Below are 57,671 nucleotides of genomic sequence, written 5' to 3'. Positions count from 1 at the left end.
GGCGGGCAGAAGCAGCGGGTGGCGCTGGCCCGGGGGCTGGCAAGCAAGCCGCGTCTGCTGCTGCTGGATGAGCCGCTTGGCGCGCTCGATGCGCTGACGCGCATCGAAATGCAGCAGCTGATTGAGCGGCTATGGCTGGAGCAGGGCTTCACGGTCGTTCTCGTTACGCATGATGTGAGCGAAGCCGTTGCGCTGGCAGACCGGGTTATTTTGATTGAGGAGGGCGTTATCTCGCTCGATAAGCGGATTACGCTTGACCGGCCGCGCAACCGGGACAGCGGATTTATATATTTTGAAAACCTTATTCTAAACATGGTGCTTGGCAAAGAGGAAATACCGCTGCAAAAGAAGGTCAGCTATACGATATAAACAGCGGTAAACAGACTGTTGCATCAGAGGACAAAGGCGTAGTTTATGCAAACTAAGCCTTTGTTTTTGCCGCTCGGCGTCATTGTGCCCGCTTTTTTAGCATCAGGTACTAAGAGAAGATGGTACTATTTTTTCCAGAGAAAACAGGTAAGATAAGGCTATCAAACAAATAACCGCACGGTTATACGGGAGGACGCCTATTATGGAAAATCAGATGCCTGTTCGCAAATCAATGAACTTTTACCGCCGCCGGAATACACCGACTTATACGTTCATGGCTTGGGGAGCTTTTGTGCTCGCATTCGCCTTTGAATTTATCGGCATTTATACGCTGAATCAGCCGCTTTCGGTTCAAGGCTACTACGCCGTAACGGGAATACTGCTTATTATTACCTCGTTTACGCTCCAGAAGCTGGCCCGCGACAATGATGAGGATAAATTTCTGAAGGAGCAAAATCCTTCCTATCGCAACCGCAACACGCCAGCCTTCACATTCATGGCCTGGATCGGTTTTATCATTGCTGTGCTGTCGCAATATATCGGCTTGTACACTTTAGAGGAACCGTTCTATGTTAAAGGCTATTACGCTATCGCCGGAGCCTTCCTGATTGTAGCCTGCCTCGTGCTTCAGAAAACCGTTCGTGATAATGAAGAGGATAAAGTGCATTTGAGCCCGGAAGAGGAGTAAGCAAGGGCGGAGTAGGCGGAGGCGGGGAACAGTTGCATTTCACCTAGCCCATAGTTTAGCGGCTCTCAAAGCGTCTCTCGCTAGGAGAGCCGCTTTTTTTTCGCGCGCGCAGCCAGAGAGAGAATGATTATCCTTTATGTTATCCATAAAATGTCCATTTGTATGTATTCGTAAATGGACATATAATTATATTGATTATAAAAAGATAATAATTATAATTAAATTGAAGGAGATGGCTAATATGAAAATAGGCGAGTTTCATCATCTTGAGCATGTGAAGGAGCAATCAGCTTCCAAGAAGACGCTGTGGATTACGCTGATGCTCACATTGTTTTTCACAATTGTTGAAGTTATTGGCGGGCTCATATCCGGCTCTCTTGCCTTGTTGTCGGACTCGGCTCATATGGTTTCTGACGTACTTGCATTAGGGCTAAGCATGCTTGCCATCTATATGGCGACTAGACGCCCGACGAAGCAGTATACGTACGGCTTTCTGCGTTTCGAGATCATTGCTTCTTTTTTGAATGGATTGGCGCTCATTGTCATCGCTCTCTTCATTCTGGTAGAAGGGATAAAGCGGATCATTCATCCTGAGCCGGTTGATCTTGGCCTCATGCTCGGCATCGCCATCATCGGATTAATCGTAAACATCGTGCTGACGCTCGTGCTGAGCCGAAGTATGAAGGCAGAGAACAATCTGAATGTGAAAAGCGCGCTGTGGCATTTCATTGGCGATTTGCTTAGCTCGGTTGGCATTATTGTGTCAGCGATACTCATTCGATTGACGGGTTTTTCGATTTTAGATCCGATTATCAGTATCGTCATTGGCGGCATTATTGCATTTGGCGGATACAAGATTATAAGGGAAGCGTATTTCATTCTGATGGAAGCTGTGCCGGAGCAATTTAATCTGGAGGATATTCGCCGTGATCTTAGAGGGGTGGAAGGTGTTGAGGATGTGCACGAGATGCATCTTTGGGCGGTGTCGACGGACCATTATTCCCTTACAGCGCATGTATTGGCGCGAAGCAACATTCAGCCGTATTGTATAACGCTCGCAATGAATGAGCTGTTAAAAAAACGCTATGGCATCGTTCATTCCACGATTCAGGTTGAGCATGCCGCTATTCATGATCATGGGGAGTACGGCAAATTATTTAGTGGCGGTGCATTCTAGGTTGAGTATGCAAACATAAGCAAGCCAGATCGTGATCAAATTTCGGTTCTCAAGTCTAAGTCTCGAGTCGTCAGTTGAGATTGGCAGCAGTGCTCCAGCACCGCTTCATAAGCACATGAAAAATGCACTTCCCAGAATAGATATTGGAAAAGTCCGTATAAGCGGGAGCTGATCCAATACAAGGCTGGGAGGTGCACTTTTGTTCTTAACCGTTAATGATTTCGCCGCCGTTGACGTGCATCACTTGACCGGTGACGTAGCTGGAATCATCCGATGCAAGATAGACGTAGGCTGCGGCGAGCTCGGCAGGCTGGCCGGGGCGTTTCATCGGCGTATCGCCGCCGAATGTAGCCACCTTCTGAGCGTCGAAGGTGGAGGGAATAAGCGGCGTCCAGATAGGACCCGGCGCGACGCCATTGACCCGAATGCCTTGACCCGCCAAATTGGCGGATAGGGCGCGGGTGAAGGATACGATCGCGCCTTTGGTGGCTGAGTAATCGATCAGCGTCTCATTGCCGCGATAGGCAGTAACCGATGTCGTATTAATGATGGATGCGCCTTGCTTCAAATGGGCGAGCGCCGCTTTCGTCAAATAAAACATGGCGAAAACGTTAGTGCGGAACGTCGCGGTAAGCTGCTCCGCCGTAATATCCTCAAGTCGCTGCTGAACATGCTGCTCAGCGGCATTATTGACGATAATATCAAGCTTGCCCAATTCCTTGACCGTTTGCTCTACCGCTTGCTTGCAGAAGGCTTCATCGCCAATATCGCCGGGAATCATCAGGCAGCGTCTGCCGAGCTGTTCGACCTCCTGCTTCACAACGTTTGCGTCCTTGTCCTCTTCCAAATAGACGATGCTGACATCGCAGCCCTCCATTGCAAAGGCAATCGCTGCGGCGCGGCCGATGCCGCTGTCGCCGCCAGTAATAATGGCCGATTTGCCAAGCAGCTTGCCTGCAGCTTTATAAGTCTCGGATTTATAGACAGGCTGCGGATGCATAACGGATTCCAATCCAGGCTGCTGATTCTGATGTTGGGGCGGCAGCGTCTGCGCTGGCGTTTGTGTTGTAGATGCACTCATCCTAAAACCTCCTTGTAGTGGCGCGGCATACGCCTGTAACAAAACGTTCTTATTATGGAATAAATGGGCAGAGGTTATACATGATTCCTTCCTTTCACAGCATGCTGGCTATACCAGTCATTTGCTTCCCGAAGCACCTCTTTTCCACCCGCCCTCATAAACTCCTGAACGAAACGGTCAAAGTCCTCCAAGGGCTTCTCGCCAGTAATAAAGGCGACATAGGCTTTGTTTTTCAGCTTGATTAATTCAGCTCCGTTGTCGATTAAAGAGGGGGTTGCAACTTCCAATGCATTGTAGATGCCATCCTGATCGAGTCCTAAGGTGGAGGCCCATTGCTCTCTTCGTTCTTTAGGGATCAAGGGTACCGTCATACCCAAATTGGCGCCGATTGTATTTTGATAGTTGAACATGGTGTCATAGGGAGGCAGCACAATAACATCCTCTTTCGAGTCTCCAGCCCATGTCCAGTGCGTGCCTTTGATCCCGTATTTCATGGAGGTATATTCATCGAGATCGGGATTGGCGCTCACATCGTCCAGAATTTGCAGGATCGTCTCCATCTTCCCCGGCTCTTTGGCTGCGTCAGCTCCGATAGCGGTAAAGCTCATCAGCATATCATAGGCTTTGGAGCCTCGTTTTCCTTCCGGCCCACGAAAGGGTTGTCCGAACACAATTCGGGCCTGCGGATTGCCCGCTGTTAATTCCTTCACGTTAAATGTAGCTTCTACTGGGATCTCTTCGCCATTCGCGCTACCCTGATCCTTCATTACCCAATAATCTCCATTTTGAATCCAATGATAGTAATTCCCCATGGAGGTCATGCCGATTTTTCCATTGATAAAGGCATGGGACAGATGCTTGTAGCCGCCTTTATTTTCCCCGGTAACAAACTCCGGGTCGATTACGCCATCCGCGTACCATTTGCGAAGATAATGGAGAGCTTGCTTCATTTCCGGCTCCAATGCGCCGATAACGAGCTTTTCATTTTTCACCCCGAAGTAGAGCTGGTCTGCGAAAACGATTTGCCCGAATGCGCCGAAAACAACATTCATTCCTTCCCTGGACAAGCCGTACGTATCTTTCATGCCGTTGCCATCGGGATCTTCATTTGCGAATGCATAGATGACCTTCTCAAAATCGGATAGCGTCTCAGGCACAGGCAGGCCCAGCTTATCCAGCCAATCCTTTCGATATACAACTGGTATGCGGTAGATGTTTGTGGGATTGATGACAGGAATACCGTAATATTTTCCGTCGATTTTTCCAGCATTTTGATAAGCGGGCGCATTCTCTTTAATAGCTTTCATAATGCTCGGGGCGTATTGCTTAAGCATCTCCTCCGGAATTTCGGCAAGCAAGCCTTGCTGTTGATATTTCAGGAGATCCTGCGGCTGTCTGATCCGGAACAAATCGGGAATTTCCCCCTGTGCCAGCTTCATATCTAGCAGCGCTTCGTATTTATTGTTTTCTAAATCCCAAATATCCAGATTAACGTTGAACTTATTTTCTACGAGGCGAACCATCTCGGCATCGTCCGGAACAGGCAAATTCAGGTGCATCGTCCAGGAAATATTATGCAGCGGGGCGTCAGAAGAAGCCGGGGACTGCAATTGCTGTGCGGCAGACAGCTGCGAAGAGCTCGTTTCGCATCCGCTAACGATGCTTAGACAGACGACTGCGGTAAGGGCGGTGATATGCCGTAATTGCTTCATGTTCATGATGAACCCTTTCTTGAATCGTAGTCCTGCGTGCAGTGCCAGGCAGTTCCATGCAGTTCCATGCAGTGCCTGGCTAAAGCGGCTACGCTTGTTTAACGGTTTGGCGCAAATAATTGCCCGGTGTACACCCGTACTTTTCCTTGAATTTCTTAATAAAATAAGCTGCGGTTCCGTAGCCGACCGTACTCGCGATTTGCTCGACTGACATATTATTGTTCTCGATCAATGCCCGGGCGTTTTCCATTCGCAGGCTGGTTACGTAGTCGGTATAGGTGATGCCGTTCTCATCCTTAAAGAGCTTGCTCAAATATTTGGGGCTAATAAATACCTGAGCAGCCACCTTCTCAAGAGACAAATCATCCGACAGATGGCTGCGCACGTATTGCTTGGCTGCCTCGACGCTAGTGATGGCTCTGTCGTTATTCCGTTTCTCTATCTGCACTAGGAATGCGGTTATTGATTCAACGAGCCAATTCCGAAAATAATAAATATTGTGAAGCTCTTGATACTGATGATATAAATCCATATTGCCTTGATCAGGGTATTTGTAACGGACACTCTTCAAATAATCGGAGTAGACGAATACGGTATTTGTCAAAATAAAGCGGCAGTAATCGGCAGCGTATATGCCTTCCTGCATGATTTTGACCAGCTGATCGATCGCCGTTACGATTTCATCGAATTGCCTGGCGTGTAATTTTTCTTTGAACCTCACAAGCATAGCTTGCGGAATTTCTTCAACACGGTTCTCCCGATCCAGAAGAGCGCGATCCTTCAGAATCGACAGGTCCGGCAGAAAATAGCCATATTTCCTTAGGGCCTGAGCTTCGCTGTAGCTCTTGTGGACATTAATAATGTCCTGTACCCAGCATCCCTGCGATATTTGAGATTCCAGCTGGAACTGCTGCTTGTTTTCCGCTATTAGAAGCTGGCAGAGCTGCTCCAAAAGCGCGTCACATTGTTTTTTAGCGAAAACAACGACTACAATCGTCTTGTCCGGCAGCTCCTCGGCAATGATGTGCCCTTCTGGCAGGGAAGCGCCCTGCAGCTGGTTAATCATCCGGTACGTCGCATATTGTTGATCTCGGGAGCTTAACCCGGCAAAAGCTTGATCTGAATTTACAATCATGCAGCAGTAATGGCTGTATGGCTGATTGATGCCTAAAAAGGGGAGCTCCTCGGCCAATTTCTCTGGGGTATAGCGGTTATGGAGCAGGTTCAGCAAAACATTGTGCCTAATAACCGAGCTATTGGCCTCCAGGGTATCTTCCAGACTGCTGACCTTGTCGTTCAGCCTGATGAAGGCCTTGTCAATGAGCTTGAATGCATTGGCTGCATGGTCAGGCGTATGCCCGGACAAATCCTTTATTTTTCCTACCAATCGCTTGATTGGGCTGTAATTCGCTCTGGCAAAAATCCCGGATAATACGATTCCTAGCAAAAGGGCCATGACACAGATGCCAAGCACCAGCTTTTGTACAAAAATCAACTTTTGATAGAAGAAGCTGGCAGGCAGGGCGCTATATATTTTCCAACCGGTTGATGGCAGCGCTTGGTAGGAAACGGCATAGGCTTCATCCAGAATTGTATCATTAAAGCTCCCAGCCTCCGCTTTGGACAGCAAGGTCTCGATAAAGCTGGAGCTGTGAGCGCTGTGAAAATCGGGGCTTCTGCTGGCTGAGCCCGTTATCATGCTTCCGGAAGGCTCCAAAATAAACGTGCTTTCATATTGTGTGGGCATCATATTCCGAATAACCTTGCTAATCGCGCTTTCCTTCACGTCAACCGCAATCATAAGATCGTTATTTTCGCCGGAGGCTTGGAAGGGATAGCTGTGTGCATAAGTAATTAATGTCTCACCTTTGCTATCGGGCAGACTGGCGTAAATATCCTGCGGAATCAACCGGGCAGGTGTCCAAAGATGGCTCTGCTTAGTGCCGCGCATCCCGTTCATCCAGTCGGCAAAAAACACGGCGCTGCTGCCTTGATCGGCATTAAACTGAAGCCCATAGTTCGAAGAAAGCATTATATTTTGTTTAGGATAATACAGATGAACGGCGTACACGATGTCCGAGCTGCCGGCGACTTCTGTCTGGAGCAGCTCCTGCAGGTCTATCGCCTTGCTAAGATTGCTTTTATAGGAAGAATCAGCAAATAAACGGATATCTACGGTTTTGTCGAGAGATAAATTCAGATAAATTTGTTGAACTCGCTGGAGTACCGTGGCTTCAATCGTTTGGGCTGTATTTTCTAAAATCAGCTGGTTTTTGGTGCGCAGCTCTGCTTCGTAGCTTTTTGAGAAGTAGATATAGAAGACGGAGCAAAGCAGCAAAACGATGACAAGTACAAGGGCTATATATGAAATGGCCAGATTTGCAAATACGGAGTTCCATTTTTTCACCGCTTACTCCCCCTCACCGCCTCGATTATACACCACAGGGTGGACGGACTTATACCCATTAATCAAATCTTAACATTAGGGGCAAAGGCGGTTGAAAATGGAAAAGCATTAACAGAAAGGAGGAAGGAAAGTGGAAGGAAATGAGGAAGGAAAGAGCGGATGGCGAGGATAGAATACGATTTTTATATATTTCAGAAATTGTTATATTGAGCAGCGGCAGGGTCCAATGTTACGCTCGAAATCGGTTCGGAAAACAAAAAAACGAAACGATAGGAGTAGACTCGACTTGAAAATGAAATCTACAAGAAAGTATCTATCTGCTGCTTTGGGCCTGTTACTGCTTTCCAATTCCGTAGTGGGGAATGCTGCAACCGCAGCATCAAATGGAGCTTCCATTGAACTGCCGCCAGCTCCGGCATGGGGACATTTTGTAGACAACTACAAAAACAGCATTTCTGCTAACCAATCGGTATATTCCAATCCAGTCATCGGCGTGCTGTCCGGGTTTCAGGATCTCTGGGAGCCAGGGACATCGTGGGACAATGGCACGAAGCTGAACAGCAGCGTGTTGGACTACAACATTCAATATGTAGCAAACATAGCTGCCACACGTACGGCGGAAGATGAAAAATTGGCTTATCTCGTTGACCGGAGAAATCAATCGTATGGAGCGACTGAAGGTCTTGGCGCTCTGGCTGATGTGTATCGCGACAAAACGGGAACCTATACAACCATTACGAGCATCCCGGATGATGCCACATCAGTTAAATACAACGACGGCAATGGCTCCAATAAAGCGGGTGATTCGGATTCCGAGCTTGGCAAAATGGTAGACTTGATCGGAACGCTGCGCGGCAATTACGCCTCCAGCAACCCGGCTAAAAACTTCTACAGCTATATGCGTCCCTATCGCTGGGCTAATGATACTTCTATGATAGTGACTACGCTGGTTCCTGCCATCAGCACAACGCCGGCTACCGATGGCGGTTTCCCAAGCGGTCACACGAATGCTTCGTATCTCGCATCTTATGCACTTGCCTATGCTGTGCCTGAGCGGTTCCAAGAGCTGCTGACCCGTGCTTCGGAAATGGGGAACAGCCGGATTATAGCGGGCATGCATTCTCCGCTTGATGTCATAGGCGGACGCGTGATGGCAACAGCGCTGGCAGCAGCTACCTTGTCTGACCCGGACAATGCGGCACTTAAGCAGGGGGCTTATGATCAGGCGCATGCCCTACTGTTGACTGAAACAGGTACAGCGGAAGATCGTTTCACTGACTATGAGAAAAATAAAGCGCAATTCACCCAGCGTTTGACCTATGGGTTCGATCAAATCCAATCCACAACTGAACCAATGGTTGTGCCTAAAGGCGCTGAAGTGCTGCTGGAAACACGCCAGCCTTATTTGACGGGCGAGCAGCGCCGTGCTGTTTTGGCGACGACTGGCCTTGCTTCCGGCTATCCGGTACTGGATGATCCAGAGGGCTGGGGACGTCTGAATCTCTTCGCCGCCGCAGACGGCTATGGTGCTTTTGACAGCGATGTAACCGTGACGATGGATGCCAGCAAAGGCGGCTTCCATGCAGCGGACAGCTGGAAGAACAACATTGCTGGAACAGGCAAGCTGACGAAGGAAGGTACTGGCGACTTGAAGCTGCTCGGTGCAAATACGTATTCCGGGGGTACCCAGATTAACGCGGGTACGCTGGAAAGCGGCTCGGCAACAGCTCTCGGCAGCGGCGATGTCGTGAATAACAGCGGTACGCTAGTAGAGAAGACAGCCGGAAAAATGACGATTGGCGGCAGCTTCATGCAAGCTGCGAATGGTACGCTTGAGCTCAACGTCGACAGCGCAAGCGATGTGCTGGAAATCAAGGGTGCGGTAAATGCGAACGGAAAATTGCAGGTGAATTTTCCAAGCAGCTATGTGCCGTCCGTTGGTTCTGTGACTCTTATGAGCTATGGCGCTAATCAACAAAACGGTCAATTTAACGCCGTTGAGATTAGCGGGGTACCGAGCCAGTACAATACTCAGGTTGTTTATCAGGCCAATCAAGTGGTGCTGGAAATTACGAATAAGTCCAATTCGGGAGGTTCATCAGGATCGGGTAATTCGAATCCGTCGACTCCTTCGCCGACACCTGCTCCAGCGCCTACTCCATCCGGCCCTGTAGATCCGAACTCAATTGGTGTAACGGTGGCAGCAAAGGCTGACGCTAATGGAAATGCAGAGGCTGTCATTGACGATGCACAAATTAAAACCGTAACGGAGCAGGCTCAGGCAAAGGAAGCGGGCTCAAGAATTGTGACGCTTACCGTTGAAGCGGCAGACAACACTAAAGCAGTTGGCATCACTCTATCTAAAGCGGCAGTTACTAATCTGTCTAACGGCAAAGTAGATCAAGTTGTCGTAGTGACGCCATTCGGTACTCTTACCATCCCGTCGACTGCGCTGAATGCGATAGAGAAGGCAGCAGGCAGCAATATTCGGTTCGAGGTAGCGAAAAGCGGTGCAGATACGCTTGCACCGGAAGCTAAACGGTTAGTTGGAACAAGACCTGTATTGGATATTTCGATTGAATCCGGCGCTGCCAGCCTGTCTACCTTTGGCGGCGGCAGCATTCAGATCGATATTCCGTATACTCCTGCACAGGGCGAGGATACAAGCGCTATTGTTGCTTATTTTATCGACAATAATGGGAAGCCGAATGTCATAAACCATTCAAGCTACAGCAATGGCAAGGTTACTTTCGTAACGAACCATCTGAGCCATTATGCTGTAGGCTACAATAAGATCAGCTTTAGCGACAGCAGCAGTCATTGGGGAGCTTCCTTTATTTCTTACCTGGCTGCGCGGGATATGATTTCCGGCAGTGGCAGCAACCATTTCGCGCCGAACAAGAACATCACGAGAGCGGAATTTACTAAAATACTGGCTGGTATTGCAGGCGCAGACGTGTCTGGATTTACGTCTTCTACATTTGAGGATATCAAAGCCGGAGACTGGTACTTGCCTTATGTATCTTGGGCAGCAGAGCATAAAATGGTTGAAGGCTCAAGCAGCAATACATTCAAACCAAATGTATCGATCAGCCGCGAGGAAATGGCGGTCATGTTGAAGCGATTTACCGATCAGGCTGGCTTCACGCTGCCTAAGACGGCCAGCGCAATCACCTTCGCGGATCAAAGCAGCATTAGCTCTTGGGCGGCGGATGCCATCGCTGCCTTGCAGCAAGCACAAATCATCTCTGGCAAGGGCGCCAATGCTTTTGATCCGAAAGGCGGGGCAACAAGAGCCGAAGCGGCGAAGATGCTAGCTGTGCTTCATCAAAATATGATTAAACAATAATATAGCGGCAAAATGATAGTCAGAGTGCGCAGAGAACCCGGAAATAGGGTTCTCTGTTTTTTTATATGACGCCCGGATAGACGAAATAATTTGCACCTAAGATAGCGAAGGCACAAGGGAATGTCTGCTAACGATGGGGAAAGACGGTTATTTAATGGAAAAACTCTGTTTTTTGCCTAGTGCCGGAAAATAGGAATCTATATACTAAAAAGGGATTTACTGCGCTAAGCAGGTGTTGAGCAAAGGAGGCTGGCTGGTTTAACCTGTGTTTTGTAAGCGTAACCAATTGATCTTCAAATCGAAAGGATGCGATTGATTTATGTTCAGCAACCACTCCAACTGGCTTAAAAAGACGGCCGCCACGTTAACGGGGCTTACGCTGCTTTGCGGCAGCGCCGCAGGCGCAACTGCTGCGGGAACGACGGCTTCGGGACAAGCAGGGGCAGCCTTAGGCAAAGTACAGCTGGAATATTTGGATAGAGGACTTGTAGCTGTCGCTTCTTCAGGAAGCGTATTTCTCAGCTGGCGGCTGCTAGGCAATGAAGTGACGGGCTATTCTGCGGGCGGGATGACCGGCGCGAATTTCAACGTCTACCGGGATGGCGCGCTTATTGCGACGGTGACGGACAGCACGAACTATTCGGACCCGCAGGGCAGCGCATCATCGCGCTATCAGGTGGCGGCTGTAGTAGATGGGGAAGAGCTGGCACGAAGCAGTGAAGCTAAGCCGTGGGGCGATGGCTATTACGATTTGCCGCTAAATAAACCGGCAGACGGGGTTACGCCTGTGGGCGAAGCTTTCACCTATTCGGCTGGCGATATGAGTGTCGGTGATGTGGATGGAGACGGGCAATACGAATATATCGTGAAATGGGACCCTTCCAACTCCAAGGATGTATCGCAGAAAGGCTACACGGGTGAGGTCATTATTGATGCTTATGAGCTGGATGGAACGCAGCTTTACCGCATTGAGCTGGGGCCGAACATCCGCGCCGGTGCGCATTATACCGAATTTATGGTGTATGATTTTGACGGCGACGGCAAGGCGGAAATGATGTTCAAAACGGCGCCGGGCACCAAAATAACGAAATACGACGGCAGCGGCGGCATCGCTTCCGAAAAATATATTACGATGCCTCAGGAGGATATTGCAGCAGGGTACAGCCATGATGATGATTACCGCGTGAGCAAGCAGGGCTATTATGAGCATGTCGTAAATATGTTCATGGACTGGGACAAGCATGAGGAAGTCGTAAACGGCAACTGGCCGGCAACGCTGGAAGAAAGCTTCGGTATTGCGCCTAAGTATGCGTATCCCCTGTCCCGCGAGGATGCGGAAGAGCTGACGGATTATTTTATGGACGTGTATGCGCCGGCGCGCAGCGGCAACAACAAGCTGCGTGATTTCGAAGGCTTTATTTTGAGCGGGCCGGAATATTTGACCGTGTTTGAGGGGGCGACAGGCAAGGAGCTGGAGACGATTCCCTACAAGCCGGGCCGCCATGACGATGGCCTCATGTGGGGCGACTATGCGATGGGCCGGATTGAGCCGGGCAACCGTGTAGACCGTTTCCTTGCAGGCGTCGCTTATTTGGATGGCACGAAGCCTTATGCGGTGTTTGCCCGCGGTTATTATACGCGCTCGACGCTCGTTTCCTATGAATGGGATGGCAAGCATTTGCGCGAGCACTGGTTTGTCGACAGCGGCTGGGTGCCGATGACGAATCCGTTTAACGATGGGCCGCATGGCAGACCGGGACTGAATCCGGCGTTTGCAACGCTTACGACGCAGGGCGCGCATTCGCTGAGCACGGCGGATGTGGATGGCGACGGCAAGCAGGAAATTATTTATGGCTCCTCGACGATTGACCATGATGGAACGCTGCTCTACAGCTCGGGCGATATTTTGCCGCCGGGCAGCGCAAATCCGGGGACGTATGCAGGTCTTGGCCATGGCGACGCGCTGCATGTCGCAGATATTGACCCTGACCGTCCGGGCTTGGAGATTTTTATGGTGCATGAAGGCGGACCGTATGCCCCTTATGGCTACTCGCTGCGCGATGCTGCGACAGGCGAAGTGATTTATGGCGGCTACACCGGCAAGGATACCGGTCGCGGCATGGTTGGCGATATTGATCCGGATCACAGAGGGCTGGAGACATGGGCAGTTGGCACATGGACAGCAAGCGGAACGCAGATCAGCACCACCTCGCCGGGAACGAACATGAACATCAAATGGGCGGGCAATATGTCGACGCAAATTGTGAATGGCTCCTTGGAAAACACGCCGACGATTGATGATTGGAAACGCGGTAGATTGCTAACGGCAGATGGAACCCGCACGAATAACCATACGAAGGGAACGCCTTCGCTCGTTGCGGATATTTTCGGAGACTGGCGGGAAGAAATGCTTGTGCGCACCGTGGACAGCTCAGCCATCCGCATCTATACGAGCACGGAGCTGACAGACCGCAAGCTGTATACGCTGATGCATGACCCGCAATACCGTACAGGAGTAGCTTGGCAAAATACGACGTATAACCAGCCGACATACACGAGCTTCTATTTTGCATCGGACACGAATTTTGCGAATGTGCCGATTCCAAATTATTGGACGCCCGTTGTGGATGACCGCAGCTCGGTGGGTGCAGCGCTCATTGGACCGAATGCAATGGCGAAGGGACAAAGCTTCGATGTGGTTTATGCACTGCAAAATGTGTCAAGAGGCATTGCGAAGCAAAACATCCGAATCGAATACGATCCGACTGTATTGGAGCTTGTAAGAACGCCAGAATCGCTGGATACGGGCAGATTCGTCATTAACGAGCATGTAGAGGGTGCTGGCATTATCAGCTTGAAGGGCAGTCATGTCGGCGACGGTCTTAATAATCCGCTGGGCAATCTGTTCAAGCTGACCTTCCGCATTAAAGCGGACGCGCCAGCTGATGTGACCGCGCTTGCAGTGACCAAGCTGATTGGCACGGACGGGGCAGGCGTGAATACGCAGCTTGCTGGCGATGTGCTGAATATTAAAGTTCACTGATAGAGTAAATAATAGAGCAGGGCTAGCTTTATGGCTTGCGGCGGGCTGAGCAAATGCGGTACACATGCCCGCCTGCATACCACTGCACGGCAACAGTAAACCTTCAAGGCTGCGTTTTAGGGCGGTCTTGAAGGTTTTTTTTGCGATGAGTCTGAACAGGTGCTGCTAAATCGTTTATAGTAGAGAAGAACTAGTGGGAGTTACAGGAAATAGACGCTTGAGGCCAGTCTCAACCAACTGTGGACATAAGAGGGGAAGAAAGATGCGAAAAAAAGTGGCGATTGCCATCATGATTTTTTGTGGGATATGGATAGTCATTATGGCGTTCCCCTTTGCGGCTATTGCCAGCGACGTTCCAGAAGCTGTAAACGGGGAGCTGGATTTGACAAAATGGGATTTCTCCGAGAGCGGCATCGCAAGCCTGGACGGAGAATGGGAATTTTATCGGGACCAGCTTCTGACCCCGAATAATTTTAAGTTGGATAAGCGGGACAGACAAGGACTGGAGAGAACGGGCTACGTCCATGTGCCGGATAGATGGGAGCAATATGAAGTGGAGACAGAGGCCCCTTCTCCTTACGGCTTCGGAACCTTCCGCTTGCGTATTAAGCTTCCGGAAGCAGGCGAGCATGTTTTTGGCATCAGGCAGACGAATATTAAAACCGCCCATAAGCTGTTCGTGAACGGTCGGGAAATTGGCGGCCGCGGCATTCCGGGAATGAGCAAGGAGGATACCGTTTCCGTTAATGCGCCATATGTCCGTTTTTTTACGGTGGAGGGCGGGGAAGCTGATATTGTTGTGCAGGTTGCCAACTATCGTTATTCGCAGGGTGGAATTACCCATTCTATTCTTTTGGGATATCAGGAGGACATTTTGTCCGTACGGGAGTTTGCGGTGGCCAAGGACTGGTTTGCTGCAACAACCTTTCTGCTAATGGGCATCTATTTCATTATATTGTTCCAGATGCGGGGGCATGATCGATCATGGCTCTATTTTGGCCTGTGCTGTATAGCGATCTGCTTGTATTTTATAACACATGGCGAAAAAATACTTTTAATGCCGTTCCCTACAGTTCCCTACGAGTTGTTTACGAAAATACAAGACCTTTCCGGTGTGCTCGCGGTGCTGTTTTTACTGCTGTATACGAAATATTCCTTGCCCTATCTGTTCCATAAAATCGCGCTGCAATCGTCCGGGGCGCTAATCGCGTTCACCGTACTCCTGACTGTGGCGACTCCAGCCTCCGTCTTTACACGGTTTACACTCGTTAATTTCGCTTTGGCGCTTGTTGCCGTTCTCTATGTGATTTACGTCATGCTAGTCGCAGTCGGAAGGAGAATGGAAGGCTCAGTGTATATGTTGATCAGCGTTGTGTCGCAGCTGGGTATGACGGTTGCCTCCATGATGGAATTTTTGGGCGTGCGATCATACGTATCGTTTCAAATGGCAGCGTGGCTATGCTTTTTTCTGGCGCAGGGCTTGCTTTTATCCCGAAGATTTGTTAATGCATTTGACTCTGTTCAGAAACTGTCACAGCGGCTTGGCTCGATGGATCGGCTGAAGGATGAATTTCTGGCGAACACCTCCCATGAGATGAAAACGCCGCTGCACGGGATTATCAACATTTCTCAATCGCTGCTTGAGGGCGCAGCAGGCCGGATGACACCGCAGCAGGAGGAGAACATGGCGATGATTGTTGGTATCGGCAAAAAAATGAGCAATCTGGTCGGCGATCTGCTCGATTTCTCCAAATTGAAAAACGGCGAGCTTGTTTTGCATCAGCATGGTGTTGCTCTGCGTCCGCTTGTGCGCATTATATTCGAGATGTTTCGCCATTTTGCCAGCGCAAAACCGATACGCTTCACAGATCATTTAAGTGATCAGCACTATGTTTATGCGGATGAAGACAGGCTGACGCAAATTATGAACAATCTAATCGGCAATGCGCTCAAGTTTACAGCTTCAGGGGAAATTGCTGTTGCAGCACATGAGGATAATGGCTGGCTCGCGGTATCCGTCTCGGATACGGGTATCGGCATTCCCAATGATAAATTGGAGGTTATTTTTGAATCATTCGAGCAGGCTGGAGGAGCGCTGGCGAAGGAACGAGGGGGAACAGGGCTTGGGCTCAGCATCGTCAAGCGGCTTGTAGAGCTGCATGGCGGAAGCATTTGGGCCGAATCGGAGCTAGGTAAAGGCGCGGTATTCACGTTTACTATTCCGCTCGCAAATGGCATGGACGTGCAGCCTGCTGAGGCGGGAATAGACAGAATCCACGCAAGGCTTGCGAGTACAGCTCAGCGAAGCTACCCGGCAGATCCGATTAAACTGGAAAGCTTCGGGGCGGTTACGATTCTCGTTGTGGATGACGATGCGGCCAATCGACAGGTGCTGCTCAATCTTTTGTCCGTAGAAAAATATTCGGTTATTGCCGTATCAAGCGGCAAGGAGGCGATGCGGAAGCTGGAGCAGGAACGCCGAATTGATTTGGCGGTTATTGATTTGATCATGCCAGAAATGTCAGGATACGAGCTATGCCAGAGCATTCGCAAAAAATACTCGCTATCCGAGCTCCCGGTGCTGCTGCTTACGGCAAGAAATCGGCCAGAAGAAATGCTGGCGGCGTTCGACGCGGGAGTGAATGATTTTCTCGGGAAACCGGTCGAGGCTGGCGAATTGAAAGCACGCATTCGAACATTGCTGGAAATGAAAAAGTCTGCGAGCGAATCGGCACTTGCCGAGATGGCCTTTCTGCAAGCGCAGATCAAGCCCCATTTTCTCTACAATGCGCTTAACACAATCTCGGCTTACTCACTGGATGATCCTCAGGCTGCACGGGATTTGCTAGCTTCGCTCAGCGACTATTTGCGTGGCAGCTTCGATTTCAGAAACCTCGAAGAACTCGTTCCTCTGCATAAGGAGCTAGAGTTGGTGGAGGCTTATTTATCTATTGAAAAAGCTCGCTTTGGGGAGCGATTGCAGATAATGTATGAGATAGACAGTGATGTGGATTGCCTTCTGCCGCCGCTTGTCATTCAGCCCTTGGTCGAAAATGCGGTGCAGCATGGTTTGGCGAGCCGCAAGCAAGGGGGGAGCGTTAAGATTTCCGTTTGCGAGGAGGAGCATGATGTCGTCATTACGGTAGAGGACGATGGCATAGGTTTTCAAGATTCATATTATGCAGCACGAATCAGGGATGGCGCAGCGCAGAGCAGCGGCGTGGCTCTGAAAAACATCCAGCAGCGTCTATATCGGATATACAGACGCCGTTTGGAAATTGTAAGCAATAACGATGGGGGCACAGCAGTAAAGTTTAGCATTCCGAAGGGAGACCACTTGGATGATTAAAGTAATCGTGGTTGATGACGAGCTTCCGGCTTTGAAAATGGCCGAGAGTGTGCTGAAGACGTTGGGCGATGTGAAAATAAGCGGACTTTTTGACGACGCTGAGGAGCTTGTGGCGTGTTTACATAGGATAGAGGTAGACCTGATTTTTGTTGATATGAAAATGCCGGGCATGAATGGGCTTGAGCTGGCTGAGCAGATCCAGAGGCACAGACCTGATGTAGGGATCGCTTTCGTAACGGCCTATGACTATTATGCGGTTGATGTTTTTGAGTCGGAAGCGTTCGACTACGTTATGAAGCCAATGACGACGCAGCGCATTAGCAAAACACTGAAACGATTCACGAAGAAGAGAGGGACAGGGCAAAGCGCGAAGCCAGTGGACATTCTTGTCCGCAGCTTTGGGCAATTTTCCTTGGAAACGAGCCAGGGGAAGTCGCTAAAGCTGCGCAGAACCAAAACGGAAGAGCTGCTTGCATTCTTCCTCCACCATCGGGACCAGCCTATTGTAATGGAGAGTATTATGGATGCGTTGTGGGGAGATCGGAATGCAGAGCGGGCACAGGCGATGCTGTATACGACAGTTTATCAGCTGCGCAAAGAGCTGGAATCCCTTGGTCTGTTTGATGTCATTGAGCAGACCCGCGCCGGAGGGGGGCGCTACCGCCTGTTATGGGAGCCGGAGAGCTGGGATTGCGATGAGTTCGAAAGTCTATATCGGCGGTTCAAAAACGGCGATAGCATGGATGAAGGGAAGAGAGCTGTGGAATTGTACCGAAACGGTTATTTGACGGACAATGGATATGAATGGGCGGAGACGAGGCGGGCTGAGCTTGAACTCAGATATATCGAGCTGTTAGAATGCGCAGTCCGTCAAGAGGTGCGGAAGCAGCACTACGAGTATGCATTGCTGTATTTGCAAAGATGGGAAAAGCTGCAGCCGTTTGCAGAGCGAATACACGCCCAAATAATTGCCTTGTACTTGCTGATGAACAATAAGGAAGCGGCAGCATCGCAAGAGAGAAAGCTGCAGGACTTGTTTGTGAGCGAATTAGGCACTTCTCCGGATATAGATACAAGGGCGCTTGCCCTAAATCCCACGTCTGTTTTCTAAGATATAAGAATGTATAAGCTCATCATATAAAATCGGTGATTACGAGCGGCCTCCCCGTCCTAAGGACGGTGGGGGTCGTTTTATTTTGTTCAAATTCGGTTCAACAACGATAAAGTATAATGTCGAAATAAGGCATAATTTGAAGTTAAAATGCGAGAGGATGAGTACACGAGTGAACACACGAAAAAAGAAAAAAATGCTGCTTATATGGACATCATGGCTATTGATTGTCTCCAATCTATTTTCAATAACGGCATATGCCGGGGTTGCACCCATTTACAATCAGAGCGGCTTTGGCTACAGCGGTACAATTTCCGCAGCCCCAATCGGCGATACGGTCGGGATGACGGGGTATAGCGACTGGCCTGCCGGATTTACACAAAACAACAGCTTTGCGGGCGGTATTTTTGATGGAGATAACATTTGGATGCTTCCTGCTGGTGCTGCAGGCTTGCTCAAAATCGACAAAGACACAGGAGCGATGGAGGGTTACACGGCATGGCCTAGCGGGTTTTCGAGATCAAGCTCGAACCCGGATTTCCTTAGCGGTGTCTTCGACGGTCAGAACATCTGGATGATTCCTTATGGGGCTGATCGAGTAATCAAGGTGGACAAGGATACCGGAGTGATGACCGGCTATAGCGACTGGCCAAGCGGCTTTATCTTGCCTAGTACGGTCACAAATCCAAATCCTATGATTAGACCACAGCCCAACTTCTCTGGCGGTGTCTTTGACGGCCAAAATATTTGGATGGTTCCTGCCGGTGCCAATTATGTTATTAAAATCAACAAAGATACGGGAGCGATGACGGGCTATAATAACTGGCCAAGCGATGTTCAACTGCCGAGCCAAGGTGTGTCTACACCTAATGGTTTTATACTTAATAACAATTTTAATGGCGGTATCTTTGACGGCCAGAGTATGTGGATGGTTCCTAACGGAGCAGATCGGGTTGTCAAAATCGACACAGATACAGGCGCGATGACGAGCTACAGCGATTGGCCAAGCGGTTTTACGAAAGATTTCACTTCGTCTCAAGGCTTTAACGGCGGTATCTTCGATGGTCAGAACATTTGGCTAGTTCCTAACGGAGCAGACCGGGTCATCAAGATTGATAAAGACACAGGAGTGATGACGGGGTACGACAATTGGCCTAGTAGTCTGCCTAGCGGGAGTAAAAGATCTACTGGTGTCTTTGATGGACAGAGTATTTGGCTGTTGCCGGGTGCGCTGATGGATCAGATTGTAAAGCTTGACACAGACACGGGAGCAATGACGGCTTTTAACAACTGGCCGAGTACGACAATGTTGGGCATGGTTCCTTTTAATGGCGGTGTTTTTGACGGCGAGAGCATCTGGATGATGCCATCGACGGCTAATCAAGTTGTCAAGCTTGGGGAAGTGAATGTGCCTGTGACAGGAGTGACGGTGAGCCCAGCGACGCTGACCCTAACGGCCGAAGGCAATACGGCGACGGTGACGGCTACTGTATCGCCAAGCAACGCAACGAACAAGAAGGTAACATGGACGAGCAGTAATCCGTTGGTAGCCACGGTGGACGAAGACGGAGTGGTCACGCCGCTGACAGCGGGAACAGTAACCATTACGGCGACGACGGAAGATGGAAGCGAGACCGCAACGAGCACTGTGACAATAAATGAAGCGGACGTGCTTGTGACAGGAGTGACGGTGAGTCCTGCAACGCTGACCCTTACTGCTGGAGGCAGCACGGGAACGTTGACTGCGGGTGTATCGCCAAGCAACGCAACGAACAAGAAGGTAACGTGGACGAGCAGCGATCCGTCGGTAGCGACGGTTGACGAAGACGGAGTGGTCACACCGCTGAGAGCAGGAACGGTGACGATTACAGGGACAACGGAAGACGGTGGCAGGACGGCAACGAGCACGGTCACGGTTAATGAGACGGACGTGGCGGTGACAGGAGTGACGGTGAGTCCAGCGGCGCTGACCCTTACGGCTGGAGGCGGAACGGGAACGGTGACGGCGGGCGTATCGCCAAGCAACGCGACGAATGCGAAAGTAACGTGGACGAGCAGCGATCCATCGGTAGCGACGGTGGACGAAGAAGGAGTGGTCACACCGCTGAGAGCAGGAACGGTGACGATTACAGGGACAACAGATGACGGAGGCAAGACGGCAATTAGCACCGTGACGGTGAATGCGCCTGGAACCTCTGCGCCAACGGCACTTATAGCGACAGCAGGCAATGGAACGGTGACGCTGAACTGGACTGGCGTACAAGGATCAGTTTCTTACAGTGTATATCAGTCAACGACGGCTGGTGATTACGGGTCCGTTCCAATTGCAGTTGTAAGCAGTGAGAATTTCACCGTAACGGGACTAACCAATGGAACCACTTATTACTTTAAGGTTAAAGCGAATGACGAAGAAGGAGTAGGCAGCTATTCCAATGAAGCGAGTGCAACGCCTAGAGCAGGCTCCCAAGGCTCGGGCGGTGATTCCTCCAGCGGTGGCAATGGCACTTCTGGTTCTTCCGCAATTGGCGGACAAGTGGCGCTGGAAGGTTTCCGAGTAATCGTGAACGGCAAGGAGTACGATCAGATTGCTGCGGGGAACACGACGAAACAAGACGGTAAAAGTATTCTGACCGCAACGGTGGATACGAACAAGCTGACAGCACAGCTCGCCAAAGAGGGCGGTCATTCGACCATCATTATTCCTGTTGCGAGCGTGAGCGCGGATAAAGTATCTACAGTGTTGACTGGGGATGCAGTGAAAGCGATGGAAAACAACGAGGCTATTCTGGAAGTTCGGACGATTAACGGGAATTACAAGCTGCCTGCGTCAGAAATTGCAATCGACAGCCTGTCATCATTGCTGGGCGTTCAAGTGAAGCTAACGGATATCGTCGTACAAGTGGACATTGCGAAGAGCAATGATGCAAGCATTCAGCTGGTTAAAAATACGGCGGGAAAAGACGGGTTCAGCGTGGTGCTGCCGCCAGTTGATTTTACAGTGACCGCTTCTTACAATGGCAAAACTGTAGTCGTAGACAAGTTTAGCTCGTATGTTCAACGGGAAATCCCGCTTCCGGCTGGAATAGACCTGAGCAAGATTACAACGGCAACCGTGCTTTTGGAGGACGGAACGGTTTATCATGTGCCGACGTACGTTACGCAGCACGATAAAAACTATTATGCAGTCGTTAGCAGTCTGACGAACAGCACGTATACTTTGATCTGGAATCCCATTACGTTCGCGGATGTGGTAGGGCATTGGTCCCAAGATGCGGTAAATGATATGGGCTCGCGTATAATCGTGAAAGGCATTGATGAGACGCATTATAATCCGAATGCAGCCATTACGCGCTCGGAGTTCTCGGCGATAATCGTTCGGGCGCTGGGACTGGCCGAAAACGGAAAAACAACAGCATTCAACGATGTGTTGTCTGGCGACTGGTACATGGGCGCAGTAGCTAAAGCACAGGAATACGGTATTATTAAAGGCTATGAAGACGGAGCATTCCGTCCGAACAAAACGATTACGCGCCAAGAAGCGATGGTTATGCTTGAGAGGGCGATGAAGCTTACGGGCTTGAATACAACGGTGAGCGAAGCTGAAGCAGCGTCTGCACTTGCTTCGTTTACAGATGGTACGGCTGTAGATGCTTGGGCAAAGCAAGCTGTAGCTGCGACAATAAACAGCGGCTTGGTTCAAGGCAGAGATGCTGGCTTGAAGCCAACAAGCAACATAACTAGAGCGGAGACGGCAGTTATCGTTCAGCGCATGCTGATTAAGGCTGAGCTCATTGACCTCGGAAATTCGAAGTAAGCGTGATTTCAATTCTAAAAAACCTTCAAGGCTGCGTATTGGCGCAGCTTTGGAGGTTTTTGCGTATGAGGGTGGGCTAGGAATAACAACTGCTGAGCGGTTTATTTTTGACAAGCCAATAAGAAAATCGTTTATAGTAGAGAGATAGAGCTTACAACATGTTCATTGGTTCAGGTTTGCGGGTAATGATCATTAGAGTGTGGGGGCAAATCATATGCGAAAATTAGTATTTTTTCTAGGCGGGGCTGGAGCGGGCAAGACGACGCTGGCCAAGGCGCTGGCTCGGCGCAAGGGCGCTGCGATTTTTGATATGGATACGCTGCTGCGTCCGGCGGCCGAGGCAATTATGACGGCGTCGGGACTTGATCCGAAGGACCGTGATTCGGAGCTGTATAAGGTGCGCTGCCGCGATCTCGGCTACCGGATTACGATGGATGCAGCTTTGGAAAATGTAGCGATTGGCACGGACGCGCTCGTCATCGGTCCCTTCACGAAGGAAACTGCTGATCCGCTTTGGATTGAGCAGGAGCTATCGGCCATCGGTGCAAGCCTGCGTGATGTAGCTGTGCGGGTCGTACTCGTCTCCCTGCGGGATCAGGAGCTGCATCGCAGCCGGATACAGGAACGTGGCCTAGCGCTTGATGAGTGGAAGCTTGGCAATTGGGAAGCCTTCAGCCGCTCGCTGGGACCGCGCAAGCTGAATTGGCCGATTCCAGCCGCTTCGGTGCTTGATTTTGATAATTCAGGCGAGCTGAATGAGGAGAAACTGCTGCTGCTGGAGCGCTTCGTATATGGTGATGACATCGTAGAAGGGGAGTGAGGCGGCATGTCCTTATATTTCAGAGACAACTTCTTCAATTCCGGCGGTACAGGCATTATGAATGAGACCGGGCAGTCTGCGGGATGGGTTAATCTGAAAAGTGCGTTTAGCACCTCGCTGGAAGTTTATGATGCCAATGATACGAAGATGTGCGAGGCGAAATTTCGTTTTTTCTCAATGAAATGGGAAGTCGGCGACAGCTACGGCGCTTCGCTCGGTGTGCTGCGCCCAAGGATGAGCTTTATGAATAAGCGGTTCGAGTATGATGCGGGCGAGCGCGGCTTTTATTTAATTGAGTCTCCAGCGTTTTCCAAAGAGTATGTGATTATGAACTGTCGTGAGGAGACGATTGCGAGCTTCGCGCAGACGAGCGGCTGGATGCAATCCGGCGCTTATTGCTTGTGGAACGAAACGCGCCAGCTCGGAGATTATGAGCTGATTGCGGTTATTATGGGCGTGAATGAAATTAGGAAGCGGCAGAGCAGTAGTTAGCATTTACATGAATAGGCCGCGATGCCTTATTAATAGGCCCATGCAAGCATGTGTGATTTCGACACATGCTTCTTTGGCGTTGTCTATGTAGAAGGAAGGCTAACAGATTGTCAGTAGCGTTCTTGTTCAAAAAAATGAGAGGGTATAGCCTAAAGAATATTCAAAGGGTTGACAAATGATTTAATAATGTCATAATGATAATATCAAACAGAAAATTAAATTGTAACAGGAAGTGAAGCACTTGATCGAAAATGAATCCAATTATTCGCCGGATCATTACCGAACGCCGGACGGAGCGCCGACGGATATCGTGATCTTTACGATTGTTTCAACCGAGCGCAGCAAGGTTAAGAAAGCTTTGCCGCATCATGAGCTGCAGGTGCTGCTTATCAGGCGTAACATTTGGCCTTTCGAAGGGCAATGGGCGCTGCCGGGCGGTTTTACAATGGAAACGGAAACGGTGCAGGAATGCGCCAGACGTGAGCTATTGGAAGAGACGCAGGTTAGCGAGGTTCATCTTGAATATTTTAACGTATATAGTGCGCCTGGACGCGACCCGCGGGGCTGGATGATTTCACATGCATTTCTTGCACTCGTGGCCGAGCAGCAGCTTGCGAATCGGCAGGCGGCGGTCGATGCATCGGAGGTGCAGCTGTTTCCGGTAGAGGAGGCGCTGAAGCTGCCGCTTGCCTTTGACCACCGCATCTTGATTCAAGATGCGCTGATTCAAATTCAGCGGAAGATGCTGTCGACGACGATAGCGAAAGCTTTTTTACCAGATGAATTTACGATTGCCGAGCTGTATCAGGTCATTCAAGCGGTCGTGCCGGATTTTGCGGAACAAAACTTTATTCGGAAAATCACCTCGACGCAAAGCCGCCGCGGCATTATTGAGAAAGTCGTGGATGCGGCCGGGGCGTTAAAGTTCTCCAATCAGTATTCGCAGCGCCCGGCTCAGCTATACCGGTTTACAGGGTTAGAGCCGCAGCTGTCGATTTACGGATAGAAGGGAGCGCAAGAGAAAGCAGAACGAATGGAGCGTATCAAGGCGTATCTAAGCGCACCGGAGTGGAACGACAGATTTAGAACGTGACTACGAAGCAGCGAGGAGAGTGAGCAGGATGATCAAGCTGAATGGCATGGAGCTTGTGTTCAAAACGTTCCCCAACGGGGAAACGCTAGTTGATGGTGATGCGATTATGGCATTGATAGCCGAGCAGAATACGCTTGCTTTTAAATATGACAATGACAGCGACTTGATTAAGCTGATGTTCGTAAAGCAATATTTGGACAGCCTGAAGGTGCAGGCGGGCTTGACGATTGCTTATATGCCCTACAGCCGGATGGACCGGATCGAGGGGAACTCTGTTTTTACCTTAAAATACGTAAGCGGCCTGATCAACTCCTTGGCATTTGAGCATGTGACAGTGCTGGAGCCGCATTCTGATGTGACGCTAGCCCTGCTCAACAATTGCTCGGCACGGTATCCGACGATTGAGCTGCTGGACCTTGTCGTTGAGGCAACGGGTTTTGACCGTACGTCCGACTATTTATTTTTCCCGGATGCCGGAGCGCAGAAGCGCTACAGCAAGGTTCGCGGCTATAACGAGTTGGTCGGCTTTAAGGTACGGAATTTTCAGACGGGCGAAATCGAACGGCTTGATGTAGTTGGACAGGTGGCAAGTGTTGGCTTTAAGGCGATTATCGTCGATGATCTTTGCTCCTACGGGGGAACGTTTATGCGCAGTGCGGAGAAGCTTAAAGGCTTGGGTGCGGCGGAAATTTATTTGCTTGTCGGGCACTGCGAGCCTTCGATCCATAAGGGCAAGCTGCTCGAATCGCCGCTCGTCGATAAAGTGTTTACGACCAATACGATGCTGAATGAAGCGGGACATGAGAAAATAAAGCTTTTTGAATGGGGAGAGGTTTAAAATGATGACGAAGACAGCTTACCCTGCGACATTGCTATGCGATTTTTATAAAATCAGCCATAAAAACCAGTATCCGAAAGGAACGGAACTCGTCTATTCGACCTGGACCGCCCGTACAAGCCGCCTGGAAGGCGTGGAGGAAGTGGTCGCCTTTGGTTTTCAAGCCTTCATTAAGGAATATTTGATCGACTATTTCAATGAGCATTTTTTCGCAAGAACGAAGGAAGCGGTTGTGGAGGAGTATCGCAGAGTGCTGAAATTTGCGCTGGGCGATGCTGATCCAGATGCCTCGCACATCGCTGCGCTGCATGAGCTCGGCTACTTGCCGATTCGCGTTAAGGCGATTGAGGAAGGCTTGATCGTTCCGGTTAAAGTGCCGATGCTGACGATTGAAAATACGCACCCTGACTTTTTCTGGGTAACCAATTATTTGGAGACGCTCATGTCGTGCCAGCTTTGGATGCCGACGACGAGCGCGACGATTGCTTTTGAGTACCGCAAAATTTTGGAGCAATACGCACTGCTGACGAACGGCGACACGTCGGGCGTGCCTTTTCAGGGGCATGATTTTTCGATGCGGGGCATGAGCTCGCTGGAAGCGGCGAAAGGCAGCGGCGCTGGGCATTTGCTATCGTTCACGGGAACGGATACGGTTCCGGCGATTTTGTATCTGGAGCAATTTTATGGCGCGAATATGGAAAAAGAGCTGGTAGGCACCTCGATTCCAGCAACGGAGCACAGCGTCATGTGCGCCCATGGCACCGATGAAATGGCGTCGTACCGCTATTTGATCAATGAGGTATATCCGAAAGGCTTCGTCTCGATTGTCTCGGATACATGGGATTTGTGGAGCGTGCTCGATGTGGTGGTCAGAGGGCTTAAAGAGGATATTCTCGCCCGCGATGGCAAGGTTGTCATTCGTCCGGACAGTGGAGATCCGGTCAAAATCATTTGCGGGGATCCCGATTCGCAGCATCCCTTTGAGCGCAAAGGCGTTATTGAAATTTTGTGGGATATTTTCGGCGGCACGGTGACGGGGAAGGGCTTTAAGCAGCTCGACAGTCACATTGGCGCGATTTATGGAGATGCGATTACGATCAGCCGCTGCCGGGAAATTTGCGAGAAGCTGGCGGCGAAGGGTTTTGCTTCGACGAATATGGTATTCGGCATCGGTTCGTTCACGTACCAGTACAATACGAGAGATACGTTTGGCTTTGCGCTGAAATCGACGTTTACGATCATTAACGGCGAAGAGCGTAAAATTTTCAAAGACCCGGCAACCGATATCGGCAAAGTGAAAAAATCGCAAACCGGACTTGTGCTCGTAACCGAGCAGGACGGTGTACTGACGCTCACTGACGATTTAAGCGTGCAGCAATATGAGGCAAGGAAGCACGAAGACGCGCTGAAGACGATTTTTGAAAATGGCAAGCTTGTGCGTGAGCAGGGACTGGCAGAAATACGCGCGAATTTGCTGGGGAAGCTGTAGTATGCCTCGCCAATGAGTGAATGGAAGTTATCATAAAACTTATCATTCAAGGGCTCGGGTTTAAATATGAAATTGAAAATGCGAGCGCGAGCAGACCGCCCACGTTGGACGGTCTGCTCGTTTGTATATAAATTAGAGGTATCGCGATCATCTTAACAAGCCATTTCTCTCTATTCGAGCTATAGGGCTGCTTAATAATCCAGGAGGCGCCCATTATCATGCCATTGACCGTACATTTTATTTTCTTTCGTGTTGGTTATAAATTTGTCTAATCTGCTCTCAAATAAGGGTGGCTGATTTTTATTACTTTGTATCGTATCGATTCGAACTCTTTGATAAAGAGCTGGAAATGCGCTGAAATTTTCATATATATGCCTGTCTTCTTTCAGCCTTTGCTCTATAACGCGATCTATTTTAAAAGAATGGGGGTCCATATCAGGAAGCACCTTTCTTCCTTCGTCGCTCATTAATCCCAGCTTTTCTAGGCGGCGGACGCGTTCTTTATTCAATTCAGTCCATGAGCTTTTTTTGCTTCTTGGAGACAGTCTCTGCGCCAGCTGGGATTTAGATGTTTTCTTTTTCACCCCATCAATCCATCCAAAGCACAAACATTCCTCGACCGCATCCAAATATTGCAACGTATTCGGGTTTGGCGTCATACTTACGGCTACCCAACAAGATTTTTCGGTCTTGCCGTTTTCGTGCAGCCAAATTCTCAAAGCCTCTCGCGATGTTATTGCCAATAAATGTTCAATTTCCATAGCCAAAGCAGGTTCCTCCTTTCTAGGGCGTGTCTGAGAACTCTGAGGACAGCAAATTTTGCCGAATTTTCATTCCATGCAAGGCGCGTTTGTGAAGGCGTACCGGGAGTACGTCAAGCAAACGGAACGAAGCAGGGGGCGAAAAGGCGGTGAAAGGGGCCACTGAACGGGTTTTCAGACACGCCCTAGTATGGAGAGTCATTATTATCATTATAATGCCTGTGGCCCTAGTCGATTATGATACCAGTCTCTATACTTAGAAAAGGCGACCTGCTTCGCGCAGAAATTATTTCATAGCAACAACAATTACACTCATAATCAAACCTGAAAGTAAAAAATAGCTTCCGCTAATTAGTCCATATAATAGTGGGCGAGGCATGTTTGGGTTGATGGCTGTATTGACGGTCGTTGATGCCAACAATCCAACACCAACAATGCCACCAAAGATTAACGCATTAATCAAGGAATTGATATCGAAGGCATAGATTAAAATGGCCATTGTGACTGTAGTTGCTAAACCACAGACAAATGGTCCAGCGATAAAAAGGGGAGCTGGCTTTTCAGTGGGTGTTCCTTCTTTTCCTAACGCAAGAGCATAAGCCTTCCCAAAAATAATAGTAAACCATACGCCTCCCAATAAAGCGGTCGCCAATGCAGCTAGCAGAACGGCAATCCAATTAATCTCTAGTAAGACATTAAACATGATTATTTCTCCTATTCGAAACATTTTTTTTGTATTATGGTGCGTGTTTGTAAAAGTAAGCGAACCAGCTGCTGATCGATTGCAGCTTCTCGCGTATTCCTGCTACTGGCGGGAATGCTTCTCCGCATGATTGCAAACCTAAACTACATACCGCAAGGCGGCTTCGAGCTTCGAGCTTTGAGCTTCGAGCTTCGGGCTACGGAATTTTCAGTATCGACTTCTCATAAATTTTTGATTTTGTTTCTGTTGTTATCATAAAAAAAGAAGTATGACAATAGTTCGTCATACTTCTTCATAGAGTTGGAGTGTATTTTGCAGTTGTTTTTTTAAGATACCTCGCAATGCTAAGGGCTCAAGGACTTCGGCACCGCTGCCAAAACCCAGCAGAATAAACCAAAGCCAACGGGCTTCTAATGGTTTATAAACAGGAATTCGCATCGTCATGCTTCCATCAGCGTGAAATTGCTTTTCAGCCTGGTGAAATTGATCCATCGCTTCGGCCAAAGCCTCCGGCCCCACTCGGATGATCACATCCTGCAAATGATCGTGCCATTCTGTGGTTGAGATAGCAGCTTCTTTAGGTTCCACTTGATGCGGCTGAAAGCTTTCCTCGGTCAAAAATAAATGCATCATCCGGGATAGTCGAAACTCCCGATAATCCCGCCGTGTTCGGCAAAACCCATAAACGTACCAATTGCTATATTTGAAATGCAGCCACATTGGCTCCATATCCCGGGTCGTACGTTCATTATTTGCATTGATATAATCAAAGCGGACGATTTGTCGCTTCGTAATGCCTGTGCGTAAATGACGAAGTGCGTCCGGCTCCTTCCGGCTGGTTTCAAGATTGACAGATAGACTCGGGGTCTGATGCTCGGGTCCGATCGTTTGCAGCCGTTCAATAGTTCCCTGTGCACGCTCATCGTCGAACACGGTGGCGAGGCTGCTAAGCACGGTAATCAGCGAATCGACATCGTAAGAACCGAGCAGGCTTTTATCCATTTTGTAGCCGTCCATTATGCCATATCCGCCATGCATTCCCTGATAGGATACGACCGGGAACCCGGCAGCACAAATCACATCGATATCTCGATAGATGGTTCTTTGGGAAACTTGAAACTCTTCAGCCAGCATCGAGGCAGACAAAACTTTGTTATTCAGCAGCTTGTAGATGATGGAGATCAATCGCTCCAATTTCATTTGTATCCCCGCCTGTTAATTCATTTCGTACTCATGTTCGTTATTATATCATAGGTGTTTCATGATCGTTGTGGGAGTGGCATACTACTATTTGAGAAGTAGCCCTAACAACAGGTAGTGAAGTTTTTTTCAAGCTTTCTATATGGTTAGACAATTGATGAATAATTGCTCATATGTTAAGGTGAGTTGAGATTTGTTCTTTAAATTGGATGTATAAGCTTTTGTACGAAGCGCTGCAATTTTATGAATAGTACAGGGGGCAGAAGCAGGATGAAAAAGAAAAATGTGAAATCAAGGACATTAGTTTGGTACACCTTAGTCATTGTCGTTGTTTTTATTGCGCTGTTCGCCATTAACGAGATTTCCAAAAGCCGGACGGGCATCGAGCAGGAAACAGCAGAGGCTCCGCCCATTTCCAGCCAGCCTACATGGGGGGATAAGGCTACCAAGGTTTCTATCGTAGAGTTCGGAGATTACAAGTGCCCGTCCTGCAAAGCATGGAGCTCGCAAATTTGGCCGCAATTAAAGAAAGATTATGTAGATACGAAACAAGCCTCGTTCTCGTATGTGAATGTTCTATTTCATGGAGCAGAATCAGCATTAGGCGCTTTGGCTGGGGAAGCGGTGCTTGAATCGAATCCGGACGATTTCTGGCATTTCCATGAAGCTTTGTTTGCGGAACAGCCGGATGCAGACCATGACGGACTTTGGATTACAGTAGAGAAGCTGATGCAGGTAGCAGAGGCATCCATTCCGGATTTGGACAAGGACCAGTTCAAAGCCCTGCTGAGCTCGGAAGAAGTGCAGGGGCGGGTCGATCAAGATCAGCAGCTCGTGAAGGATTTTAATATTTTGCAGACCCCGACCATTATGATTAACAACAAGAGAATAGGGAATCCGTTCGATTACGAGGCTATCCAAGCTGTGATTGAACAGGAGTTGAGTGAGGCGGCAACGGAATAAGATTAGTTGCTTTCGGGGGATATGGGGAACTAGTCGCGAACTATATGAGGTGCGAATAAAAAGACTCTTTGTTGGAGTCTTTTTATTTTGTTTCGATTCATGCACCCATACGGAGTGCGACAACAACGCGTCCTCAAAGCCTGTGTCGGCCAAGTCGTTTCAATCCACGCACCCCATACGGAGTGCGACCCTTTCTAAGGATTCTCAAATCGCTTGGTCTTAAATGGTTTCAATCCACGCACCCCATACGGAGTGCGACTGTGCTGCTGTCATGGCCCAAGTAGCTACCGTAGTTTCAATCCACGCACCCCATACGGAGTGCGACTACTAGTCGTTCATATTTAAGTAACCGTATCGAAGTTTCAATCCACGCACCCCATACGGAGTGCGACCTTCGAGGTCCAGCCAGCAGACGGTGCAATCCGGTTTCAATCCACGCACCCCATACGGAGTGCGACGCAATCTTCGCTGGGTTGCAGCTTTTCATGAAGAAGTTTCAATCCACGCACCCCATACGGAGTGCGACGTACAAAGATGCTTCTTATGTTTTCAATCAAGAGTTTCAATCCACGCACCCCATACGGAGTGCGACAATAAACGCACGTTCTACGCTGCGAAATTTTATAAGTTTCAATCCACGCACCCCATACGGAGTGCGACTTTTGGGAATATCTCAAATCGGATGTGGCACTATGGTTTCAATCCACGCACCCCATACGGAGTGCGACAAAAGAGGTATGACAATGGATAATTTACTTGATGTTTCAATCCACGCACCCCATACGGAGTGCGACTATGCATAAGTTCCTACTTCCCTCACTGCTCTCTTGTTTCAATCCACGCACCCCATACGGAGTGCGACCGACATGGTCTCATACACCATCCCACCATCGGCAGTTTCAATCCACGCACCCCATACGGAGTGCGACTTTTGATTGCTCCATTGATGGTTCCTGCCCCGGAGTTTCAATCCACGCACCCCATACGGAGTGCGACGAGAGATTGCAGCGTCTCCGCTCACCAATCTTCCGGGTTTCAATCCACGCACCCCATACGGAGTGCGACAGCGATAATAGTATTAATTAATCCCATCATGGCATTAATCGCCTGTATTTTCAACGAAATAATATCGAAGAAAGATAAGAGCAAGCTTGACTTTTTACGGATCATCTCGTTTTCGTCACGGTTCGACATAATCTGAGGTGCGAATCCCCCAGGGATTTCATGGGAGCTTCACATTCGCACCATAAATGCGAAGCAATCAATTTGTCATGCACGCTATCGCATCCGCAAGCAATCAAAAAATATTTTTTGAAAACTACTTACAAAATTAAAGTAGATATATTATAATTACAAACATAAAGACAAGCCTTCAACTAAACTTACATAAAATGATATTTCAAAGGGAGCGTTTGAACATGGGAGAACTTAAAACGATTATCGAAAAACGTCGTTCGGCAGTGAATTTTGTGGAAAATGTGGCGATTTCGGAGGAGGAGCTTCAGCAGCTTTTTTCACTAAACCGTTACGTGCCTTCGGCTTTTAATTTGCAGCACAGCCATTATATCGTGGCGACATCCGAGGAAAGCAAAGAAAAAATCTATGAAGCTTCCAAACAATATAAAGTAAAAACTGCCTCAGCGGCGATTGTTGTACTTGGGGACACGAAGGCGCATTTGAACGTTGGAGAGCTGAATGCAGGCATGCTTGCACTGGGCATGATGAGCAAGCTCGATTACGATCAGGAAAATGAAAATGTGATCCAGTTTTACGAAGCGCGGGGGGAGTTGTTCCAGCGGGACGATGCGATTCGCAATGCAAGCCTGTCGGCCATGCAGCTCATGCTGATCGCGAAGGATATGGGCTGGGATACATGCCCAATGATCGGTTTTGATGCGGATAAAATACAGCAGCTGTTCGAAATTCCTGATCGCTATGTGCCGGTTATGCTCATAACGCTGGGCAAAAGCGACCCTAACAAAGAGCGTCCGCGCGGCTACCGCAAGCCCGTTAATCAATATGTGAATATGAATGCTTTTCACTCCCCTGATACCCACTAAAATCATTAAATCACGCCCATTTCAATTCACACGAATAAGCTGCCTCCCTCTAAGGAAGCAGCTTTTTCACGTGCATTTATACTAAGACGGGTATGCAGACCGGAGCTTTGCTTAGACCTCACAGTTGCTTGGGATCGCTCACATTTTTTTGCGGACTGAGGTTCCGCTATTCTGGATTTTTGTCCAAATTCAGGACGTAAGCGGACAGGAAAGCCGCTATTGCCCTCATCATCCCGGCAAAATGGACATTTTCAGGGTAATAGCGTCTCCTGAGTCCGCAGCCACTGCCTAAACCTATGTTTTTGTTAAAATAACGTCTGCTGTGTCCACCAAAACGATCATGGCGCATCTGTCCTTAGCTTGGGGTCTGCGATTGCGATAGCCCTTGCTTCTGCCTCATTTTTAGTGTTCATGCACACAAGATACGTTTACATACAGACACTAGTCGGCGCTCTCGCCATCTTTCTCCTGAGGTTGCTTCGTATAATACAGGCGGAACACCAGGTCCTGATTATGATTGCCGAAGCCGGAGCCGAACAGCGTGACGCCGCCAATGTGCTCGGCATTTTCCTCTACGGCGATACGGAAGGTCCATTGGTTGCTGCGGATATCAATATCGTCAATCGTCACATCGGACAGCTTGATGCCATCCATGAAGGTGCCTTCCTTCTTCACGATCAAATGCTTGAGCAGCCCATGCTGATTGACGCTTTCGAACCACCACGGCGGATTAAGCTTGCCTTTGCCGCCAAAGTCGCCGGGACTCGTCCACATGCCCACCTTCTTGCCGTTGAAAAAGAAGCTGATGTCCGAAGGCCAATTGTTGTTCGTAAAAGGGGCCTCCGAGGAAATTTCCATCGAAATTTCGAGCTGCTCCGGATTTTCACTCCCCAGCATGTAATTAGGCATCTTATATTCAATATATCCTTGCCCAAACCACAAAATCTTCGCGTTCAGCCGCTCGGGATCAAGAAAATGCCTGGGATCATCGAATATGCCAATGATGGAATCCCGTGTGCAAATTCCGCAGGTTGGCGAAATGTCCAAATCGGTAAAATGGCCAATCGAAATATCGGTCCGCCGCACCTCGCGGGGGATTACATCCTTGATCGGAAACATGATTTCCAAATTATCGATGCTGAGCGAGCAAACCTTCTGCGCTGCCCCGCCTTTGCCGGGTGTCATCTCCGAGTGAATAATGTTTGCTTTCTCCAGCTTCTTGACATGCATCGTCATAATGGCGCTGCTAAGCCCAAGCGCTTCGGCGAGCTCGCGGATATTCATCGATTTTTGCGACAGAAGGTGAATGATTTGGATGCGGACGTTGCTGGATATAGCCTCGAATACAGGCAAATATTGTTCGGAAAGTTCTATTTTCAACGTGGCTTCCTCCGGAAATTGAAATATTAATAAATATATGAATAACACTGATTGACACTAATGATACATGATTTGCTCAAAACAGACAAGGAAACGCCTTCAAATGGGCATAATCTGGTTGACATCCGTATAAATCTGTTGATATATTAACATCGAAGGAAGTTAGTAATATATTTATGAATAATTAATAAAGGGGTTTTGATTATGCTGGAGCAGCAGATCCAAGTCGAGCAATCTTTCGTCAATCCTATTATACCGCAGCGTGCGGACCCGTGGGTATATCTCCATTCCGATGGCTACTACTATTTCACAGGGTCGGTTCCGGAATACGACCGCATTGAGCTTAGAAGAGCGCGTACGATCCAGCAGCTGGGGGAAACAGAACCCGTTGTCATCTGGCGAAAATATGCGGAGGGACCGATGAGCGCTAACATTTGGGCGCCGGAGCTGCACTTTGTTCAGGGCAAATGGTATATCTACTTCGCGGCCGCTCGGACGACGGAGACGGTAGAAGGACTGTTCGACCATCGCATGTTTGTATTGGAAAATGAATCAGCCAATCCGCTCGAGGGCGAGTGGGTTGAAAAAGGGCAGCTTGTCGCCAATTGGGAATCGTTTGCGCTGGATGCGACAAGCTTCGAGCATAAGGGGACGCAATATCTCGTATGGGCGCAGAAGGATTTGATGATTGCAGGCAACTCCAATCTATATATTGCGGCGATGAGCAATCCTTGGACGATGAGCGGCAAGCAGGTTATGATTGCCCAGCCCGAATACGAGTGGGAGAAAATCGGCTTTTACGTCAACGAAGGAGCCGCGGTACTGAAGCGTGGCGGAATGATATTTATTAGCTATTCGGCCAGCGCAACGAATCACCATTATTGCATGGGACTGCTAAGCGCATCGGAGGACAGCGATTTGCTCGACCCTGCTTCATGGAGCAAGGCGCCGGAGCCTGTATTTGTAACGAATGAAGAGAACGGGCAATATGGCCCTGGACATAACAGCTTTACGGTGTCGCCGGATGGCAAGCAGGATATTTTGATCTACCATGCCCGCAATTATAAGGAGATTACAGGCGATCCGCTTTATGATCCGAACCGCCATACAAGGGCGCAAGTATTCGGCTGGACAGCGGATGGCAGGCCTAACTTTGGCGTCCCGGTGCGAGACGGCAAGTAAGAAGCTGGCTGAGCGTATAGGAACTCCAAAAATCAAACAAATATAGTTGACAATGTAAGCGCTTTGAACTATTATCATAAATAATAAAAACATTAATGATTAATACATATATTATTAATGTTTGTGAAGCAATAGGATTAATAAGACGCGATTCAACGGTTGAAAGGCGATTTTGATTTGCAAACGGATGTGTCGCGTGAGCCAGCATTGCACTTATACCATCATGATGCACGGCAACTTTTCGAAATTGTGAATGCGTTTTCATTTCATGGAGGAGGGTTTGAGGATGAAAAAAAGTTTACTTGCAACAATGGCGGCAACGATTGTGCTGGGGGGCGTTATCGCGGGCTGCAGCAGCAACTCGCAAGCAGAAGGCAGCGGTGAAGCGGCGCAGGGCGGCACGAAGCAAATTAGCTTCATGTTCCGCGGCGGACCGGAGGAGCAGAAGGCGTATGAGGCGACGGTCAAGAAGTTCGAGGCTGATCACCCTGACGTAAAGGTGAAAATCATAACAACGACGGGCGACCAATACGCGACGAAGCTGAAAGCAGCGATTACGGGAAAAAGCGTGCCGGATGTGTTTTATTTTGACCCAGGCGATTTAAGAGCTTATGTGAATGCGGGAGTGCTCAAAGATATTACCGAATATGTGAAGGATGTCAACTTCGATAACCTATGGAAGCGTGGCGTTGATATTTACCGCTATGATGGCAATAACGTAGGCCAAGGCAGCATTTATGGCTTGCCGAAGGACGTTGGCCCGTTTGCGCTTGGCTACAATAAAGACATGTTCACAGCGGCGGGAATCCCATTGCCGGATAAGGAGAAGCCGTTTACATGGGACGAATTCATCAAGGTTAATCAGCAATTGGTAAAGGATACGAATGGCGATGGCAAAATCGATCAGTACGGAACGGGCTTTAATGTCAACTGGGCGCTGCAGGCATTCGTCTGGAGCAATGGCGCAGACTGGCTGGACGCAACGAATACGAAGGTGACGATTGACGATCCGAAATTCGCGGAGGCGCTGCAATATTTTGCCGATATGCAAAATGTTTATAAAATTACGCCTTCTATTGAAGATGCGGCGACTCTCGATACGTATCAGCGCTGGATGAAGGGCGAGCTTGCCTTTTTCCCAGTAGGTCCATGGGATCTCGCGACGTATGAGACGCTGCCTTTCGATTATGATTTGATTCCTTACCCCGCTGGCTCGACGGGCAAATCGGCAACATTCCTTGGCTCGCTTGGCATCGGCGTATCCAGCAGCTCGAAAAATCCGGAAGAAGCGGCACAGCTCGTAACGTACCTCACCGCATCGCCGGAAGGCATGCAGCAGCTCGTTGATGCCAAGGTGCAAATTCCGAACCTGATTGATATGGCGGAAAAATGGGCAGCAGATACGACGACGAAGCCTGAAAACAAAGCTGAATTCCTCCGTATCGTCGAGGATTACGGCAAGCCAATGCCTAACACGCTGACGTACAACTCGGAATGGTATCAGCTCTTTTTCACCGACATTCAGCCTGTGCTTGATGGCAAGATGACGGCGGCGGACTATGTAAAGGCAGAACAGCCGAAGATGCAGAAGCTGCTTGATAAAGCGGTTGAGCAAGAAGCGAAATCGAAGAAATAATGGTTGCAAGCAGCAGCTAATCTCAGTACCGGAAGGATGGAGGACAGGCGAGGCACGGCCCAAGGTTTTCAAGGGGCGGCTGCAAGGAGTGCCTGTTCCTCTGGCCTCTGGTCATTTTGAGGGGTGAAACATGAAAGTAAGGTCGAATCTTTACCGGAAGGAAGGCTATTACGGGTATTTATTCGTGCTGGCGCCCGTTGTCGGCTATCTTTTGTTTACGCTGTACCCGCTGCTGTACTCCCTATATGGTTCTTTTACCGATTGGGATGGGCTCGGGCAGATGACGTTTATCGGGCTGGACAATTTTAAAGATATTCTCGCAGATGAGCTTTTTTATAAAGCGAGCTTTAATACGATTTTTATGATGATTGGCATTCCGATTGAAATTACATTAGCGCTGCTGCTCGCGATGGGCCTGAATCGAAAAATGTTCGGTACGACGACGTTCCGGGTCATTTATTATGTGCCGGTTATTTCGTCGCTCGCGGCAGTATCGATACTGTGGCAGTGGGCGTATAACGGCGATTATGGTCTGGTGAACCAGTTTCTAGCCCTGTTTGGCTTTGAAGGACCGAACTGGCTCACGGATAAGTATACGGTAAAGCCCGCTCTTATTCTAATGATGATTTGGAAAAATATCGGGTATTCCATGCTGCTTTATTTGGCTGCGCTGCAAAGCGTGCCGAAGGACTATTATGAAGCGGCGCAGCTGGACGGAGCGAATAGCTGGAGCATTTTCTGGAACATTACGTTCCCGATGGTGAAGCCTGTAACCTTCTTTATCGTCGTCACGAAAATTATCGGGGGAGCGCAAATTTTCACTGAGGTTAACATTATGACGCCGACGGGCGGGCCGGAATACAGCTCGGCAACGGTCGTTTTCTATGTATGGAAGAAAGCGTTCGAGAACCTGCAGATGGGCTATGCCTCAGGGATGGCGATGCTGCTGGGACTGTTTATTTTCGTCATTACACTCGTGCAGTTCCGCATGAATGAACGTTCCTCGAAGGATATGGAATAAACTTGCCGGCAGGAAAGGAGTGAAACCTGACTTATGCTATCGTTAAAAAGATTCAATCTGACCGATTTGCTTGCTTTTATCGTCATCAGTATCGGTGCCGTCTTTATGGTTGCCCCGCTGCTGTGGACGTTGTCTACCTCCTTTAAGTCGAAGGCGGAGGTTTTTGCGCTGCCTCCGGTATGGATACCGGAAACGTTCCATTTTGAGAAGTATATCGAAATTTGGGAAAAGGGCCCGCTGCTCAGCGGCATTCAGAACAGCCTGATCATTACGGTGTGCGTGACGATTATCGGCACATTCACCTCAAGTCTGGCGGCGTTCGCCTTCGCCAAGCTGCGGTTTCCTTTCAAAAATATGATTTTCCTGCTGCTGCTTTCCGCCCTAATGATTCCTTACCCGGCGGTTATGATTCCGCAGTTTATTCTGTTCTCTGAATTTGGCTGGGTGGATACGCTCAAGCCGCTGATCGTGCCGGGGCTGTTCGGCAACATTATGATGATCTTTTTTCTGCGGCAGTATTTGACGAGCGTGCCAGGGGCGATTATTGAGGCGGCAAAAATTGATGGCAGCTCGTATTTTGGCATTTTCTCCAAAATCATTTTCCCGCTTATCCGTCCAGCTGTGGCAGCGCAGCTTATTTTATGGTTTATGGCGGTATGGAATGATTATTTGGCGCCGATTATTTATCTGAATTCGCCGGAGAAGCAGACGCTCCAACTCGTCATTGCGAATTTTAACGCGACCTATGCGATTCAGACCGATTATGCGCTTATTATGGCGGCCTCTTTCATTGCGCTGCTGCCGATGCTTATTATTTTTCTCGTATTCCAGAAGCAAATTATTGAATCGGTTGCCATTTCTGGCGTGAAAGGTTAGAGGCGCCTATGAAACGATATGTTTTAACGATTACGGCAGCTGCAACGGTGTGGCTGTCCGGCTGCTCCGGGGAAGAAGTGATTTATCCGCAGGCGCCGCCTAGCTACCCGATGTACGATACTTCAACGATAGACAATGAGCAGGGCTGGAATACAAGCAATGTGCATGATCCTTCTATTATTAAGGAAGGGGATACGTATTATATTTTCTCCACGGATGTTAAGGTAGGAGGAACGGCAAAGCCAGGACTTATGGTCAGAAAATCGAAGGATCTCATGAACTGGGAATGGGCCGGGTATGCGCTTGATGGTGTTCCAGCAGAGGCAGAGGCGTGGACGGGGGCAACGGGCATGTGGGCGCCAGAGGTGGCGAAGCTTGGCGACCGCTTCTATTTATATTATTCCGCGTCGACCTTCGGCTCGAATCGCTCGTTTATTGGTGTGGCAACAAGCGATTCGCTCGAAGGACCATGGACAGACCAGGGAGAGGTCGTCAAGACGGGACCTGGCGATGAACCGAATGCCATTGACCCTAACATCGTGAAGGATGCCGAAGGCAAGCCTTGGTTCGTGTATGGCTCTTTTTTCGGAGGCATCTATGTATCTCCGCTCGATCCAGGTACGGGCAAGCTTAAGGAGCAGGGCTACGGGACGAAAATCGCGGCACGCGCTGCCTCGGAATCGGGCGCAGTAGAAGGGCCTTATATGATTTATAATGCTGAGCTGAAGCAATATTATTTGTTCGTTTCCTATGACTCGCTCAGTCAGGATTATAATGTGCGAGTAGGACGCTCGGCGTCGATCACAGGGCCTTTTCTCGATTCCCTCGGCAGAGATATGCTGGATACTGCTTATGATCCGACCTTTGATGTCGGCAACAAGGTGATGGGCGGCTACCGGTTTGCAGAAGGAGAGGGCTGGATTGCTCCTGGCCACAATTCGATATTGCAGGATGGCGATAGCGATTATATCGTTCATCATGCTCGCCCGGAGCAGGATTCGAACTGGATGTACCTGCATGTGCGCAAGCTGCTTTGGACTGGTGACGGCTGGCCGGTGGTGTCGCCGGAACGATACGCGGGGGAACAACTGCAAACGATACCGAAGTCCGCGCTTGCGGGCACATGGGAGCGCATTGTGCACGAGAAATATATAGATGGGCCGATTGATTCAGAAGCGATTGAGCTGAGAAAAGACGGCAAGATTGGCGCTGAAGCTGAAGAATCAGCAGATTATTGGGAGTTTGACGGCGAGCATACGGTGCGTCTATATTTTCAAGAAGAGGATCAGACGAAGGCGGCGGTCGAAACGGTGCTGGTATTGCCAGCATGGGACTGGGAGCTGAACGAGCCTACGCTCGTATTTACCGGCATGAACGACAAAGGGCTCGCGGTCTGGGGAAAACAGATCAAATAGCAGCCACTCGCGCTGTGCAGCCTGCGTTTATTTGCAGAAATACCTCTATAAAATTGGATAGCGGCACCCATCTAATGGGTGCCGCTGTTTGTGTATCGTATATTTAACCGGGCCTTCTGCAACAAGATGGCCATTATATCCCTTGTTAATCTTGCAAGACAGCATAATCTTGCCTCGTAACCTAACTCCAAAACAACGGAAGCCCTACCTCTCTTCCATCCTTGCGGCTCCTAGACCGCGCCAGTGTGAATCAAAGCTCGTACAGCACGAACGTGAGAATTCAGAAATGAACAGAAAAGAAAATCCAGAAAAGAAGATCAAAACTGTGGAAAACATTGAATCTCTAGGAGGGATATTTAGGGGTTAAATATAACACATCAAAGTCTATTATAGCCTATATGAAGAATAATTGCAAGGGGTGCAAAAAGATGCCTACACATGTATGACTTTTGCCTATCTGGTTACGCTACTTTAAATACAAAACTCAAAAAGTTTGTTCCACTACCTGGGTAAGAGCAAACAAATGCTGGAGGCGAAACCTTTTATGCAAGATTGGTTGGAAATTACGCTGCGAACGTTGTCCTCGGTCGTTATTTTGTTCGTCATGACCAAGCTATTGGGCAAACGGCAAATTTCGCAGCTGTCGTTATTCGAGTATATTACGGGGATTACGATGGGGAACATTGCTTCGTACATTTCACTGGATCTCGATAATGAATGGTATTTAGGCATTGTAGCCTTGTTTGTATGGGTCATTGTTTCCGTCGCCTTCGAGTTTGCTACCATGAAGAGCAAGATGATTCGCAACTTTATAGACGGGCAGGGAAGCGTGCTCATCAAGAAAGGAAAGCTGCTGGAAAAAAATTTAAAAAAGGAGCGTATGACGCTCGATGAGCTTTTAGAGCAGCTGCGTAAAAAGGATGTCTACCGGATGGCGGATGTGGAATTCGCTATTATGGAGCAAAGCGGCGAAATTAATGTGCTGCTGAAAAAGGAACACCAGCCGCTTACAGCTGATATTATCGGTCTTCAAGTGGAGCCGGAAGCGGAAGCGACTACGATCATTATGGATGGCAAGGTGCTCAAAAAGGCGCTGCGAGAGTCAGGGCATGATGACAATTGGCTGAATAAAAAGCTGCGTGATCAGCGGATCGAGGTGAAGGACATCTTTCTGGGGCAAGTCGATGATCAGGGTGAGCTGATGATTCAGACAGGCACCAAATCCATGGAGCCGGCTAAGCCAATCAACCCCAAGTCACAGCTGCTTGCTATGATGAAGCAGTTTGAAGTTCAGCTGCAGCTTCAGGATCAGTTGTTCTTAAATGAAAAGGATAAATCGGATTATCAAAGTGCGATAAACAAGCTGCAAGCGCTAATCAATAAAAAATAAGACGGGCAGCAGCTAACGCTGTGACCAACATTTAAGCAGAAGCGGCTGTTCAACGCAGGCGATGTATTTTAAAATGTACGGAGGTGAATATACATAACGATAAGGGGCGGGCTATGAGACAGGTTTTATTTTTGCGCGCATATAATTACTTCTATTTCTCGCAGTTTGCCTTGTTTCTTTCCTTCCTGCCGATTTATTTGGCTGAACGCGATATTAGCACCACGAATATTGGGTTGATGCTGGGGCTGGGGAGCCTCATTGGGGTCGTATCCCAGCCGCTCTGGGGAATGATTAGCGACAAATATAAGGTAGTCAAAAAGGTCCTGCTGCTGCTAATTGCGATATCCGTCGTCATCGGCGGACTGCTCTATCGCTCAACGGAGCTGGTGCCGTTGTTTGTAGGCATTAGCTTGATGTATTTCTTCTTCCTGCCAACGGACCCTTTGGTTGAAAGCTTCAATTATCGCGTATCTCTTCAATATAAGGTCAATTTCGGCTCGATCCGGATGTTTGGCGCGCTTGGTTTTGCCATGGCATCTTCCATTATTGGCTATGTAGGCAAGCACTATGGCATCGGCAGCTTGGCGATATTATTCCTCGTGTACGGGGTTATCACCTTGCTGCTGTGCAGCCTGCTTGTGGAAGTGCCGGCAGCTTCCAAACCGGTTGCGATGAGGGAAATCGGTTTGTTTTTCAGAAGCAAGCAGACGCTATGGTTTCTCGGGCTTGTGCTGTTTCTCGCAGTACCGCACCGGATGAATGATAATTATATCGGCATATATATCAAAAGCCTGGGCGGTGACGTCCAGCTAGTCGGGCAAGCTTGGACCGTTATGACGATTATTGAGGTTGTTTTTTTTGCCATTAGCCATTATTTCATTAAACCGGGAAAAGAGCTTGCGGTTATCGCCGTCGCCGCTAGTTTCTATGCGCTGCGCTTTGCGCTGTCTGCCATCGTCACTGACCCTGCTGCACTTATGTGGCTGCAATTGCTGCAAGGAGTCTCCTTTGTGCTTTTTTATGCGGCGTCGATTCAATATTTGTATGCGATTGTTCCTGAGGAATGGAAGGCAACGGGCCAGACGGTGCTAGCGGTGCTGCTTTTTGGCGTATCCAGCATAATATCAGCAACCGTCGGAGGATGGTTCATTGACCAGTACGGCGGGGCGATGCTTTACGGGGCCATGGCTATTTGGTCGGTTGCTGCCATGCTGTTATGTCTGCTCATTATGCTGAAACAGAGAAAAGGGGACCCTGCTTAAAGGTCCCCATTCATCATTGTTGCGTTGCAACTCATATATAATAGAAGAGTTTTTTTGATCTACAAATGCGAGGCGCAGCTTTATGGTATTTTTTTGGACGTAATTGGCTTAGGCATTTCCTGGCCGCCGATGAATTGATATTTAACCAAAGTGTTGAAGGCATCCACATGCGGGGTCAGTGACCGTCCTCCCCAAGATTCCACAGCATAATCATTCAGCTGATTCACGAAATCCATATTGGCGGATATGTGCACCTCCTGCACCATCGGGGCAAGCTCGCGAATACGCGTGGCGATCGTTTGTTTAAGCTCCGGGGACAGCTCATTGTGGTCGTTGACCGAGAAATACGACTGATAAGGCTTGACGAGCAGCCGATTGTCCTCGAGCGGGCTAACACGGCTCGTATTGTAGGCGTCCTCTGGCTTCCCGCCGTTCAACTGCTCCCGATTGCCGCCAGCCCCTCTTGTACCGACAGCAGTCCAATCAAGCACGATGCCGACATAAGCGTTTTTGTCCGTCAGCATGACGTTCGCCGCGGCCACGCCGTTTAAGTTGGTCACCTTCTTAGACAACGTATTGCTGTATTCGAAAAAAGCATTGTCATGCTGATGCGGATTGCTCGTCGTCGTTCCATACATTCTGCTGCCCAGCATTTTCGGATCGCCGGCTTGTCTGCTGCCATAATCGTAATCGCTGTCCTGTACCCGCTGCTCGTAGTTGCAGGCAGTTGATGAGCATACGAGGAGGGCGCTGCATAATAACGCATAAATCATTCGTTTTTTTGGCATTTAGATGTCCTCCATTCCTGTAGTAATAAGAATAGGGTTTGTAGGGAACGATTAAATATACGCAGGAAAAGCTATACAGATTTGACTTTGTGAACGGAAAGCCCGCGATTCTCGAAAAAAGCGCTTTAAAATAACGAATTTGACAGCTTTGCGAACAATTTGTGAACTCTCTGTGGAACATTGACAAATAAGGGCTTCAACTTTATATTTAATAAGGTATTAAGGTCGCAGAAGTTGTCATTTTTTATTAGCTTAAAAACAAGCAGTTTGCCACAATTTCGGGGTGTTTACAGCTGCAAAAACGTCAAAAGTGGGGTTGATTATTGATGAATCGGTGGCAGTTTTTTAAACGGCTTGCGCCGCTTCTGGCCTTGATGGTATTGGTGCTGTCAGCATGCGGACGAGCAGATCTATCCGCGCTGAATCCCCAGGGGCCCGTAGCGCAAGAGCAATTCGGATTGATGAAGCTCGCATTTTCAATCATGATCGGTGTAGTAGTGATTGTATTTGCGCTTTGTTTGTTTGTCATTATCCGTTTTCGCAGACGTAAGGGAGATAAGTCGATTCCCAAGCAGGTCGAAGGTAGCCACAAGTTGGAGATTATTTGGACCGTAATTCCTATTATTCTCTTGATTATTTTGGGTGTTCCTACCGTACAGACCGTATTTAACCTGTCAAAGGATCATTCAAACGATCCAGATGCGGTTAAAGTAATAGTAACTTCACATCAATATTGGTGGGAATTCGAGTATCCGGATCTGGGCATCAAGACGGCGCAGGAGCTGGTTATTCCAAAAGGCAAGACCATTACCATTGAAGCGAAGACAGCAGACGTGCTTCACTCGTTCTGGGTTCCTTCCCTTGCAGGTAAAATCGATACTAATCCTGGTGGTTCAACTAATAAAATGTTCTTCTCGGCACCAAAAGAAGGCGTTTACTTGGGCAAATGTGCCGAGCTATGCGGACCTTCCCACGGCTTGATGGACTTTAAGGTGAAATCGGTTGATGATGCTTCGTTTGACCGTTGGGCGGCAGCGCTTCAAGCGCCAGTAGCAATGCCAAGCGATCCGGCAATTGCCGCTGCTTTCGAAAGCAAATGTCTCGTTTGCCACGCTGTTGGCGACAAAGGCGGACCATTGTATCCGAACCTTACGGGTATCGGAAGCCGTGATTCCGTTGGTGGTATCCTGATTAATACAGATGATCCTCAGTACTCCAATGAAGGTTCCACTTATGACAATCTTCATCGTTGGATCGAAAATCCTGATGATGTCAAACCAGGCAATCTGATGGGCAAGATCGATCTGACGCAGCAAGAGCTTGATGGTATTGCGAAATACTTATCGGAATTAACATTGGACTACGAAAAATAGATCATCGGTGATGAAAAGGAGGTACCAACTTGGCTCAAGGACACGCGGTTAAGCGTTACTCTGGTCTGATGGACTGGTTAACAACGGTTGACCACAAAAAAATCGGTATTTTATATTTGATCGCCGGCGGTTTTTTCTTTCTGGTCGGTGGTTTGGAAGCACTGCTTATTCGGATTCAGCTTTGGAAGCCGCTCAATGATTTCGTTAGTGCGGATACATACAATGAGCTGATTACTATGCACGGTACGACAATGATCTTCCTGGCTGCGATGCCAATGCTATTTGCTTTAATGAACGCAGTTGTGCCGCTGCAAATCGGCGCACGCGACGTAGCCTTTCCTTTTGTAAATGCACTTGGCTTCTGGACGTTTTTCTTCGGAGCCGTATTATTGAATGTCAGCTGGTTCACAAGCACAGGTGCGCCAGCTGCCGGCTGGACGGCTTACGCACCACTTTCGGGGCCGGCGTTCAGTACTGGGCATGGGATGGATTATTATGCCCTGGGTCTTCAGATAGCGGGTATTGGTACACTTATCGGGGGGATTAACTTCCTGGTTACGATTATTAATATGCGTGCACCTGGCATGACCTTCATGCGGATGCCGATGTTTACATGGGCTTCGTTCATTACGTCGGCGCTTATCTTGTTCGCTTTCCCTGCACTTGCTGTAGGTTTGGCAGCACTGATGTTCGACAGGGTATTCGATGCCAACTTCTTCGACCCTAACAATGGCGGTAACGCTGTACTATGGGAGCATATTTTCTGGATTTTCGGACACCCTGAAGTGTATATTCTCATCTTGCCTGCCTTCGGTGTTATTTCCGAGGTAATCAGCACGTTCTCGCGTAAGCGCCTGTTTGGTTACAGCTCGATGGTGTTCGCGACAATTCTGATCGGCTTTTTGGGCTTCATGGTATGGGCGCATCACATGTTTACGACGGGTCTGGGGCCTGTAGCTAACGCATTGTTCTCTATCGCAACGATGCTGATTGCAGTGCCAACAGGTATTAAAATTTTCAACTGGATCTTTACAATGTGGGGCGGCTCGATCAAATTTACGAGCGCTAACTTGTATGCCGTTGGATTTATTCCGACCTTCGTAATGGGTGGCGTTACAGGCGTTATGCTTGCAGCTGCGCCAGCGGATTTCCAGTATCACGATACGTATTTCGTAGTTGCGCATTTCCACTATGTTATCGTCGGCGGTCTGATTTTAGGTATTTTCTCCGGTCTTCATTACTGGTGGCCTAAAATGTTCGGCCGCGTGCTCAATGAAACGCTTGGCAAATGGACGTTCTGGATGTTCTACATCGGCTTCCATCTGACATTCTTTATTCAGCATTTCCTCGGTTTGCTCGGTATGCCCCGTCGTATTTGGACGTACCTCGACGGCCTTGGATTTAATGAAATGAATCTAATTAGTACAATCGGTGCGATTATGATGGGTATTGGTACAATTATGTTCATCCTGAACGTAGTTATCACTAATGCAAAACCACAAAATGCAGCAGATGATCCTTGGGAGGATGGCCGTACGCTGGAATGGACCATTCCATCGCCGCCTCCGGAATATAACTTTAAGCAAACTCCGCTTGTTCGCGGCTACGATGCTTATTGGAAAGAAAAAATGGATGGACATAAAGGCATGACACCTGCTGAGCCAATTGGCTCGATCCATATGCCATCTCCTTCTATTCTGCCGTTCACAATGTCGCTTGGCTTGTTCATTACAGGCTTTGGCCTGATGTATTCGAGGGATTGGACATTTATTACAGAGCATATCGGTTTCTATGTTGCCGGTCTTGGCTTGTTAATAACGTTCGGAAGCATGTTCCTTCGCTCGGTATATGATGATCATGGTTTCCACATTGAGCCGGAAGAGTTGGAAGATAAGGGGGTTAAAGCATGAGTACACATTCACATGCAGAGGGGCATCTTCCTCATGAGCCCGAGAAAGCCACTCTTGAGGGCCGCAATAAAGTATTAGGCTTCTGGCTATTTCTTGGCGGTGAAACGGTATTGTTCGGAACGTTGTTCTCGGCGTTCCTTGCCCTTCGCCATCAAGTGCTGGATGGACCGCAGCCAAGCGAGCTGTTTAAGCTTTCGCTCGTTGCAGCAGCAACTGCTATTTTGCTTACATCAAGCTTGACTAGCGTATTTGCTATCCAAGCGCTGCATAATCATAATGTAAAAGCTTTAATCAACTGGTTAATCATAACCGTTGTGCTCGGACTTGGATTCTTAGGACTTGAAATTTATGAGTTTTACCACTATGTGCATGAAGGACATGGCTTTACGACAAGTGCGTTCAGTTCTTCCTTCTATACGCTAGTCGGATTCCACGGTGCCCACGTTGCGTTCGGTATTTGCTGGATTTCCAGCATTATCGGACAGTTGATGAAAAAAGGTCTTACGGTTGTTACAGCTCCTAAAGTGTATGTTGCAGGTATGTACTGGCACTTTATCGACGTAGTTTGGGTATTTATCTTCACCGTCGTTTATTTGATGGGAAAGGTGGTCTAGCCAAATGGCAAGCAATCACTCGACAGCTGAAGAACAGCAGCGTCCAGTTCGCCACAACTCAGAAGGACCTAAGAAGCACATTATTGCGTTCATTTTCTCCATATTGCTGACACTCGTAGCATTTGCTGCGGTAGCGGCTGGCGAAATCAATAAAAGCTTTATCTACATCATTATTATGGGTTGCGCTATGCTCCAAGTGTTCGTACAAATGGCATTCTGGATGCATATGAAAGACCGCGGCCACGTTTTTGCTACGGTCGGCATTCTTATGGGTGTATTTATTGCCTTTACGTGTATCGTTATGGCGGAATATTGGGTTTGGTGGTAATACGGAGTTACAATTGCACAGAGGAGGGGTCCCGGGTGGGTTCCCTCCTCTTTTGCAGAAGATAAAGGGAGGTTGCAGCCATGCTTGGCCTGGAATATTTCAGTTTTGAAGAGTTGTGGACCCCATGGTATATGTTCGGCACAATTGCTGTCATCATATTGTATTTTTATTTGAATGGACCATGGCGGGAGAAGCATGCACCGCTTGAGGCGTCCGCAACAGGCAAGCAGCGGTTTATGTTCGTTGTTTCGGCTATTCTCTATTATTTGTGCAATGGCGGGCCGCTTAATTTCCTGGGACATTTAATGTTTACCTTCCATATGTTCAATATGTCGATTTCTTATCTCATTGTGCCGCCGATGCTTATTTTATCGATTCCCTCTTTTATGTGGCGCAAGCTGTTTGCTTCGAAAAAATGGCGTTCACTTAACTTTCTAATGAATCCTATTTTATCGCTGCTGCTGTTTAATCTATTGTTTTCTTTTTATCACGTACCAGTCATACATGACTTTGTCATGACCCACTATACGATTCACCGTATCTATTATTTTGTTATGCTAATTGCTGCAATCATGATGTGGTGGCAAATTGCATGTCCTGTGCCGGAATGGAATCGCCTGACGGATTTGAAGAAGATGGCGTATGTTTTCGCGAATGGCATTTTGCTGACTCCCGCGTGCGCCTTAATTATATTTGCAAGCTCTCCCTTATATGCGGTATATAACGATCCGAACGTCTGGGTACAGGCGATGGGGTATTGTGTGTCGGGTGATCCAACGCGGCTGCTTACGATGTTCGATGGTCCTCAATTTTTCAATTTAATGGAAGTGGTAGAGGACCAGCAGCTAGGCGGCATCGTCATGAAGCTATTGCAAGAGTTGATGTACGGGATTATACTGGCGTATATATTCTCACAATGGTACAAGCGTGAAAATAAGGAAGACGATTTGCCTAATACCAATACAGGTACGGCATAGTTTTAGGCAGATTTACTATTTTACCGATATAGGTGGGATCGACATTGGATTGGTATTTTATTCTCCCTACAATAAGCACATCATTTATCGTTATTAGTGCGATTTTGGTTGCGATTGGTTGGGGACTGATTATTAAGCGCAAAGTTGAGGCGCATAAGAAAGTGATGATCGCAGCTGCAATTGCAGCCATCATCTTCTTTATTATATACTCCTCGCGAACAATAGTTGTCGGCAATACAACATGGGGCGGACCCGATAGCATGCATCTCTATTATGTTGTCTTTCTGATTTTCCATATTACGCTTGCAACGGTAGCAGCGGTATTCGGCATTACGACGCTCGTGCTGGGCTTCAAGAGCAAATATGCCAAGCATCGCAAATGGGGCCGCGTGACGTCGATTATCTGGTTTTTCACAGCGATTACGGGCGTTATAGTTTATGTGCTGCTGTATTTATTGTATCCAGGCGGCCATACGAAGCCGATGATTGATGCTATTTTTGGTCTGTAAAGTTGGTATTACAAGGAAGCCGCGAAGCTGATTCGCGGCTTTGCTGTATTAAGGGGGATGTGCCTTGTCCAGAGAGATTCGCGCAGATGAGCTGGCGGCGCTCAAGGAAATAGCAGAGATGCTCAATTCGATGAATGATATGAACGTTATGCTCAATGCAGTGCTGGTGAAGCTTCTTGAGGTTACCAGCTTTACGACAGGCTGGATCTTCTTGCTTGATGAGCATTCGGACAGCATATGTGCGGCCGCGCAAAATCTCCCCTCAGCCCTTGCAGAAAACGATAATGCAGCGATGTGCGGAGAAGGCTGCTGGTGCACCGAAAGCTATCGCCAAAACAAGCTGAATCGTGCGGTCAACATTATTGAATGCTCACGAATTGTATATGCTGCGGAATACAATGCTGGCGATAAAGGCGGCTTGACGCATCATGCGACGGTGCCGCTGAAGGCAGGCGCGGAGAGCTTTGGATTGCTGAATGCTGCGCAGGCGGGCAAAGAATTTTTTTCAAAAGAAGAGCTAGCCCTGCTGCAGGCGGTTGCCTACCAGATAGGCACAGCGATTAAGCGTATCCGCCTATATCAGGTACAGGAGCGAAATGCGCTGCTCTATGCGAAGCTTGGTGAGGTCATTACGCGCATCCATGCGGTGCAGGACATTAGCCAGCTGCCACTTAAGGCGGTTGAACATATAAGCGCTGCTTTCGACTGGCCGCAGATTGCATTATTCGTCTATGAGCAGGACAGGCTTTCGCTTCGTGCTTATTACGACGGGCAGCAGACGAGGGAAGGCTGGCAGCAGCTCGATTGTGGAAACGGGGGAGTTGTGGCCGACGCTTTTCACCAAAATCGTCTCGTCGTTGTTGCAGATAGCAAGGAGGAGGCTGTTGTCCCGCTAACGGCTAAAGGTCTAAGGGCATTCACATCGGCTGCAGCGATTCCGCTGCGAAGGGGCAGCTGCCCGTATGGCGTTCTGTTCATTAGCAGTAGGGATAATGGGCAATTCGATCATTATCCTGAAGAGTTTATGTATGCGCTCGGTGAGCATTTGACGCTCAGCATTGATAATTTAAGAGTAATTGAGCAGCGCCGGGAGCTTGCCCGTATGGAAGAGCGGATTCGCATGGCACGGGATTTGCATGATTCGGTCATGCAAAAAATATTTTCGATGTCTTTTATCGCCAAAGGAGCCGAGAAGATCCTGGGCGGGAAAGATCCGATCGTGGAACGCTCGCTTCAGGAAATGGCCAGCTTGTCGCAGGAAACGCTCGGGGAGATGCGGACGCTTATCTGGCAGCTGCATCCCGCTGGTCTTGAGAATGGGCTGCTGCCTGCCCTTAAGCAGTATGGCGAAAGGATGAACCTTATCGTACATGCAGAGGCAGAAGGGCTGAAGGAGCTGCCCCGTGCGCTTGAAGAAGGCTTATGGCGGATTGGCCAAGAAGGACTTAACAACATTCGAAAGCATGCAGATGCAAATGCTGCCTATATTCGGCTTGTGAAATCAGAACGGGAAGTAACGCTGGAAATTGAGGATCATGGACGAGGTTTTTCACCTAAACAACTGCTGGGACAGACGATGGGGATGCTGTCTATGCGTGAAAGAGCAGAGGCGCTCGGAGGTGAGTTTATCATTCATAGTGAAATGGGGCAGCGAACCGTCATTCGGGCAAGCATACCGCTGGCAGCAGAGGAGGGAGGGTGAACGGTGAAAATTAAGCTGTTACTCGTTGACGATCATCAAATTGTTTTGAAGGGCATTGCTTTCTTTTTGAATTTGCAGCCGGATTTCGAAATTGTCGGGGAGGCAGCCAACGGGAAGGAAGCAGTGGAGAAAGCGGCTGAGCTCCAGCCGGATATGATCCTCATGGACTTGCAAATGCCTGTCATGGATGGGATTGAGGCTAGCCGAATCATTGCCGAGCAGCATCCAGCGATCAAGGTGCTGGTGCTGACCAGCTTCGCAGACCGCAGCCATATTGTACCTGCTCTTCAGACGGGGGCGATTGGGTATATGCTGAAGGATGTCGCACCGGATCAACTGGCGGAGGCGATACGCAGCGCTTATAAAGGCAATATTCAGCTGCATCCCGATATTACCAGCGTGTTAATTGGTGCTGGAGCAGCCTCTCCCCCTCTCGATGGGACAGAGGAGCGCTTATTCTATTCGTCCCTGCAAGCAGAGTCGGAACGCGATTCACTGCGCTCCAAGTCAGATCAAATAGCTTTTGCTTCGCTCACACCGCGTGAAATGGAGGTGCTTAGGCAATTAATGAGAGGAAACAGCAATAAAGATATTGCCCGGGCATTAGTCGTTGCCGAGAAAACAGTGAAAACTCATGTGAGCAGCATTCTTAGCAAGCTTGATGTAACCGATCGAACACAAGCCGCGCTGCGCGGCATTCATTATTTGGGCCCAGAGGCGTAAGGCTAGACCTAAGCCCTCCGCGCCTCCATGCTGGCGACTTTCATGCTATTGGCCGATGATTTGTGAGAAGAAGGCTTGTAAAATAAAGCCTATCACAAATACATAATAGAGAAGCTGCCCGCATAGAGCGCTTTTTTACGGAGGGAATATTTATTATGAGCACTGTACTTTTTGTAAAAGCAAATGATCGTGGATTAGACCAGGCGGTTAGCGTAAAGCTTTATCATGCTTTTCTCGATTCTTATAAAGAAACACATCCGAATGATGTCGTTACGGAGCTGGATTTGTTCCAAGAAGAGCTTCCGTATATGAATGCCAATATGATTAACGGCAATTTCAAAGCGCCACGCGGTTATGAGCTGACACCTGAAGAGCAAGCAGCGGTTGATGTTTCCGGCAAATATATCGATCAATTTCTTGCGGCGGACAAAGTTGTTTTCGGTTTCCCACTGTGGAATTTGACGATTCCTGCTGTGCTGCACACTTATATTGACTACATTTACCAAGCAGGCAAAACATTTAAATATACAGAGCAAGGTCCAGTTGGCCTTATTCCTGATAAAAAGGTTGCTCTGCTTAATGCAAGAGGCGGAGTGTACTCCGAAGGTCCAGCAGCGGCAGCTGAAATGTCCCTCAATTATGTCCGCAATATTATGCAGTTTTTCGGCGTAACGAATTTCGAAATCGTCATTGCAGAAGGCCACAATCAGATGCCTAATGAGGCGGAAGCCATTGTTGCCCATGCAATTGAAGAAGCTAAAGCAGCAGCAGCACGCTTCTAAGACAGCAATATACAACTCGAAAGAAGTAAAGCCTTGGCCAGAGCCTATTAAGCTCATGGACAAGGCTTTTTTATTTAGCCGCTGCTGAATGGAGGGGAGAAGCAGCTTTGTAAAAATTTCCTGGCGATGGATTGACAACGTTAAGAGGTGTGATTATACTGTGTATAAAGATATATACAGTATATAGAGTGGCAGGAGGAAAACTCGTGAGTATGTGGCAAGGGGCATGTCATATTTTAATCTACGAATTGCGGAAGACTCGTTGGGGTTTTCTAGGCTCGCTCTTTTTAGCTTTATATTTGGCTATTATTGGGGGAATGCTGTTCCACCTGGATGAGACGCTGGTTTTAACAGCCGATTATTGGGCCATTGATTTTGTTTTTCTTACGACGCTTCCTTGTCTGGGCTTTGTGCTAAACCATACGAATATGTTCTATTGGCGTAATGATACCTTTAGCGGGAAGCTGGCTGAATGGCGCATATTGCCGATATCGCTGCCTCAGTTGATTTGGGGAAGGCTGATGCAAATCGTTGTTATACTGCTTCCTATGCAGATTATTTTTTTCCTCATTCAGTATTTTTTGGTCGATGGGATGAAAGAAACGATTTCTCCAGGCGCTTATCTTCTATTCGGACTATGCTGGTTTCTATATTCACTTGGCATGGCAGCAACCTATGCCATTTGGGAATACGGCTATAGCGGAAAAACGTATGTGATCGTTTGTTTCTTATACTGCGTTTTTTATCTGCTGCTTACTTTCTTGCTTAGTGTCAATGATATTTCGATTGTCCAGAGCTTGTTAAGAGGACTGGAAAATGGCGAGTGGTGGTATTTGTTAGTAGCGCTATTGATAAGTATCGTTGGTATTGCTGTCAGTTTTATGATATTAAAACGCCGATTGGAAACACGAAGCTTTTAAAGCAAGACATTCAGTAATCAAGTAAAGAAGGTGAAGCCGTGTGGCTGCCGATTCAAATGAATGAGCAAAGCGCCGAGCCGCTTTATTATCAAATAGAAGTACAGCTGAGAGCATTAATTGTCAGCGGGCAATTGGCCGAAGGGACGCTGCTCCCCTCCATTAGGGAGCTGGCGCAGTCGCTGAAATGCAGCGTCATCACGGTGCGCCGGGTTTATCAGGATTTGGAGTCGGAAGGACTGCTGCGAACGAGGCAGGGAACAGGCACCTACGTTGCGGCTGTTGAGCAGGATGATCGCGACCGTTACCGCCTAGTGGCAGTTGTCGAAGCAATCGAGACGGCAATTATAGCGGGGCAGCGGGTTAAGTGCTCACGCGAGGAGCTGGAACAGATTTTTCGCGAGCAGCTGGAGAAGCATTTTAAAGATAACGTTTAGAGGGAGGCGGCGTCATGAGCAACGATATTGCGATTCGTATTAACGAGGTAGAGCTGCGGCGTGAGCGGTTTCAGCTTGGCCCTCTTACATTGGAAGTGCCTAAGGGCTGCGTCACTGCCATTGTCGGCCCAAATGGCTCAGGCAAAAGCTCAACCTTCCGGATGCTGCTAGGCTTGATCAAGCCGGATAAAGGCGAGCTGAGCGTGCTCGGCCATTCCATTTCAGACCATAAGGATACCGGATGGAAAAACAAAATCGGTTATGTGCCCGAGCTGTTCGGAAGCCATGAGAATAAGCTGAGAGCTTCGGACAAGACGGATTTTGTGCGAAAATGGTATCCGAATTGGGATGTAAACCTGTATCGTGAAATTTTGCGGATGTTCGAAGTCGATGACAGCATCAAGCTTGGCAAAATGTCCAAAGGAACACGGCGGAAATATGAATTCGCGCTTGTGCTTGCCCATCATCCCGAGCTGCTGCTGCTCGACGAGCCTTCCTCTGGCTTCGATCCGCTGGCTTGGCGCAGCATGATGAGCTTTTTGCACAACTATATGAATGAGGGCGAACGAACGATTCTCATGGCCTCCCACATTGTGGAGGAAGTGAAACGGCTCGCAGATTATATCGTCTTTATGGCGCAGGGCCGAATACTTGGCATGTACGAAAAGGATGAGCTGCTCAGCAGCTGGCATATGTTTTATGTGAGTGGCAGCGAGCTTGTGGGCAGAAATGTGAAGAGCATCCCCGGCAAATGTACGGTGGAAGATGCAGGGGGCGGCAATCTGCGGATCGTTACACGGCAGGCACTGGAAACCGAGCACTGGTGCGAGCGGGAAAATATTGCGATTGTGGGGCGGCAGGCGCTTGATCTGGATGATATTTTGGCCGTATTAATCCAGCAGGATAGACAGCATATTAGAGCTTGATATCAAGGAGGAGAAGACAATGAAGCCACTAAAAATTGAACAAATCTATAAGCAGTATGGCGATAAAACAGCAGTAAATGGCATTAGCCTGGAAGTAGGAGAAGGTGAAATTTACGGCCTGCTAGGTGCGAACGGCGCGGGCAAAACGACGACGATGCGAATGGTGCTGGGACTGATTTTTCCCGATGGGGGCCAAATTTTATATAACGGCAAGCCTTACAGCCATAATCAGCTGCAAATGCTCGGTTATTTGCCGGAGGAGCGGGGGATGTATCCGCGTGTTCGCGTAAGCGACCAACTGCTGTATTTGGCGAAGCTGCGGGGGATGTCGAAGCGGGATGCCGATCAAAGCCTAAAGTATTGGCTGGAAAAATTCGGCGTGCCGGAATATTACAATAAGAAGCTGGAGGAGCTTTCGAAGGGTAACCAGCAGAAAATCCAGTTCATTGCTTCGGTTATCCATAAGCCGAAGATCGTCATTTTGGATGAAGCCTTTAGCGGGCTTGACCCGGTGAACGTGGAGCTGCTTAAGGCAGCGGTGAAGGAGCTGCGCGAAGAAGGCACGACGATGTTGTTCTCGACACACCGCATGGAGCATGTGGAGGAGCTGTGCCGCAATATAACAATTATGCACCGCTCGAACGCGGTACTGCAGGGCAATCTCAAGGAACTCAAGGGGCAGTATCCACGCGAGCGCGTCATGCTGGGAACCGAGCGCACCGTGAAGGGGCTTGAGACGCTGGAAGGCGTAATGAATGTGCAGCGCAATGAATCGGGTTACGAGCTCCGAATTGAGAATGAAGCGGCGGGCGGGCTTATTTTACGCCATGCGATGGAGCAAACGGAAATTAGGCGGTTTGAAATTATGGAGCCAACCTTAAACGAAATCTTTATAAAATTGGTGGGTGAAAAGCATGAGTAATTTTTGGACAGTCGTCAGCTTCACCGTTCGCAATAAGTTTCGGACAAAATCCTTTTTGGTTATGACGTTGATTTTCGCAATTATTATTACCATTGGTGCAAATCTGCCTTATCTCATCTCCCAGTTTAACAATGATGGTGTAAAAACCACCTCTATCGGTTATATCCAGGCGGAAGCGGGCAGTGTGGCAGAGGGGACTAAGCTTGCGGAGCAGCTTAAAGCCTATTATTCGCAGCAGGAGCAGCCAAATGTTGAACTGGTTGATTTTGCGGATACGGGCAGTGATGCGGGTAATGAACAGGCACTTAAGCAGGGCCTTATCGATCAGAAAATTAAAGGGTATTTGACCTTTGGCGACGTTCAGGCAAATGGCCTGCCAGCTGTAACTTATAAATCCGAGAAGCTGCTGGATGAATCCACAACCCGTTCGCTGCAGGGGGCGCTGCAAAACATACGCACCGAAATGATTTTCAAGGAAGCCGGGCTGAGCGAGGAGCAAAAGGTGCAGCTGTTTGCGCCGGTTTCAATTGAAACGATGCAAATTGCTGCGGAAGCGGGAGCGGGGTCCAATACCGACGGGCTGTCGCCTGAGCAGCAAGCGGTCAATATGGGACTCGTATCGATTATAGTCATTATGCTGTTCTTTGTTATTATGGTGACGGGGCAGCTGATTGCGACAGAAATTACATCGGAAAAAGGCTCGCGGGTCATGGAAATTCTTATTACCAGCGTATCGCCGCTGACGCAAATGTTCGGAAAGGTGTTCGGGATGTTCCTCGTCGGCTTGTTCCAGCTGGTGCTGTATGGAGCCGTTATGATCATTAATTTATCGATGCCGCAAAATAAAGATGCGTTTACAAATTTGAATATTCATTTCGATCAAATTGATCCGTCGCTGATTGTTTATGCAGTCATCTATTACTTGGCAGGCTACTTCCTGTACGCCATGCTGTATGCGGCAATCGGTTCCATTGTGAGCCGGACGGAGGATTTGGCCCAGGCGGTTATGCCGATTACGATTTTATCGCTGGCCGGCTTCTACATTAGCACGTTCAGCATTTCGAATCCGGACACGATGCTCGTGAAAGTCGCTTCCTATGTGCCGTTTTTCTCGCCATTCGTCATGATGCTGCGAATTGGACTGACGAACCCGCCAGTGTGGCAGGTGCTGCTGTCCTTAGGCATTTTGTTCGTATCGATCTACATCTTCGGCTGGCTGGGAGCGAAAATTTATCGCACCGGCGTCCTGATGTACGGCAAGCGCCCGACATTTAAAGAGCTGCGGAAGGCGATGCGGGCTTACAAGGTTTAGATGATTGTTTATAATTGTGTAGATATTATTTAATAATGACGCTAAATTAATGGTATTTTGGCGGTAGTATTGAATTGTTTTGTCGGTAAAATTATTACTGATTGTGTGAAAGCCTGGAGATTACTGAGTTTATTGATTCTTAATAGCTAGTAAAGAAGGAAAGAGAATCAATAAACTCACAATGAGTTGGTTTATGATAAAATGACGTTTTTAAATATTGATTAAATGAAGAGACGGCAGCCAATTAATTGGTTGCCGTTTTCTTAATTGACTCATCCCCCTCTTATTAATCCATATATACACATCTCCAATTTGTCATATCGACTTTCAGTCCATGTCGAGGGTCATCAGCGGATTGAAATCTGTGGTGAGGTGAGAAAAGATTTCTCAGTATTTTAAGGGGATCCCACACTACTTTCTAAGCGGACTCTTGTGAGACGTGAAGAAATTAGAAAAGACATCGGAACTAGTTATGAGAAACTCAGCCAACTAAATAATATAGGTGAAATAAGTTTAGATGTTAGTACCAAAAATGCAAAATCACAATATTGGATAGACTCGGCAATATTTCAGAGCTATCTCGAAGGCCAAAAATCGAGGATATCAAGAGGAGAAGCTGCATTAATTTTAGGTGTTAATAAGACATCTGTTCAGAAGATAATTTCTTCTCCCAGCCCCGTTAGAAGTATTGACACATTCAAGCTATTTTCATCCTCTGTGGTGCAGCGCTGATTTTGCGCTGCATGTATGGCTAAAACCAGCTAATATCT

At 48.6% G+C, this 57,671-nt stretch carries 45 protein-coding genes, 1 pseudogene and 1 CRISPR repeat array (1 of these 47 running past the window's edge); of the genes and pseudogenes, 38 read left to right on the top strand and 8 right to left on the bottom strand.

Features of this window, described 5'->3' with window-relative positions; genetic code table 11:
* The 4 genes and pseudogenes from ABEW34_RS17775 to ABEW34_RS17760 form a co-directional block, all read left to right on the top strand.
* On the top strand, positions 1-369 hold the final stretch of the coding sequence (locus tag ABEW34_RS17775; protein ID WP_430160493.1) for an ATP-binding cassette domain-containing protein. The gene continues 396 nt to the left of window position 1, outside the view; 369 of the gene's 765 nt are visible here — the last part of the coding sequence; its start codon lies off the left edge, out of view; the stop codon is at positions 367-369.
* Between the two features lie 202 nt (positions 370-571).
* Positions 572-781: pseudogene (locus ABEW34_RS17770) on the top strand (YiaA/YiaB family inner membrane protein); the annotation flags it as partial.
* A gap of 84 nt (positions 782-865) precedes the next feature.
* Positions 866-1,057, top strand: a complete 192-nt coding sequence (locus tag ABEW34_RS17765) for a YiaA/YiaB family inner membrane protein (RefSeq protein WP_430160532.1) — start codon at positions 866-868, stop codon at positions 1,055-1,057.
* Between the two features lie 241 nt (positions 1,058-1,298).
* Positions 1,299-2,234 carry a cation diffusion facilitator family transporter gene (locus tag ABEW34_RS17760; protein ID WP_430160492.1) on the top strand — a complete coding sequence of 312 codons (936 nt, stop codon included), beginning with the start codon at positions 1,299-1,301 and terminating at the stop codon, positions 2,232-2,234.
* A 205-nt stretch (positions 2,235-2,439) separates the two neighbouring features.
* Here ABEW34_RS17760 and ABEW34_RS17755 read toward each other — a convergent pair whose 3' ends face one another.
* The 3 genes from ABEW34_RS17755 to ABEW34_RS17745 all read right to left on the bottom strand — a co-directional run bounded on the left by ABEW34_RS17755 (position 2,440) and on the right by ABEW34_RS17745 (position 7,434).
* On the bottom strand, positions 2,440-3,315 hold the full coding sequence (locus ABEW34_RS17755) for an SDR family oxidoreductase (RefSeq protein WP_430160491.1): 876 nt from the start codon (positions 3,313-3,315) through the stop codon (positions 2,440-2,442).
* Positions 3,316-3,389: 74 nt separating this feature from the next.
* A complete protein-coding gene (locus ABEW34_RS17750) occupies positions 3,390-5,027 on the bottom strand; it encodes an extracellular solute-binding protein (RefSeq protein ID WP_430160490.1) in 1,638 nt (545 codons plus the stop codon).
* An 88-nt stretch (positions 5,028-5,115) separates the two neighbouring features.
* Positions 5,116-7,434 carry a helix-turn-helix domain-containing protein gene (locus ABEW34_RS17745; RefSeq protein ID WP_430160489.1) on the bottom strand — a complete coding sequence of 773 codons (2,319 nt, stop codon included), beginning with the start codon at positions 7,432-7,434 and terminating at the stop codon, positions 5,116-5,118.
* Positions 7,435-7,726: 292 nt separating this feature from the next.
* Between ABEW34_RS17745 and ABEW34_RS17740 the strand changes: the two genes are divergently transcribed.
* The 10 genes from ABEW34_RS17740 (at position 7,727) to ABEW34_RS17695 (ending at position 26,832) form a co-directional block, all read left to right on the top strand.
* Positions 7,727-10,783: an S-layer homology domain-containing protein gene (locus ABEW34_RS17740; protein ID WP_430160531.1), complete on the top strand. Its 3,057-nt coding sequence runs from the start codon at positions 7,727-7,729 to the stop codon at positions 10,781-10,783.
* 319 nt (positions 10,784-11,102) lie between these two features.
* Positions 11,103-13,826 (top strand): cohesin domain-containing protein, encoded by a 2,724-nt coding sequence (locus ABEW34_RS17735; RefSeq protein WP_430160488.1) that lies wholly within the window; start codon positions 11,103-11,105, stop codon positions 13,824-13,826.
* A gap of 262 nt (positions 13,827-14,088) precedes the next feature.
* The gene (locus ABEW34_RS17730; protein ID WP_430160487.1) at positions 14,089-17,175 is read left to right on the top strand and encodes an ATP-binding protein; all 3,087 of its coding nucleotides are present in this window, start codon (positions 14,089-14,091) and stop codon (positions 17,173-17,175) included.
* Positions 17,168-18,286, top strand: coding sequence for a response regulator (locus ABEW34_RS17725; RefSeq protein WP_430160486.1), 1,119 nt, complete (start codon positions 17,168-17,170; stop codon positions 18,284-18,286). The genes ABEW34_RS17730 and ABEW34_RS17725 overlap by 8 nt, the downstream gene beginning before the upstream one ends.
* Positions 18,287-18,458: 172 nt before the next feature.
* Positions 18,459-22,100: an Ig-like domain-containing protein gene (locus tag ABEW34_RS17720; RefSeq protein ID WP_430160485.1), complete on the top strand. Its 3,642-nt coding sequence runs from the start codon at positions 18,459-18,461 to the stop codon at positions 22,098-22,100.
* A gap of 214 nt (positions 22,101-22,314) precedes the next feature.
* Complete coding sequence (locus ABEW34_RS17715) at positions 22,315-22,920, top strand: AAA family ATPase (RefSeq protein ID WP_430160484.1); 606 nt, start codon at positions 22,315-22,317, stop codon at positions 22,918-22,920.
* 6 nt (positions 22,921-22,926) lie between these two features.
* The gene (locus ABEW34_RS17710; protein WP_430160483.1) at positions 22,927-23,412 is read left to right on the top strand and encodes a hypothetical protein; all 486 of its coding nucleotides are present in this window, start codon (positions 22,927-22,929) and stop codon (positions 23,410-23,412) included.
* A gap of 241 nt (positions 23,413-23,653) precedes the next feature.
* On the top strand, positions 23,654-24,418 hold the full coding sequence (locus tag ABEW34_RS17705; protein WP_430160482.1) for an NUDIX domain-containing protein: 765 nt from the start codon (positions 23,654-23,656) through the stop codon (positions 24,416-24,418).
* A gap of 115 nt (positions 24,419-24,533) precedes the next feature.
* Positions 24,534-25,343 (top strand): ribose-phosphate pyrophosphokinase, encoded by an 810-nt coding sequence (locus tag ABEW34_RS17700; protein WP_430160481.1) that lies wholly within the window; start codon positions 24,534-24,536, stop codon positions 25,341-25,343.
* Position 25,344: 1 nt separating this feature from the next.
* Complete coding sequence (locus tag ABEW34_RS17695) at positions 25,345-26,832, top strand: nicotinate phosphoribosyltransferase (protein WP_430160480.1); 1,488 nt, start codon at positions 25,345-25,347, stop codon at positions 26,830-26,832.
* Between the two features lie 191 nt (positions 26,833-27,023).
* On the opposite strand, the gene ABEW34_RS17690 is transcribed toward ABEW34_RS17695, so the two are convergent.
* From ABEW34_RS17690 to ABEW34_RS17680, 3 genes are all read right to left on the bottom strand, one after another.
* Entirely contained in the window at positions 27,024-27,593 is a 570-nt protein-coding gene (locus ABEW34_RS17690; RefSeq protein ID WP_430160530.1) for a YdeI/OmpD-associated family protein, read from the bottom strand.
* A 286-nt stretch (positions 27,594-27,879) separates the two neighbouring features.
* Positions 27,880-28,296, bottom strand: coding sequence for a DUF1761 domain-containing protein (locus ABEW34_RS17685; RefSeq protein WP_430160479.1), 417 nt, complete (start codon positions 28,294-28,296; stop codon positions 27,880-27,882).
* A gap of 282 nt (positions 28,297-28,578) precedes the next feature.
* Positions 28,579-29,496 carry a helix-turn-helix transcriptional regulator gene (locus tag ABEW34_RS17680; protein ID WP_430160478.1) on the bottom strand — a complete coding sequence of 306 codons (918 nt, stop codon included), beginning with the start codon at positions 29,494-29,496 and terminating at the stop codon, positions 28,579-28,581.
* 270 nt (positions 29,497-29,766) lie between these two features.
* Here ABEW34_RS17680 and ABEW34_RS17675 point away from each other — a divergent pair, with 270 nt between their 5' ends.
* Together ABEW34_RS17675 and ABEW34_RS17670 are read left to right on the top strand one after the other, a co-directional pair.
* Positions 29,767-30,459 carry a DsbA family protein gene (locus tag ABEW34_RS17675; protein WP_430160477.1) on the top strand — a complete coding sequence of 231 codons (693 nt, stop codon included), beginning with the start codon at positions 29,767-29,769 and terminating at the stop codon, positions 30,457-30,459.
* Positions 30,460-30,615: 156 nt separating this feature from the next.
* Positions 30,616-31,524: a CRISPR direct-repeat array (repeat unit 33 nt; unit sequence GTTTCAATCCACGCACCCCATACGGAGTGCGAC).
* A gap of 353 nt (positions 31,525-31,877) precedes the next feature.
* Positions 31,878-32,519, top strand: a complete 642-nt coding sequence (locus ABEW34_RS17670) for a nitroreductase family protein (protein ID WP_430160476.1) — start codon at positions 31,878-31,880, stop codon at positions 32,517-32,519.
* Positions 32,520-32,960: 441 nt separating this feature from the next.
* Here ABEW34_RS17670 and ABEW34_RS17665 read toward each other — a convergent pair whose 3' ends face one another.
* Positions 32,961-33,899, bottom strand: a complete 939-nt coding sequence (locus ABEW34_RS17665) for an ArsR/SmtB family transcription factor (RefSeq protein ID WP_430160475.1) — start codon at positions 33,897-33,899, stop codon at positions 32,961-32,963.
* Positions 33,900-34,103: 204 nt separating this feature from the next.
* Here ABEW34_RS17665 and ABEW34_RS17660 point away from each other — a divergent pair, with 204 nt between their 5' ends.
* The 7 genes from ABEW34_RS17660 to ABEW34_RS17630 all read left to right on the top strand — a co-directional run bounded on the left by ABEW34_RS17660 (position 34,104) and on the right by ABEW34_RS17630 (position 42,681).
* A complete protein-coding gene (locus ABEW34_RS17660) occupies positions 34,104-35,081 on the top strand; it encodes a glycoside hydrolase family 43 protein (RefSeq protein WP_430160474.1) in 978 nt (325 codons plus the stop codon).
* Between the two features lie 280 nt (positions 35,082-35,361).
* Positions 35,362-36,717: an ABC transporter substrate-binding protein gene (locus tag ABEW34_RS17655; protein ID WP_430160473.1), complete on the top strand. Its 1,356-nt coding sequence runs from the start codon at positions 35,362-35,364 to the stop codon at positions 36,715-36,717.
* Positions 36,718-36,847: 130 nt separating this feature from the next.
* Positions 36,848-37,738 (top strand): carbohydrate ABC transporter permease, encoded by an 891-nt coding sequence (locus tag ABEW34_RS17650; protein ID WP_430160472.1) that lies wholly within the window; start codon positions 36,848-36,850, stop codon positions 37,736-37,738.
* Positions 37,739-37,771: 33 nt separating this feature from the next.
* Complete coding sequence (locus ABEW34_RS17645) at positions 37,772-38,614, top strand: carbohydrate ABC transporter permease (protein ID WP_046231421.1); 843 nt, start codon at positions 37,772-37,774, stop codon at positions 38,612-38,614.
* A gap of 29 nt (positions 38,615-38,643) precedes the next feature.
* Positions 38,644-40,029 carry an arabinan endo-1,5-alpha-L-arabinosidase gene (locus tag ABEW34_RS17640; RefSeq protein ID WP_430160529.1) on the top strand — a complete coding sequence of 462 codons (1,386 nt, stop codon included), beginning with the start codon at positions 38,644-38,646 and terminating at the stop codon, positions 40,027-40,029.
* 544 nt (positions 40,030-40,573) lie between these two features.
* A complete protein-coding gene (locus ABEW34_RS17635; RefSeq protein WP_430160471.1) occupies positions 40,574-41,419 on the top strand; it encodes a DUF421 domain-containing protein in 846 nt (281 codons plus the stop codon).
* 113 nt (positions 41,420-41,532) lie between these two features.
* The gene (locus ABEW34_RS17630) at positions 41,533-42,681 is read left to right on the top strand and encodes an MFS transporter (RefSeq protein ID WP_430160470.1); all 1,149 of its coding nucleotides are present in this window, start codon (positions 41,533-41,535) and stop codon (positions 42,679-42,681) included.
* An 80-nt stretch (positions 42,682-42,761) separates the two neighbouring features.
* Here ABEW34_RS17630 and ABEW34_RS17625 read toward each other — a convergent pair whose 3' ends face one another.
* A complete protein-coding gene (locus tag ABEW34_RS17625) occupies positions 42,762-43,469 on the bottom strand; it encodes a YhcN/YlaJ family sporulation lipoprotein (RefSeq protein WP_430160469.1) in 708 nt (235 codons plus the stop codon).
* Positions 43,470-43,792: 323 nt separating this feature from the next.
* On the opposite strand from ABEW34_RS17625, the gene coxB reads away from it, so the two are divergent.
* The 15 genes from coxB (at position 43,793) to ABEW34_RS17550 (ending at position 57,633) form a co-directional block, all read left to right on the top strand.
* Positions 43,793-44,842 carry a cytochrome c oxidase subunit II gene (gene coxB / locus ABEW34_RS17620; RefSeq protein WP_430160468.1) on the top strand — a complete coding sequence of 350 codons (1,050 nt, stop codon included), beginning with the start codon at positions 43,793-43,795 and terminating at the stop codon, positions 44,840-44,842.
* 68 nt (positions 44,843-44,910) lie between these two features.
* Positions 44,911-46,752 carry a cytochrome c oxidase subunit I gene (ctaD, locus tag ABEW34_RS17615; RefSeq protein ID WP_430160528.1) on the top strand — a complete coding sequence of 614 codons (1,842 nt, stop codon included), beginning with the start codon at positions 44,911-44,913 and terminating at the stop codon, positions 46,750-46,752.
* Positions 46,749-47,366: a cytochrome (ubi)quinol oxidase subunit III gene (locus ABEW34_RS17610; RefSeq protein ID WP_430160467.1), complete on the top strand. Its 618-nt coding sequence runs from the start codon at positions 46,749-46,751 to the stop codon at positions 47,364-47,366. The genes ctaD and ABEW34_RS17610 overlap by 4 nt, the downstream gene beginning before the upstream one ends.
* Positions 47,367-47,370: 4 nt before the next feature.
* On the top strand, positions 47,371-47,694 hold the full coding sequence (locus tag ABEW34_RS17605) for a cytochrome C oxidase subunit IV family protein (protein ID WP_430160466.1): 324 nt from the start codon (positions 47,371-47,373) through the stop codon (positions 47,692-47,694).
* Between the two features lie 80 nt (positions 47,695-47,774).
* Positions 47,775-48,671 carry a cytochrome c oxidase assembly factor CtaG gene (ctaG, locus tag ABEW34_RS17600; RefSeq protein ID WP_430160465.1) on the top strand — a complete coding sequence of 299 codons (897 nt, stop codon included), beginning with the start codon at positions 47,775-47,777 and terminating at the stop codon, positions 48,669-48,671.
* Between the two features lie 44 nt (positions 48,672-48,715).
* Positions 48,716-49,180, top strand: a complete 465-nt coding sequence (locus ABEW34_RS17595) for a DUF420 domain-containing protein (protein WP_056042917.1) — start codon at positions 48,716-48,718, stop codon at positions 49,178-49,180.
* Positions 49,181-49,244: 64 nt separating this feature from the next.
* Positions 49,245-50,882, top strand: coding sequence for a GAF domain-containing sensor histidine kinase (locus ABEW34_RS17590; RefSeq protein WP_430160464.1), 1,638 nt, complete (start codon positions 49,245-49,247; stop codon positions 50,880-50,882).
* A 3-nt stretch (positions 50,883-50,885) separates the two neighbouring features.
* Entirely contained in the window at positions 50,886-51,605 is a 720-nt protein-coding gene (locus ABEW34_RS17585) for a response regulator (RefSeq protein WP_430160463.1), read from the top strand.
* A gap of 155 nt (positions 51,606-51,760) precedes the next feature.
* Complete coding sequence (locus ABEW34_RS17580; protein ID WP_430160462.1) at positions 51,761-52,387, top strand: FMN-dependent NADH-azoreductase; 627 nt, start codon at positions 51,761-51,763, stop codon at positions 52,385-52,387.
* A gap of 206 nt (positions 52,388-52,593) precedes the next feature.
* Positions 52,594-53,307, top strand: a complete 714-nt coding sequence (locus ABEW34_RS17575) for a hypothetical protein (protein ID WP_430160461.1) — start codon at positions 52,594-52,596, stop codon at positions 53,305-53,307.
* 38 nt (positions 53,308-53,345) lie between these two features.
* Positions 53,346-53,741 (top strand): GntR family transcriptional regulator, encoded by a 396-nt coding sequence (locus ABEW34_RS17570; protein ID WP_430160460.1) that lies wholly within the window; start codon positions 53,346-53,348, stop codon positions 53,739-53,741.
* Positions 53,742-53,755: 14 nt separating this feature from the next.
* The gene (locus ABEW34_RS17565; RefSeq protein ID WP_430160459.1) at positions 53,756-54,667 is read left to right on the top strand and encodes an ABC transporter ATP-binding protein; all 912 of its coding nucleotides are present in this window, start codon (positions 53,756-53,758) and stop codon (positions 54,665-54,667) included.
* A gap of 19 nt (positions 54,668-54,686) precedes the next feature.
* Positions 54,687-55,589, top strand: a complete 903-nt coding sequence (locus tag ABEW34_RS17560; RefSeq protein WP_430160458.1) for an ABC transporter ATP-binding protein — start codon at positions 54,687-54,689, stop codon at positions 55,587-55,589.
* Positions 55,582-56,901 carry an ABC transporter permease gene (locus ABEW34_RS17555; protein WP_430160457.1) on the top strand — a complete coding sequence of 440 codons (1,320 nt, stop codon included), beginning with the start codon at positions 55,582-55,584 and terminating at the stop codon, positions 56,899-56,901. The genes ABEW34_RS17560 and ABEW34_RS17555 overlap by 8 nt, the downstream gene beginning before the upstream one ends.
* 432 nt (positions 56,902-57,333) lie before the next feature.
* Entirely contained in the window at positions 57,334-57,633 is a 300-nt protein-coding gene (locus tag ABEW34_RS17550; RefSeq protein WP_430160456.1) for a hypothetical protein, read from the top strand.
* Positions 57,634-57,671: the final 38 nt, after the last annotated feature.

Origin of the sequence: Paenibacillus algorifonticola (genome assembly GCF_050481745.1) — a bacterium.
Lineage (GTDB): Bacteria > Bacillota > Bacilli > Paenibacillales > Paenibacillaceae > Pristimantibacillus > Pristimantibacillus algorifonticola_A.
This window is presented reverse-complemented; position numbering and strand designations above follow the sequence as displayed.

Bases quoted from the DNA above. Each gene is read 5' to 3' on its own strand.
- ABEW34_RS17765 (WP_430160532.1), top strand. From the start codon at position 866: ATGGCCTGGATCGGTTTTATCATTGCTGTGCTGTCGCAATATATCGGC.
- ABEW34_RS17760 (WP_430160492.1), top strand. From the start codon at position 1,299: ATGAAAATAGGCGAGTTTCATCATCTTGAGCATGTGAAGGAGCAATCA.
- ABEW34_RS17755 (WP_430160491.1), bottom strand. From the start codon at position 3,315: ATGAGTGCATCTACAACACAAACGCCAGCGCAGACGCTGCCGCCCCAA.
- ABEW34_RS17750 (WP_430160490.1), bottom strand. From the start codon at position 5,027: ATGAAGCAATTACGGCATATCACCGCCCTTACCGCAGTCGTCTGTCTA.
- ABEW34_RS17740 (WP_430160531.1), top strand. From the start codon at position 7,727: ATGAAATCTACAAGAAAGTATCTATCTGCTGCTTTGGGCCTGTTACTG.
- ABEW34_RS17735 (WP_430160488.1), top strand. From the start codon at position 11,103: ATGTTCAGCAACCACTCCAACTGGCTTAAAAAGACGGCCGCCACGTTA.
- ABEW34_RS17730 (WP_430160487.1), top strand. From the start codon at position 14,089: ATGCGAAAAAAAGTGGCGATTGCCATCATGATTTTTTGTGGGATATGG.
- ABEW34_RS17725 (WP_430160486.1), top strand. From the start codon at position 17,168: ATGATTAAAGTAATCGTGGTTGATGACGAGCTTCCGGCTTTGAAAATG.
- ABEW34_RS17715 (WP_430160484.1), top strand. From the start codon at position 22,315: ATGCGAAAATTAGTATTTTTTCTAGGCGGGGCTGGAGCGGGCAAGACG.
- ABEW34_RS17710 (WP_430160483.1), top strand. From the start codon at position 22,927: ATGTCCTTATATTTCAGAGACAACTTCTTCAATTCCGGCGGTACAGGC.
- ABEW34_RS17700 (WP_430160481.1), top strand. From the start codon at position 24,534: ATGATCAAGCTGAATGGCATGGAGCTTGTGTTCAAAACGTTCCCCAAC.
- ABEW34_RS17695 (WP_430160480.1), top strand. From the start codon at position 25,345: ATGATGACGAAGACAGCTTACCCTGCGACATTGCTATGCGATTTTTAT.
- ABEW34_RS17690 (WP_430160530.1), bottom strand. From the start codon at position 27,593: ATGGAAATTGAACATTTATTGGCAATAACATCGCGAGAGGCTTTGAGA.
- ABEW34_RS17685 (WP_430160479.1), bottom strand. From the start codon at position 28,296: ATGTTTAATGTCTTACTAGAGATTAATTGGATTGCCGTTCTGCTAGCT.
- ABEW34_RS17680 (WP_430160478.1), bottom strand. From the start codon at position 29,496: ATGAAATTGGAGCGATTGATCTCCATCATCTACAAGCTGCTGAATAAC.
- ABEW34_RS17675 (WP_430160477.1), top strand. From the start codon at position 29,767: ATGAAAAAGAAAAATGTGAAATCAAGGACATTAGTTTGGTACACCTTA.
- ABEW34_RS17670 (WP_430160476.1), top strand. From the start codon at position 31,878: ATGGGAGAACTTAAAACGATTATCGAAAAACGTCGTTCGGCAGTGAAT.
- ABEW34_RS17660 (WP_430160474.1), top strand. From the start codon at position 34,104: ATGCTGGAGCAGCAGATCCAAGTCGAGCAATCTTTCGTCAATCCTATT.
- ABEW34_RS17650 (WP_430160472.1), top strand. From the start codon at position 36,848: ATGAAAGTAAGGTCGAATCTTTACCGGAAGGAAGGCTATTACGGGTAT.
- ABEW34_RS17645 (WP_046231421.1), top strand. From the start codon at position 37,772: ATGCTATCGTTAAAAAGATTCAATCTGACCGATTTGCTTGCTTTTATC.
- ABEW34_RS17635 (WP_430160471.1), top strand. From the start codon at position 40,574: ATGCAAGATTGGTTGGAAATTACGCTGCGAACGTTGTCCTCGGTCGTT.
- ABEW34_RS17630 (WP_430160470.1), top strand. From the start codon at position 41,533: ATGAGACAGGTTTTATTTTTGCGCGCATATAATTACTTCTATTTCTCG.
- ABEW34_RS17625 (WP_430160469.1), bottom strand. From the start codon at position 43,469: ATGCCAAAAAAACGAATGATTTATGCGTTATTATGCAGCGCCCTCCTC.
- ctaD (WP_430160528.1), top strand. From the start codon at position 44,911: ATGGACTGGTTAACAACGGTTGACCACAAAAAAATCGGTATTTTATAT.
- ABEW34_RS17610 (WP_430160467.1), top strand. From the start codon at position 46,749: ATGAGTACACATTCACATGCAGAGGGGCATCTTCCTCATGAGCCCGAG.
- ABEW34_RS17605 (WP_430160466.1), top strand. From the start codon at position 47,371: ATGGCAAGCAATCACTCGACAGCTGAAGAACAGCAGCGTCCAGTTCGC.
- ctaG (WP_430160465.1), top strand. From the start codon at position 47,775: ATGCTTGGCCTGGAATATTTCAGTTTTGAAGAGTTGTGGACCCCATGG.
- ABEW34_RS17580 (WP_430160462.1), top strand. From the start codon at position 51,761: ATGAGCACTGTACTTTTTGTAAAAGCAAATGATCGTGGATTAGACCAG.
- ABEW34_RS17565 (WP_430160459.1), top strand. From the start codon at position 53,756: ATGAGCAACGATATTGCGATTCGTATTAACGAGGTAGAGCTGCGGCGT.
- ABEW34_RS17560 (WP_430160458.1), top strand. From the start codon at position 54,687: ATGAAGCCACTAAAAATTGAACAAATCTATAAGCAGTATGGCGATAAA.
- ABEW34_RS17555 (WP_430160457.1), top strand. From the start codon at position 55,582: ATGAGTAATTTTTGGACAGTCGTCAGCTTCACCGTTCGCAATAAGTTT.